This is a genomic window from Pseudomonas sp. GW460-LB5 (assembly GCF_059423245.1).
Map to the genome: position 1 here is coordinate 17,124 of NZ_JBWKXT010000039.1, position 42,343 is coordinate 59,466.

At 61.8% G+C, this 42,343-nt stretch carries 37 protein-coding genes and 4 tRNA genes; 13 read left to right on the plus strand and 28 right to left on the minus strand.

Annotated elements, in window-relative coordinates:
* Positions 1 to 93 precede the first annotated feature (93 nt).
* Entirely contained in the window at positions 94 to 1,152 is a 1,059-nt protein-coding gene (nadA, locus tag AC07XM_RS21260; RefSeq protein ID WP_019472564.1) for a quinolinate synthase NadA, read from the minus strand.
* 270 nt (positions 1,153 to 1,422) lie between these two features.
* Complete coding sequence (locus AC07XM_RS21265) at positions 1,423 to 2,931, minus strand: YdgA family protein (RefSeq protein WP_102689818.1); 1,509 nt, start codon at positions 2,929 to 2,931, stop codon at positions 1,423 to 1,425.
* A 439-nt stretch (positions 2,932 to 3,370) separates the two neighbouring features.
* Here AC07XM_RS21265 and AC07XM_RS21270 point away from each other — a divergent pair, with 439 nt between their 5' ends.
* The 3 genes from AC07XM_RS21270 (at position 3,371) to AC07XM_RS21280 (ending at position 7,961) form a co-directional block, all read left to right on the plus strand.
* On the plus strand, positions 3,371 to 4,723 hold the full coding sequence (locus AC07XM_RS21270) for an APC family permease (RefSeq protein WP_016488645.1): 1,353 nt from the start codon (positions 3,371 to 3,373) through the stop codon (positions 4,721 to 4,723).
* Positions 4,724 to 4,789: 66 nt separating this feature from the next.
* Positions 4,790 to 6,856 (plus strand): methyl-accepting chemotaxis protein, encoded by a 2,067-nt coding sequence (locus tag AC07XM_RS21275; RefSeq protein ID WP_070086902.1) that lies wholly within the window; start codon positions 4,790 to 4,792, stop codon positions 6,854 to 6,856.
* Positions 6,857 to 7,001: 145 nt separating this feature from the next.
* On the plus strand, positions 7,002 to 7,961 hold the full coding sequence (locus tag AC07XM_RS21280; protein WP_016488647.1) for a cation diffusion facilitator family transporter: 960 nt from the start codon (positions 7,002 to 7,004) through the stop codon (positions 7,959 to 7,961).
* An 83-nt stretch (positions 7,962 to 8,044) separates the two neighbouring features.
* On the opposite strand, the gene AC07XM_RS21285 is transcribed toward AC07XM_RS21280, so the two are convergent.
* The 18 genes from AC07XM_RS21285 to AC07XM_RS21370 form a co-directional block, all read right to left on the minus strand.
* Positions 8,045 to 8,120: transfer RNA gene (locus AC07XM_RS21285), tRNA-Lys, on the minus strand.
* A 60-nt stretch (positions 8,121 to 8,180) separates the two neighbouring features.
* On the minus strand, positions 8,181 to 8,855 hold the full coding sequence (gene queC, locus AC07XM_RS21290; protein ID WP_016488648.1) for a 7-cyano-7-deazaguanine synthase QueC: 675 nt from the start codon (positions 8,853 to 8,855) through the stop codon (positions 8,181 to 8,183).
* 16 nt (positions 8,856 to 8,871) lie between these two features.
* Complete coding sequence (gene queE / locus AC07XM_RS21295; RefSeq protein ID WP_016488649.1) at positions 8,872 to 9,519, minus strand: 7-carboxy-7-deazaguanine synthase QueE; 648 nt, start codon at positions 9,517 to 9,519, stop codon at positions 8,872 to 8,874.
* Positions 9,520 to 9,687: 168 nt separating this feature from the next.
* Entirely contained in the window at positions 9,688 to 10,494 is an 807-nt protein-coding gene (gene ybgF / locus AC07XM_RS21300; protein WP_016488650.1) for a tol-pal system protein YbgF, read from the minus strand.
* Positions 10,495 to 10,500: 6 nt separating this feature from the next.
* Positions 10,501 to 11,001, minus strand: a complete 501-nt coding sequence (pal, locus tag AC07XM_RS21305; protein WP_012273762.1) for a peptidoglycan-associated lipoprotein Pal — start codon at positions 10,999 to 11,001, stop codon at positions 10,501 to 10,503.
* Positions 11,002 to 11,055: 54 nt separating this feature from the next.
* Entirely contained in the window at positions 11,056 to 12,327 is a 1,272-nt protein-coding gene (gene tolB, locus AC07XM_RS21310; RefSeq protein WP_012273763.1) for a Tol-Pal system beta propeller repeat protein TolB, read from the minus strand.
* A gap of 26 nt (positions 12,328 to 12,353) precedes the next feature.
* Positions 12,354 to 13,472, minus strand: a complete 1,119-nt coding sequence (gene tolA / locus AC07XM_RS21315; RefSeq protein ID WP_016488651.1) for a cell envelope integrity protein TolA — start codon at positions 13,470 to 13,472, stop codon at positions 12,354 to 12,356.
* Positions 13,472 to 13,924: a protein TolR gene (gene tolR, locus AC07XM_RS21320; RefSeq protein ID WP_012273765.1), complete on the minus strand. Its 453-nt coding sequence runs from the start codon at positions 13,922 to 13,924 to the stop codon at positions 13,472 to 13,474. Before tolR ends, tolA begins: the two co-directional genes overlap by 1 nt.
* A gap of 14 nt (positions 13,925 to 13,938) precedes the next feature.
* On the minus strand, positions 13,939 to 14,634 hold the full coding sequence (gene tolQ, locus AC07XM_RS21325) for a protein TolQ (RefSeq protein WP_008090219.1): 696 nt from the start codon (positions 14,632 to 14,634) through the stop codon (positions 13,939 to 13,941).
* A gap of 2 nt (positions 14,635 to 14,636) precedes the next feature.
* Entirely contained in the window at positions 14,637 to 15,089 is a 453-nt protein-coding gene (gene ybgC / locus AC07XM_RS21330) for a tol-pal system-associated acyl-CoA thioesterase (RefSeq protein ID WP_016488652.1), read from the minus strand.
* Positions 15,090 to 15,214: 125 nt separating this feature from the next.
* The gene (gene ruvB / locus AC07XM_RS21335) at positions 15,215 to 16,261 is read right to left on the minus strand and encodes a Holliday junction branch migration DNA helicase RuvB (protein WP_016488653.1); all 1,047 of its coding nucleotides are present in this window, start codon (positions 16,259 to 16,261) and stop codon (positions 15,215 to 15,217) included.
* Complete coding sequence (gene ruvA, locus AC07XM_RS21340) at positions 16,258 to 16,875, minus strand: Holliday junction branch migration protein RuvA (RefSeq protein ID WP_016488654.1); 618 nt, start codon at positions 16,873 to 16,875, stop codon at positions 16,258 to 16,260. Before ruvA ends, ruvB begins: the two co-directional genes overlap by 4 nt.
* Before the next feature lie 109 nt (positions 16,876 to 16,984).
* Positions 16,985 to 17,509 carry a crossover junction endodeoxyribonuclease RuvC gene (gene ruvC, locus AC07XM_RS21345; RefSeq protein WP_016498323.1) on the minus strand — a complete coding sequence of 175 codons (525 nt, stop codon included), beginning with the start codon at positions 17,507 to 17,509 and terminating at the stop codon, positions 16,985 to 16,987.
* Between the two features lie 184 nt (positions 17,510 to 17,693).
* Positions 17,694 to 18,440, minus strand: a complete 747-nt coding sequence (locus tag AC07XM_RS21350) for a YebC/PmpR family DNA-binding transcriptional regulator (RefSeq protein WP_023048900.1) — start codon at positions 18,438 to 18,440, stop codon at positions 17,694 to 17,696.
* Between the two features lie 113 nt (positions 18,441 to 18,553).
* On the minus strand, positions 18,554 to 20,329 hold the full coding sequence (gene aspS / locus AC07XM_RS21355) for an aspartate--tRNA ligase (RefSeq protein ID WP_016488657.1): 1,776 nt from the start codon (positions 20,327 to 20,329) through the stop codon (positions 18,554 to 18,556).
* A gap of 93 nt (positions 20,330 to 20,422) precedes the next feature.
* Entirely contained in the window at positions 20,423 to 20,644 is a 222-nt protein-coding gene (locus AC07XM_RS21360; protein WP_003254776.1) for an FmdB family zinc ribbon protein, read from the minus strand.
* Positions 20,645 to 20,736: 92 nt separating this feature from the next.
* Positions 20,737 to 21,066, minus strand: coding sequence for a ribbon-helix-helix domain-containing protein (locus AC07XM_RS21365; RefSeq protein WP_016488658.1), 330 nt, complete (start codon positions 21,064 to 21,066; stop codon positions 20,737 to 20,739).
* Between the two features lie 228 nt (positions 21,067 to 21,294).
* Positions 21,295 to 21,768, minus strand: coding sequence for a Dps family protein (locus tag AC07XM_RS21370; RefSeq protein WP_003254783.1), 474 nt, complete (start codon positions 21,766 to 21,768; stop codon positions 21,295 to 21,297).
* Between the two features lie 280 nt (positions 21,769 to 22,048).
* Between AC07XM_RS21370 and AC07XM_RS21375 the strand changes: the two genes are divergently transcribed.
* Entirely contained in the window at positions 22,049 to 22,642 is a 594-nt protein-coding gene (locus tag AC07XM_RS21375) for a cold-shock protein (RefSeq protein ID WP_016488659.1), read from the plus strand.
* Between the two features lie 56 nt (positions 22,643 to 22,698).
* Here the strand turns inward: AC07XM_RS21375 and AC07XM_RS21380 are convergent, their stop codons facing one another.
* Both AC07XM_RS21380 and AC07XM_RS21385 read right to left on the minus strand, forming a co-directional pair.
* Entirely contained in the window at positions 22,699 to 22,905 is a 207-nt protein-coding gene (locus AC07XM_RS21380; protein WP_016488660.1) for a SlyX family protein, read from the minus strand.
* Between the two features lies 1 nt (position 22,906).
* Positions 22,907 to 23,326: an HIT domain-containing protein gene (locus AC07XM_RS21385; protein WP_060519886.1), complete on the minus strand. Its 420-nt coding sequence runs from the start codon at positions 23,324 to 23,326 to the stop codon at positions 22,907 to 22,909.
* Positions 23,327 to 24,010: 684 nt separating this feature from the next.
* On the opposite strand from AC07XM_RS21385, the gene AC07XM_RS21390 reads away from it, so the two are divergent.
* The 3 genes from AC07XM_RS21390 to AC07XM_RS21400 all read left to right on the plus strand — a co-directional run bounded on the left by AC07XM_RS21390 (position 24,011) and on the right by AC07XM_RS21400 (position 28,140).
* Positions 24,011 to 25,291 carry an OprD family porin gene (locus tag AC07XM_RS21390; protein ID WP_016488662.1) on the plus strand — a complete coding sequence of 427 codons (1,281 nt, stop codon included), beginning with the start codon at positions 24,011 to 24,013 and terminating at the stop codon, positions 25,289 to 25,291.
* 159 nt (positions 25,292 to 25,450) lie between these two features.
* On the plus strand, positions 25,451 to 27,166 hold the full coding sequence (locus AC07XM_RS21395) for a proline--tRNA ligase (RefSeq protein WP_016488663.1): 1,716 nt from the start codon (positions 25,451 to 25,453) through the stop codon (positions 27,164 to 27,166).
* A gap of 20 nt (positions 27,167 to 27,186) precedes the next feature.
* Positions 27,187 to 28,140 (plus strand): hypothetical protein, encoded by a 954-nt coding sequence (locus AC07XM_RS21400; protein WP_060519884.1) that lies wholly within the window; start codon positions 27,187 to 27,189, stop codon positions 28,138 to 28,140.
* Positions 28,141 to 28,167: 27 nt separating this feature from the next.
* Here AC07XM_RS21400 and dinB read toward each other — a convergent pair whose 3' ends face one another.
* The gene (dinB, locus tag AC07XM_RS21405; protein ID WP_161775550.1) at positions 28,168 to 29,226 is read right to left on the minus strand and encodes a DNA polymerase IV; all 1,059 of its coding nucleotides are present in this window, start codon (positions 29,224 to 29,226) and stop codon (positions 28,168 to 28,170) included.
* A 219-nt stretch (positions 29,227 to 29,445) separates the two neighbouring features.
* On the opposite strand from dinB, the gene AC07XM_RS21410 reads away from it, so the two are divergent.
* From AC07XM_RS21410 to AC07XM_RS21430, 5 genes are all read left to right on the plus strand, one after another.
* Positions 29,446 to 29,522 (plus strand) — tRNA-Met (locus AC07XM_RS21410).
* Between the two features lie 134 nt (positions 29,523 to 29,656).
* A tRNA-Met gene (locus AC07XM_RS21415) sits at positions 29,657 to 29,733 on the plus strand.
* Positions 29,734 to 29,868: 135 nt separating this feature from the next.
* Positions 29,869 to 29,945: transfer RNA gene (locus tag AC07XM_RS21420), tRNA-Met, on the plus strand.
* Between the two features lie 262 nt (positions 29,946 to 30,207).
* Entirely contained in the window at positions 30,208 to 32,850 is a 2,643-nt protein-coding gene (mprF, locus tag AC07XM_RS21425; protein ID WP_016488666.1) for a bifunctional lysylphosphatidylglycerol flippase/synthetase MprF, read from the plus strand.
* Positions 32,850 to 34,142 carry a virulence factor family protein gene (locus tag AC07XM_RS21430; RefSeq protein ID WP_070086528.1) on the plus strand — a complete coding sequence of 431 codons (1,293 nt, stop codon included), beginning with the start codon at positions 32,850 to 32,852 and terminating at the stop codon, positions 34,140 to 34,142. Before mprF ends, AC07XM_RS21430 begins: the two co-directional genes overlap by 1 nt.
* A 917-nt stretch (positions 34,143 to 35,059) precedes the next feature.
* Here the strand turns inward: AC07XM_RS21430 and AC07XM_RS21435 are convergent.
* The gene (locus AC07XM_RS21435; RefSeq protein WP_023048903.1) at positions 35,060 to 36,970 is read right to left on the minus strand and encodes a potassium transporter Kup; all 1,911 of its coding nucleotides are present in this window, start codon (positions 36,968 to 36,970) and stop codon (positions 35,060 to 35,062) included.
* 236 nt (positions 36,971 to 37,206) lie between these two features.
* On the opposite strand from AC07XM_RS21435, the gene rimO reads away from it, so the two are divergent.
* Entirely contained in the window at positions 37,207 to 38,538 is a 1,332-nt protein-coding gene (gene rimO / locus AC07XM_RS21440; RefSeq protein ID WP_016488669.1) for a 30S ribosomal protein S12 methylthiotransferase RimO, read from the plus strand.
* Positions 38,539 to 38,610: 72 nt separating this feature from the next.
* Here rimO and AC07XM_RS21445 read toward each other — a convergent pair whose 3' ends face one another.
* The 4 genes from AC07XM_RS21445 to AC07XM_RS21460 form a co-directional block, all read right to left on the minus strand.
* Positions 38,611 to 39,360: a hypothetical protein gene (locus tag AC07XM_RS21445; protein WP_016488670.1), complete on the minus strand. Its 750-nt coding sequence runs from the start codon at positions 39,358 to 39,360 to the stop codon at positions 38,611 to 38,613.
* Positions 39,361 to 39,414: 54 nt separating this feature from the next.
* Positions 39,415 to 41,118 carry a DUF5666 domain-containing protein gene (locus AC07XM_RS21450; RefSeq protein WP_102690277.1) on the minus strand — a complete coding sequence of 568 codons (1,704 nt, stop codon included), beginning with the start codon at positions 41,116 to 41,118 and terminating at the stop codon, positions 39,415 to 39,417.
* Positions 41,115 to 41,909: a DUF6502 family protein gene (locus AC07XM_RS21455; RefSeq protein ID WP_232247768.1), complete on the minus strand. Its 795-nt coding sequence runs from the start codon at positions 41,907 to 41,909 to the stop codon at positions 41,115 to 41,117. The genes AC07XM_RS21450 and AC07XM_RS21455 overlap by 4 nt, the downstream gene beginning before the upstream one ends.
* Positions 41,910 to 41,956: 47 nt before the next feature.
* Positions 41,957 to 42,343: hypothetical protein (locus AC07XM_RS21460; protein ID WP_178086769.1), on the minus strand; the 387-nt coding region annotated here is incomplete at its 5' end.

Sequence of the window (42,343 nt, forward strand, 5' to 3'; positions counted from 1 at the left end):
GGCTTGCCCCGCGAAGGGGGGGGCACGCCGTGCCTGGCACCGGCTTCGCCGGTGTTCGCGGGGCAAGCCCGCTCCCACAAAGACCCAGCGATCTCAGGCGTTACCGGACAGCTTCAGGCGCGCCGCCTGGGTGAAGTCCAGCATGCGATTCAGCGGCTTGATCGCCTTGGGCACCAGGGCCGGGTCGACAAAAATCTCGTTGCTGCCATTACGCAGGCAGTCCAGCACCCGCTCCAGGGTGTTCATCGCCATCCACGGGCAGTGCGCACAGCTGCGGCATGCCGCACCGTTGCCAGCGGTGGGGGCTTCGACAAACTCCTTGTCCGGGCACAACTGCTGCATCTTGTAGAAGATGCCGCGGTCGGTGGCGACGATGAAGGTCTTGTTTGGCAGGGTTTGCGCCGCCTTGATCAGTTGGCTGGTGGACCCCACCGCATCGGCCAACTCGATCACCGCTTCAGGCGACTCGGGGTGCACCAGGATCGCTGCGTCCGGGTACAGCGCCTTCATGTCGGCCAACTGGCGCGACTTGAACTCTTCGTGAACGATGCAGGCACCGTCCCACAGCAGCATGTCGGCACCGGTCTGCTTCTGGATGTAACGGCCCAGGTGCTGGTCTGGGCCCCAGATGATGGTTTCGCCGTTATCCATCAGGCTTTCGACGATTTCCAGCGCGCAGCTTGAAGTCACCACCCAGTCGGCACGGGCCTTCACGGCAGCCGAAGTGTTGGCATAGACCACCACAGTGCGCTCGGGGTGCTGGTCGCAGAAGGCTGAGAACTCTTCAACTGGGCAGCCCAGGTCGAGCGAGCAGGTGGCCTCCAGGGTGGGCATCAGCACGCGTTTTTCCGGGGTGAGGATTTTTGCGGTTTCGCCCATGAAGCGCACACCGGCCACGATCACCGTTTCGGCCGGGTGATTTTTGCCAAAGCGGGCCATCTCCAGCGAATCGGACACGCAGCCGCCGGTTTCTTCAGCCAAGGCCTGGATGACAGGGTCGCAGTAATAGTGGGCAACCAGCACGGCGTTCTGGGCCTTGAGCTCGGCAGCGATGGCCGCACGGTATTCGGCCTCCTGCTCGGCTGTCAGCGGGTTGGGCTGCTTGGCGTCGAGGTGAGCCTGAACCAACAGGCGTTCGGAAATCTGGGTCATGATCGCTGGACCTGCAGGCGCGCGCGCGCATCAAATCGAGTGTATCACCCGGCCCTGACAGATCGGCTAAGGGTGCCGGACGGCACGCAGGCCGCCACGGCCCTCTGCGGGCGCGGATTATTATCGGAGGCCGAAGGCTACAGACAATCCAGCGATTACTAAAGTGGTTTTTGTGTTGTCACCCGAGCGACTGCAATGAGCGTTGTGTAGGAGCAGCCCTTTCGACTCAAGGCCGCTCCTACAAAACAGCGTTGCCTGACAAAGCGGGTGTCAACCCTGCGGCGACAGTGCTGCCAGGTGCGCTGCCATGAGCATGGCAAACGCTTCCACGGTCATTTTCCTGCCGTTGAAGTCGACCATGCCATCGGCATAGTGCAGGCTGCTCACCACATCGTTGCCTTCAACGGTGGCCAGGCCACTTTGCAGCGCCATCATGCCGACCATCTCCCCCGCCTGGCTCGATTGCATGGCAATCGCCTGGGCATCAGTCTGGCCATCCAGCAGCGCCTGCAAGGTCGCCAGGTCACCCATCATCGGCTTGGAGAGCGATAGCTTGCCCTTCACCTCGGTGATCAGTTGCTTGCTCAACTGGTCTGGCGGCAGATCGAAGCTGGCTGGGGCGGCGAAGGCCATCGACAGGTTGAAACGGCTCTCGCCATTGGCGGTCTTGAACGCCAGGTTTTCTATCGCCACCTTGGGCCTGGCGGCCAGCAGTTGCCGCAGGTCGCCCTGGAATTTGGCCTTCTCAGCGTCGTCCATGCGGATCTGCGGTACAGGCTGGCCAGCGGCAGACGCTGCCTCGAACTCCGGCAAGTGCGCCTGGTACCACTTCGACAACGCCTGCAATGCCGGTGCGTTGACCGAGGTGACACTCACCACCATCTGCGCCTTGCCCACCGCACGGCCATCCCAGGTCATGTCGCCGACCTTGTACTCCACGCGACCGCCCACGGTATCCGGGCCATCGAGGGCTTGCAGGACATTCTGCTCCAGGCCCTTGATCTGCAGCACCTGCTGTTTCGGCCCCAGGGTGACCTTGGTTTCGGCCAGCGCCAGGTCGACGTTACCCACATAGACAGTGTCGTGCGGGGTGGCGGCCAAGTTGCCGCCAACCTTCAGGCCTTTGAGTTCGAACGTGGCAGGCGGCTGATCATCGCGCACAAGTTTCATCACGAAACGGTCGGCCTGCCCGTGGAATTTCGAAGCCTTGCCCTCCTTGTCGCCACTGACCTCCAGCTGCATACCCGAGAAGTCGAGGCTGTTGCCGTCCGCCTCGTCAAGCTTGACCGGCGCCAGCCGGACCTGGCTGGCCACACTGCCGCCGTACCCCAGGCTGGTCTGTGCACTGATCGGGGCCTGCTCGCCTGCGGCAGCGAACCACGCGGCGGTGGCATCGTCCTTCTGCAAGGTGCTGTTGCTGACCGCCATCACCGGCATCAGCTTCAACGCCTTTACCCGCGACCAGGGAAAGGGGCCGTGCTCAATCTGGTCGGTCACGCCCACGTCGAAATTTACCACCTCGCCTTCACCCAGGTTTATGTCGCGGGCCTTGAGCCGGTACTGGGCGGTAGTGCTGAAGAAATGCTGCTCCAGCGATACCCGTTCGATGCTCATGCTGCCGCCGGTGGTCACCAGGGCCTTCTTGAGTTCGGCGTTGCTGCGGGCAACGGCGTTGTCCAGTTCGGCTGGCAGTTGCTTGCCGGTGTACCAGGCGCCAGCGGTAGATGCGACGGCAATGGCGATCGCCAGGCCGGAAAGAATGCCAACTGATTTCTTCATGAATAGAACCGATTGTCCGTAAGGGCTTCATTGGGCGAGCAAAGGCCACGCAGGAGGCGAAGATTAACACTGCGATGGAAGACGAGGGCCAGCCTTCACCGAGAAATCCATTTTTCAGAACCATCTGACACGCATCCACGGGAGGCACATTCGTTAATTTTTACGAACATTCAAATTGATCAAAACCGCAAAAAAACGCGCAAAAACCGAACAAAACCCCTTATAAATCGATAAATATTTCAATTCAGTAACATCTTGTCATGTTTAACTTGACACCAACCTACCCATCGTTTTTTATTTTCACCACTTAGCGCGTCCCCCGCGCCTTCTGCTGCTCCTACAAAAAAGGTGAACAACATGGAGCCCACCCGCTCGCCCTTGCCGTATGCGCAATACACCGTGCCCGCCGTTTACGCCCAGCACCAGGAGCCATGTCAGCATGCAGCCTGATCACAGCGCTTCCGGCAACGGCCAACTTCGCAAAACCCTGCGCCTCTGGCACGTGATCATCATTGGCCTGGCCTACCTGACCCCAATGACCGTGTTCGACACCTTCGGCATCGTCAGCGGCATCACCGCCGGCCATGTGCCCAGCGCCTACATCCTGGCGCTGGCGGGCATCCTGTTCACCGCCGTAAGCTACGGCACCCTGGTAAAACGCTTTCCGCAGTCGGGCTCGGCGTATACCTACACACAACGTGCGATCAACCCGCATGTGGGCTTCCTGGTCGGCTGGTCGTCGCTGCTGGATTACCTGCTGCTGCCGATGGTCAACGCGCTGCTGGCCAAGCTGTACCTCTCGGCCATGTTCCCTGAAGTACCAGAGTGGCTGTGGGTCGTCGGCTTCGTCACCTTGATCAGCCTGATCAACATGCGCAGCGTGAACCTGGTGGCGCACTTCAACCTGCTGTTTGTAGGCGTTCAGGTGGCGATCATCGCCGTGTTCATCTACTTGTGCGTGCGCGGCCTGGGCCAGGGTGAAGGGCTGGGCACCACCTGGAGCTTGCTGCCGTTCGCCGACAGCCAGACCCACCTCAGCGCGCTGGCTGCCGGTGCCACCATCCTGTGCTTCTCGTTCCTGGGCTTCGACGCGGTCACCTGCCTGTCCGAAGAAACCCGTGACCCGGCCAAGACGATCCCACGGGCGATCTTCCTGACCGCACTGATCGGTGGCGTGGTGTTCATCACCGTGTCGTACTTCATCCAGGCCTACTTCCCGACCATGGCGCGCTTCCACGACCAGGAAGCGGCCCTGCCGGAAATCGCCCTGTACGTCGGCGGCAAGCTGTTCCAGTCGGTATTCATCGCCTGCACCGTGATCAACACCATCGCGTCTGGCCTGGCTTCGCAAACCAGCGTGTCGCGCCTGCTGTACGTGATGGGCCGCGACAACGTGATCCCCGCCAGCCTCTTTGCCCGCCTGCACTCGCGCTACAAGACGCCGGTGCTGAACATTGCGGTGGTGGGGCTGATTTCGCTGTCAGCGATCTTCTTCGACCTGGTTACCGCGACCTCGATCATCAACTTCGGCGCACTGGTCGCATTCAGCTTCGTCAACCTGTCGGTGATCAACCACTGCTACCTGCGCGAAGGCAACCGCAAAGGCCTGGCCAACCAACTGAAGTACCTGGTGCTGCCTACCATCGGCTTCTGCATCATCGTCTCGCTGTGGCTGGACCTGAATGTGCACTCGCTGATGTTTGGCGGCATCTGGGCAACGCTCGGTTTGATCTACCTGGGCTGGCTGACCAAAGCCTTCCGGTCGGCACCGCCCAACTACATCGCCGAATGACCCACGCTGCCGACAACGCCCGCGCCTGACCGCGGGCGTTGTACTTGCCCGAAAAGGAAAGCCCTCATGCCGCTGCGTCGCCTCTCCATCCAGTGGAAGATCACCCTGCTCGCCGGCCTGTGCCTGCTGGCCATCGTCGCCTTGCTGGTGGCCACCTCGCTGACCCAGGCGCAGCGCAGCGCTGCCTTGGTCAGCCAGGCCAGCACCGCCATGCTCGACAACAGTGCGCGCCAGCGCCTGCAGGCCCACGCGCAAACCCAGGCCCTGCGGGTGCAGCGCTACTTCATGGACGCCTATCAGTACGCCAATGGCTTTGCCCGCCTGGTGCAGGTACTCAAGGCCCGAGGCGGCAGTGACCTTCGCGCCGAGCTGACGCGCCAGGCCCGTGCCAGCCTGGCCGGCAACCCGGATGTAATCGGCCTGTACCTGGTGTTCCAGCCCAACGCGCTGGACCAGCAGGACAGCCAGCACCTTGGCCAGGAGGCGATGGGTAGCAATGAACGCGGGCGTTTCTCGTTGTACTGGTCACAACCGCGCCCCGGCGCCCTGGAACTTGAAGCCATGCCGGAAGCCATGCTTGGCGATGCCAGCATTGGCAGCAACGGCGCAGCGAAGAACCGTTGGCTGACCTGCCCGCAGGACACCGCCACTACCTGCATGCTCGAACCGTACCTCGACGAGGTCAATGGCCGTCAGGTGCTGATGACCAGCATCGCCCTGCCACTGCTGGAACAGGGCAAGGTTGTCGGCGTGGTCGGCCTGGACATTGGCCTGGCCAACCTGCAGCAACTGAGCCTGGACGGCCGCCGCGAGCTGTTCGATGGCCAGGGCCATGTGAGTATTGCCAGCGCAGCCGGCCTGCTGGCTGGCAACAGTCGTGACGCCAGCGTGCTCGGTAAGCCCATGGACAATGCAGTAGCCGACGGCCTGCTGCGCGTGGCCCACCCCTTCGCCCCGATCCCTGGCGCAGCCCCTTGGCAGGTGTTGCTGGAACTGCCGGAAAGCGTGCTGCAGGCACCCGCCGTAGCCCTCAACCAGCGCCTGGACGCCCATAGCCAGAATGCCAACCTCAACAGCCTGCTGATCGGCCTTGGCGCTGCCATCGCAGGCTTGCTGCTGGTGTGGTTGACCGCACGCGGCGTCACCCGGCCAATACTGGCCGTGGCCGCACGCCTGCAAGATATTGCCAGCGGCGAAGGCGACCTCACGCGCCGCCTGGACTACGCCCGCCAGGACGAACTGGGCCAGCTCACCCACTGGTTCAACCGCTTCCTCGACAAACTGCAACCCGTCATCGCTCAGGTCAAGGGCTCGCTGCAGGAGGCCCGCGGCACCGCCGACCAGTCTGCCGCCATCGCCAGCCAGACCAGCAACGGCATGCAGCAGCAGCACCGTGAAATCGAGCAAGTGGCCACGGCGGCCAACGAGATGAGCGCCACCGCCCTGGATGTTGCACACAATGCCTCACAGGCGGCCCAGGCCGCACGGGCCGCCGACCAGGCCAGCCGCGAAGGCCTGCAACTGATCGACAGCACCCGCCAGGGCATCGACCGCCTGGCCGCCGGCATGAACACTGCCATGGACGAGGCCCGCGCACTGGAGGGTCGCAGCGGCCAGATAGGCTCGGTGCTGGAGGTGATTCGCACCATCGCCGAGCAGACCAACCTGCTGGCACTCAATGCAGCCATCGAAGCCGCCCGTGCGGGCGAAGCCGGGCGTGGTTTTGCCGTGGTCGCCGATGAGGTGCGCGGCCTGGCCCAGCGCACGCAGGTGTCGGTGGAGGAAATTCGCCAGGTCATCGAAGGCCTGCAGCAAGGCACCCAAGATGTCGTGGGCGCCATGCACGAAGGCCAGCGCCAGGCCCAGGCCAGCGCGGCACGCATGGAACAGGCGCTGCCTGCACTGCAGCGCATTGGCGAGGCGGTGACTGTGATCAGCGACATGAACCTGCAGATTGCCTCTGCGGCCGAAGAACAGAGCGCGGTGGCCGAGGAAGTGAACCGTAACGTGGCCGGCATCCGGGATGTGACAGAATCACTGGCTGGCCAGGCCGACGAATCGGCGCGCATCAGCCAGGCGCTGAACCGGCTGGCCAACCAGCAACAGGCGCTGATGGAGCAATTCCGCGTCTAACCTGCAAGGGCCCTTTCGCGGGCACGCCCGCTCCCACAGGTGCGTGGTCGCCTTCCAGGCCAACGCAGGCTCGGCGGGAGCGGGCGTGCCCGCGAAGAAGCCCGTACAGCCACCACAGCATTATCGTTTTTACTGAGCACACGTCATGCAAACCGCAACCCGATCCACCTTCTTCGACATCACCAGCGAACAGGGCCTGTTACGCACCTCGATTGCCGTCACCCTGTTCATCGCCACCATCGGCATCGCCTTCGGCCTGGCCTCCGGCTCATTCTCCATCGTCTTCGACGGCGTGTACTCGCTGGTCGACGCCAGCATGAGCGGCCTTTCACTTGTAGTGGTCAAGCTGATTACCTCGCACACCACCAGCGTGCAGATGTCACGCAAGCTGCGTGAGCGTTTCACCATGGGCTTCTGGCACCTGGAACCGATGGTCCTGGCACTCAACGGCATCCTGCTTAGCGGCGTGGCCATCTACGCGCTGATCAACGCCGTCAGCAGCCTGTTGCAAGGCGGGCGTCACCTGGAGTTCGGTATTGCCATGGTCTATGCCGTGCTGACCGTAATCACCTGCGTGACCATCGCCGTCGTCGAAGCCCGCGCCAACCGCAAGCTGAAGTCAGACTTCGTGCGCATGGACGTCAAGGGCTGGGTGATGTCGGCCAGCATCACCGCCGCGTTGCTGATCGCCTTCTGCTTTGGTTACGCGGTGCAAGGCACATCGCTGGAGTGGGTGTCGCCGTACATCGACCCGGCGGTGCTGGCGCTGGTGTGCCTGGTGATCATTCCGCTGCCGCTGTCGGTGGTCCGCCAGGCGCTGTCTGAAATCTTTCTGGTTACCCCCGGCGACCTCAAGCTGCACGTCGATGAAGTGGCCAAGGCCTTTGTCGCCCGCCACGGGCTGCAGTCGTACCGTGCCTATGTCGCCAAGGTTGGGCGCTCACGAGAGATTGAGCTGTATTTCATCGTGCCAAAGACAATGGCCGCAAAGACCATCGATGAATGGGATACGTGGCGCAACGAGATTGGTGATGCAGTAGGCGGTGAAGGGCCGGACCGCTGGCTGACGGTGGTATTCACAGGCGACCCCGAGTGGGCCGAGTAAGCTGGGAGCGCTGTGCGCCCCAGGATCGCGAAAACGAAAAAGCCCGCGACCATTTCTGGTAGCGGGCTTTGACGTACTGCGTATGGTGGGTCGTGTAGGATTCGAACCTACGACCAATTGGTTAAAAGCCAACTGCTCTACCAACTGAGCTAACGACCCGATTGATGGCGCGTATAATACTGATTTCTAAAGAGAAATCAATACCCCATCACATTTTTTTCAAACATACCGCGTAGGGTCTGGTACCTCAGCCGCCTTGAAGCCGTCGGCGCGCAGGCGGCAGCTGTCGCATTTGCCACAGGCGCGGCCATCATCGTCGGCCTGGTAGCAGGAAACGGTCAGGCTGTAATCCACGCCACGGGCCATGCCGGCCTGCACGATCTGCGCCTTGCTCATGTTTTGCAGCGGCGCCTGAATACGGAAGCCCTGCCCTTCTACGCCCGCCTTGGTAGCCAGGTTGGCCATGCGCTCGAAGGCTTCGACAAACTCGGGACGGCAATCGGGATAACCGGAGTAATCCACGGCATTGACGCCGATGAAGATGTCACGCGCCTCCAGCACTTCTGCCCAGCCCAGGGCCAGCGACAGGAACACGGTATTTCGCGCCGGCACGTAGGTGACCGGGATGCCTTCGCTTGGGGCTTCAGGTACGTCGATGCTGCTGTCGGTCAACGCCGAACCACCGATACCGTCGAGGTTCAGGCCGATTACCTTGTGCTCGACCACGCCCAGGTCCCGGGCGACACGGGCAGCTGCATTCAGCTCGGCACGGTGGCGTTGGCCATAGTCGAAGCTCATGGTGTAGCAGCTGTAGCCTTCGGCCTTGGCCATGGCTACGACGGTGGCGGAATCAAGGCCGCCAGACAGCAGGATTACCGCGCGTTTCTCAGTCATGTGCTTTTACTCTCAATCAACGTCCGGGTTCGTCGTTCCACAGCAGCTTGTGCAACTGCAGCTGGAAACGTACGGGCAGGTTGTCGGCAACGATCCAGTCGGCCAGGTCGCTTGCGCTCACCTGGTGGTGGCTTGGCGAAAACAGCACCTCGCCGGCGCGCTCGGCCAGGTTGTACTGGATCAACTTGGAGACAGCCCAGTCATAGTCCTCGCGCGAGCAGATGACGAACTTGACCTGGTCGTTGCGGGTGAGCTGCTCGATGTTCTCGTAGCGGTTACGGTGGGACTCTTCCGACCCAGGGGTCTTGAGGTCGACCACACGGCTGACGCGCACATCGGTGCCCGAGATATCCAGGGCGCCACTGGTCTCCAGCGAGACCTCATAGCCGGCGTCGCACAGTCGTTGCAGCAACGGCAAGGCATTCGGCTGGGCCAGCGGCTCGCCACCTGTCACGCACACGTAGCGAGGCTTGAAGCCGGCAACCTGCTCAAGGATCGAATCGAGGGTACGAACAGTGCCGCCAGTGAAGGCATAGGCACTGTCGCAGTACTGGCAGCGCAGGGGGCAGCCGGTAAGGCGCACGAATACGGTGGGCAGGCCAGCCGTTCGCGTTTCACCCTGCAAAGAGTAAAAGACTTCTGTGATGCGTAATGTGTCTTGCATGCTCGCCACGGGCGTGACAGCTAAACAGGCTGTCCGCCTCCGTCAGGCACTGTCGCGGACTCGACATGGCGTTATCCGCAGCAGCGTGTTTACGAAAAAAGGGCAGTGATTCTAACGAAAAAACCCGCGACTGGCGCGGGTTTCTTTCGAGCGGTACAGCTGCAGGGCTCAGAGCTTCTGCAAGTCACGCTGGGCCAGCTGCGCGGCGGAGGTGCCGGGGTACTGGGTGATGACCTGCTGCAGGATGCCCTTGACCTTGTCGGTGTGGCCCATGCGGCGCTCGACATCGGCCAGTTTGTACAGCGAATCCGGCACCTTGCTGTGCTTGGGATACTTCTGGCTGACCTGGGCGAAGGCCTGGCTGGCAGCCGGAAGGTCGCCTTTGGCCAGGTTCACTTCACCCAGCCAGTACTGGGCGTTGCCGGCGTACTGGCTGTTGGGGTACTTGCGCAGGAAGGCATTGAAGGCCTGGCTGGCCTTGTCGAAGTCTTTCTGCTTGATCAGGTCGAAAGCAGCATCGTAGTAGAGCTTTTCTTTCGCGGGATCACCAGGCTCGCTACTGGCGGCCGGTTGTTGCGCAGCAGCACCAGCTGCTGCAGCGGGGGCGGCATTTGAAGCACCACCACCGGAGGAATTGTCAGGGGTCGCGGCAGGTGCAGCGCCACTGTTGATGCGACGGTCCAGGTCCTGGTATCGCTCCAGGTTTTCCTGCTTCATGCGCGACACATCGTTCTGCAGCTCTTCGATGATGCCTTGCTGGCGGGAAAGCTGGTCCTGCATCTGTTGCAGCTGCATGAACAGCTGGCCCTGTGCAGAGGCAGGGGCCGAAGCCCCTGACCCGGCATAGGCGCCGCTCGTGCCATAACCCACAGGCGGATAGCTGCCTGCGTTGTCATCTACTACAGGGACCTCAGCCCAGGCCGCGAGCGGCAGGCTGAGTGCGAGGACGGTTACTACACGGCGGCACATACGCATAAGAACTTACTTACGCAGTTCTACGCGACGGTTTTGAGCCCAGGATTGCTCGTCGTTGCCAGTGGCAACAGGACGCTCTTCACCGTAGGAGACCAGTTCCAGCTGAGCAGGGGAAACACCCTGCAGAACCAGGTAGCGTTGAACGGCCTTGGCACGACGCTCACCCAGAGCCATGTTGTACTCGCGGGTGCCGCGCTCGTCGGTGTTGCCTTCCAGGACAACGCGGTTGCCGTTGGACTTCAGGTCCTTGGCGTGAACGTCCAGAGCGCGCATGGCTTCTGGCTTCAGGTCCGAGCTGTCGTATTCGAAGTAGAAGGTGGTGATTGCGCGCAGGGCGGCTTCTTCGCTCAGGGAGCCGTCAACAGCGCCAGTGTTGGCACCGTAGCCAGCGTTCGGATCTACAGCAGCGCCTTCGCCCGCGTTGTCACCGCCCTTCGAGGAGCAACCTACAGCTACAGCCATGGCCAGAGCCAGCGCAGCGAATTTACCAAACTTCAGCATTTCCATCGTGAAACTCCTAATGAAACCCCAGTGTGTTAAGCAAAACGTATTACGCCGCAATCAGTTCAGGTAAGGGGACCAGGACGGTTCTCTGACTTCGCCTTGAGCGGTAGGAAGTGGGAGCCTCACGCGGCCATTAAGCGACACGAGCATCAAGACTCCCCGGCCCTGCTGGCGGGTGGCGTAGATTAGCATGGTGCCGTTTGGCGCAACAGTGGGAGACTCATCAAGACTTGTTTCCGAGAGAATCTTTACACTTCCGCGTTGCAAGTCCTGTGCCGCCACTTTGAAGTTGGTAAAGCCCTGTTGGCGATGGATCATCACCAGGGTCTTTTCGTCAGCCGACAGTTTCGGGTTGGCGTTGTAGTTACCCACGAAGGTGACGCGCTCGGCACCACCACCGCTGACCGATTGTTTGTAGATCTGCGGCTTGCCGCCACGGTCGGACGTGAAGTAAAGGGTATTGCCGTCTTTACCCCAGAACGGCTCGGTGTTGATACCCGGGCCTGCGGTAACTCGGCTGATCTGGCGCGACGCCACGTTCATCACATAGATGTCAGGGTTGCCGTCCTTCGACAGCACGAACGCCAGGCGCGAACCATCAGGCGACCAGGCTGGCGCACCGTTCAGGCCTTCGAAGTTGGTCACCTGCTCGCGGCGGCCAGTGTCGATGTTCTGAATGAAGATGCGCGGACGCTTCTGCTCGAACGACACATAGGCGATACGCTTGCCATCCGGTGCAAAGCGAGGCGACAGGATCGGCTCGCGCGATTGCAGCAGGGTGACCGCACGCGCACCGTCGTAGTCCGAACGCTGCAGCGTGTAGCGGGTGTTGTTGGTGGAGAAACGCTCGGCGGTCACGTACAGCATACGGGTTGAGAACGCGCCCTTGATGCCGGTGAGCTTCTCGAACGACTGGTCGGCAATGTAGTGCGCCATATCACGCAACTGGTCGGTGCTGCCCGCCACGCTACCGGTCAGCACTTGCTGCTCGGTGGCGACGTTGAACAGCGCGTACTGTACCTGCAGGCGACCGCCGGACGGCACGATGCTGCCAACCATCACGTACTGGGCACCCAGTGCTTTCCAGTCACGGAAGATCACTTCGCTGGCCTGCGACGGCTGGCTGATCATGTTCTGCCGCGGAATCGGCGAGTAGTACCCGGAGTTGCGCAGATCGTTGCCGATGATATCGGCAATGTCTTCGGGCAGCACGCTGCCGCCCTGCAAGCCGAACGGCACTACCGCGATGGGTGTTGCCCGGTCGCTGCCGCTGGTGACCAGGATGTTCTTTTCCTCTGCCACCGCCATGCCTGCCACGCAGCAGAGCATGACCAGCAGTCCTCTCAGACGTTTAATCACAACGCTAGATCCTCAGGTGTAAATGTCATCTTGAACGAACGATATTGGTTGAAATCGCTCGGCTTCATACCCTGCATCTCGGTCAAACGACCAATGTTCTTCACCGCAGCCACCGCCGAACTGTCATACGGGCCGTCACCACTGGAACGGGCCACGCTGACACTGGTGATGGTGCCGTCCGGCAACATGTTGATCTGCAGGACCACCGTCATGCCCTTGCGCGCGGAAGGCGGACGTGCCCAGCCCTCGGCCGCGCGCATGCGGATCAGGTCGTCGAAGTCGCCGGCCACCTGGTCACCCTGCTCGTCGGCCAGCGCCTGCTGCCGCTCGGTGGTGTCGGACAACAGCTCGGCCAAGGCCTGGGCTTTTTTGTCTTCTGCCGCCTTGCGGGCCGCTTCCTGTGCCTTTTTCTTCTGGGCGTCTGCAGCGGCCTTTTTCTTGGCCTCTTCAGCTGCCTTTTTCTTGGCGTCCTCGGCCGCCGCTTTCTTCTTGGCGTCCTCGGCTGCTTTCTTCTTGGCCTCTTCGGCTGCCTTTTTCTTGGCGTCCTCGGCGGCTTGCTTCTTCGCCTCTTCAGCGGCCTCTTTCTTGGCCTCTTCTTCGGCTTTTTTCTTGGCTTCTTCCTCGGCCTTTTTCTTGGCGATGTCGGCCTGCTGCTTCTCGGCGGCCTTCTTAGCCTCTTCGGCCTTCTTGGCTTCTGCGGCTTTCTTGGCCTCGGTAGCCTTGGCGGCTTCGGCAGCCTTGGCAGCGTCCTCGGCTTTTTTCGCCTCGGCGGCTTCGCGAGCCTCTTCGGCCTTTTGAGCGGCGTCGGCCTTCTTTTGTTCCGCGGCCTTCACGGCCTCCTGTTCGACCTTCTTCTGCTCCAGTTGCTCGACCTCGGTCTGGCGCGAAGCGGTTTTCTTCGCCTCCCCGGCAATCTTCTGATTGGTCTGGGTGGTCGCCTGGCTCTTGGATTTGAGCTGGTACAGGGTAGCCTGAACAATCGGCTTGGAAGGCGGCAGTTCTGGCGTCATGGCAAAACTGACGAACAGCATGGCGAACACCAGCACATGCAGGCCGATGGCCCAGACACTGGGCCAGAAGTAGCTTTCCGAGGCGGATGGCTCTCGCTGTTGCATCAGGGCGCCTCGGTAATCAGGCCAACGTTACCGACACCGGCCTTCTGCAACCCGCCCATGGCACCCATGACCGCGCCATAGTCGACAGCCTTGTCGCCACGAATGAACACCTGGGTTTGCTTGCCCTGGTCACGGCCGGCAGCAATGATCTTGGTCACTGCATTGGTCATGTCAGGCAAGGTCATGGCCTTGTCCATCTGCTTGTCGGTATCGACTTCGCTGCCAAGGTTCCAGTAGTAGGTTTTGTCGGCCTTGATGGAAATGGTGAGGATCTGGACGTTGTTGTCCTGCGGCAAGGCTTCACTGGAAACCTTGGGCAGGTCGACCTTCACGCCCTGGTTGAGCATGGGCGCCGTCACCATGAAGATGACCAGCAGCACCAGCATCACGTCGATGTAGGGCACCACGTTCATCTCGGCGACGGGCTTGCGTTTGTGGCGAACTCGGGCCATGGGCTTCTACCTGATTACTCTTCGCTGGTGTGCACTTTGCGGTGCAGGATCGCCTGGAACTCGTCGGCGAAGGTGTAGTAACGACCGATCAGCACTTCGCTGCGCGCGGCAAAACGGTTGTAGGCGATTACCGCCGGGATTGCTGCAAACAGGCCAATGGCGGTGGCGATCAGCGCTTCGGCGATCCCCGGGGCAACGGTTGCCAGGGTGGCCTGCTGGGCACTGGCCAGGCCGCGGAAGGAGTTCATGATGCCCCATACGGTACCAAACAGGCCGATGTACGGGCTGGTGGAACCGACGGTGGCCAGGAACGGCAGGCTCTGCTCGAGTTTTTCTTCCTCGCGCGAGATGGCAACGCGCATGGCACGGCCAACGCCTTCCATGACCGCGTCAGGGTCAACGCCCGGCTGCTGACGCAGGCGCGAGAACTCTTTGAAGCCGGCACGGAAGACCTGCTCCACGCCAGAATCCGGGTCGGGGTTGCTGCCTGCCTGGCGGTACAGCTTGGACAGGTCGATGCCCGACCAGAAGCGCTCCTCGAAGGCATCCAGCGCACGACGACCAGCGCGCAGCATGGTGCTGCGCTGAAAGATCATGATCCATGAGGTGACCGAGGCGGCCACCAGAATCAGCATTACCAGCTGTACCACCACGCTGGCATTGCTGACCAGACTCCACATGGAGGTATGGTCGACGACGTTAGCTTCCACGCTTATTCTCCTGCATTCGATTGATTACCCGAGCCGTCCGCCGCAAAGGCGTCGCGCAGCTGGGGGGGTATGGCTCGGGGTTTGAAAGTGTCGGCGCGCACGGCGGCCACCAGGAACTGCCCTTCGCAAAGCAGCGTTTCATCCTTTTCCCGCCAGACCTGCTGTACAAAACGCAGGCTGGCGCGATTGAGTTCAAGTACGTGCGCGGTCACCCGCAATTCGTCATCCAGCCGCGCCGGCGCGTGATAACGCGCTTCGCTGGAATGGACCACGAACAGCAGGTTGTCTTCAGCCAGCTGCGACTGGGAAAACCCCAGGTGCCGCAAGCGTTCGGTGCGCGCGCGCTCCATGAATTTCAGGTAGTTGACGTAATACACCACACCGCCCGCATCGGTATCTTCGTAATAGACGCGACAACGGTGTGCGAACGGTTCGAGCTGATTTTGCGCGCGCATACTCTAGTGCTTACTCCTCAGCTTGCCAATCCGCTGTGGCAACTGTTTTTTCTTCATTAATGTCTTATTGCCAGCGCACCCTTGGCATGCCAGCGGTAGGACCACGAAAAGTCGCTTTTGATCTGTCATTCATCGCCTGGCTCGGAAAAATCACCGCCCTCCCCCAAACGCCCGGGAATATTCAGGCCAAAGTGCAGGTAGGCATGCCGGGTGACCACGCGACCGCGCGGCGTGCGCATGATGTAGCCCTGCTGGATCAGGTACGGCTCCAGCACATCTTCGATGGTATGGCGCTCTTCGCTGATGGCCGCAGCCAGGTTGTCCACCCCTACCGGGCCGCCATCGAACTTCTCGATCATGGTCAGCAGCAGGCGGCGGTCGGAATGGTCGAAGCCACGTTCGTCGACATCCAGCAGGTTCAGCGCCATGTCGGCCACGGCCTTGGTGATCTGGCCCTTGCCGCGTACCTCGGCGTAGTCGCGCACGCGGCGCAGCAGGCGGTTGGCGATACGCGGAGTGCCGCGGGCACGTCGGGCAATCTCGTAGGCGCCCTGGTCTTCGATGACCAGGCCAAGGATGTTGGCCGAACGGCTGACGATGGTGGCCAGGTCCTTGTCGCTGTAGAACTCCAGGCGCTGGACAATACCGAAGCGGTCACGCAACGGGTTGGTGAGCATGCCGGCACGGGTGGTAGCCCCTACCAGGGTGAACGGTGGCAGGTCGAGTTTGATCGAGCGGGCCGCCGGGCCTTCGCCGATCATGATGTCGAGCTGGAAGTCCTCCATGGCCGGGTAGAGCACCTCTTCGACAACCGGTGACAAGCGGTGGATCTCGTCGATGAACAGCACGTCGTGCGGTTCGAGGTTGGTCAGCATGGCTGCCAGGTCGCCCGGGCGCTCGAGGATCGGCCCCGAGGTGCTTTTTACCGACACGCCCATTTCATGGGCAATGATGTTGGCAAGAGTAGTCTTGCCCAGCCCGGGCGGGCCAAAAATCAGCGTGTGGTCAAGCGACTCGCTGCGGCCACGGGCGGCCTGGATGAACAGTGCCATCTGCTCGCGCACCACCGGCTGGCCGATATAATCGTCCAGGCTCAGCGGGCGAATCGCACGGTCCTGGACCTCTTCGCGGTCGCGGCCACTGGCGGCAATCAGGCGGTCGGCTTCGATCACTTGGTAATCATCCCTTTCAGGCTGCGGCGGATCAGCTCTTCACTGCCAAGGCCGGCCTTGTCCTTGATCGCAGCGATTGCCTTGCTCGCTTCCTGCGGCTTGTAACCCAGCGATACCAAAGCACTGACGGCATCTGCCTCGGCGCTGGACTCGCTGGCGGCTGGCAACGGGCCATCGGACACCAGGGTGAACATGGCCGGCGAGGTTTCCCAGGCCTTGAAACGGTCCTTGAGCTCGACCAGCAGGCGTTCGGCGGTTTTCTTGCCGACGCCGGGCACGCGCACCAGGGCCGACGTGTCCTGGGCCTGCACGCAGCGGACCAGCTCGTCGACTTCCAGGCCGGACATCAGCGCCAATGCCAACTTGGGACCCACGCCATTGAGCCGGATAAGCTCGCGGAACAGCTCACGCTCGCGCTTTTCGGCAAACCCATAGAGCAAGTGGGCGTCTTCGCGCACGACCAGATGGGTGTGCACGGTGACGGGTTCGCCCACCTTGGGCAGACGGTACAGCGTAGTCATGGGAACTTCCAGTTCGTAACCCACGCCGTTGACGTCGATAATCAGGTGCGGCGGCTGTTTCTCCGCCAGGGTGCCGCGCAAACGTCCAATCACGTTCCGATCCTTCCTCTCGGGGAGCCGGTCAAAGACCGCTCAACCCTATCAGCAAATGCAACGGGTGAACGCATCACCCGCACAAAATGTGTATCAGCGCATGAAGCGCCTACAGACGCAAGCGCCCGCCGCGCCGCCGCGCCGTGGCCAGGCCATGGGGCACCAGGCTGGAACGGGTGTGGGCGTGGCACAGGGCGATAGCCAGGGCGTCCGAGGCGTCGATCTGCGGCTTTTGCGTCAGTTTCAGCAGGTGCATGACCATCATCATCACCTGCTCCTTGTTGGCCCCACCGGTCCCAGCCACCGCTTGCTTGACCTGGGTGGCGCTGTATTCAGCGATTTCGAGCCCGGCTTCGGCGGCAGCGACGATAGCCGCGCCGCGGGCCTGGCCGAGCTTTAGCGCCGAATCGGCATTGCGGGCCATGAACACCCGCTCGATGCCCATGGTCACCGGTTCATGCTGGGCGATGATTTCACTGACACCACGAAAAACGATCTGCAGCCGCTCGTGCAGCTCGCCGCTGCCGGTGCGGATGCAGCCCGACGCCACGTACTCGCAACCACGGGCGGTCTGGCGTACTACGCCGTAGCCGGTGATGCGCGAACCGGGGTCGATACCAAGAATCAGAGTCATAGTGCCTGTCGTAAAAATGATGCGTCTTTGCAAACTGTACCGGCCCTTTCGCGGGTAAACCCGCTCCCACAGGTACTGCACCGCATTCGAACGCGGTGCAGTACCTGTGGGAGCGGGTTTACCCGCGAAAGGGCCGGTACAGGCACTGAAAACTCAAAGAGCCGGCGTGGATCGCCAGGTCACCTTAGCCGAGGTTTTCCATGATCTCGTCGGAAATCTGGGCATTGGAGTAGACGTTCTGCACGTCATCCAGGTCTTCGAGCATGTCGATCAGCTTGAGCACCTTTTCAGCACCGTCCTGGTCGAGCTCGGCGCTGGTGGTCGGCTGCATGACGATTTCCGCGTCCGCAGCCTTGAAACCCGCCTCTTCCAGGGCATTGCGCACGGCGTAGAAGCTGTTGAATGAAGTGAACACGTCGAACGAGCCGTCATCGTTGGCCACCACATCGTCGGCATCGGCTTCCATCGCCGCTTCCATCAACGCGTCTTCTTCCACACCCGGGGCAAAGCTGAGCTGGCCTTTGCGCTCGAACAGATAGGCCACCGAACCGTCAGTGCCCAGGTTGCCGCCACACTTGGTGAAGGCATGACGCACGGCGGCGGCGGTACGGTTGCGGTTGTCGGTCATGGCTTCGACCATGATCGCCACGCCACCCGGGCCATAACCTTCGTAGCTGAGCTCTTCGACGTTGTCGCTTTCATTGGTGCCAGCACCACGGGCCACGGCTCGGTCGATGATATCGCGGCTCATGTTGGCGCCCAGGGCCTTGTCCAGTGCCAGGCGCAGGCGCGGGTTGGATGCCGGGTCAGGGCCGCCCTGCTTGGCAGCGACCGTCAGTTCGCGGATCCACTTGGTGAAGACCTTGCCTCTCTTGGCATCCTGGCGCTCTTTGCGGTGCTTGATGTTCGCCCACTTGGAATGACCAGCCATAACGACTCCGAATCCTTTGAATCACAAACAGCCCCGCCCCTGTACGGGGCGGGACGGGAAAATACCTGCGCCGAAACGCAAAGGCGCATCCATGTGGATGCGCCCGGGACCGCTTACTCGACCTTGGTCTGTTCGCGCAGTCGAATGTGCAGCTCGCGCAGGGCCTTGGCGTCGACCAGGCCAGGGGCCTGGGTCATGACGCACGCGGCGCTCTGGGTTTTCGGGAAGGCGATCACTTCACGGATCGACTGGGCGCCGGTCATCAACATGACCAAGCGGTCCAGGCCGAAGGCCAGGCCACCGTGAGGTGGCGCACCGAACTTCAGGGCGTCGAGCAGGAAGCCGAACTTCTCTTCCTGTTCTGCTGCCTCGATGCCCAGCAGGCGGAATACTGCCTGCTGCATCTCTTTACGGTGGATACGGATCGAACCGCCGCCCAGCTCGGTGCCGTTCAGGACCATGTCGTAGGCACGCGACAGCGCGGTGGCCGGGTTGGCTTCGAGCTCTTCCGGCGTGCACTTCGGCGCGGTGAACGGGTGGTGCAGCGCGGTAAAGCTGCCGTCTTCGTTCTCTTCGAACATCGGGAAGTCGACGACCCACATCGGCGCCCACTCGCAGGTCAGCAGCTCGAAATCGTGACCCAGACGGATACGCAGGGCGCCCAGGGCTTCGCTGACCACCTTGAACTTGTCGGCACCGAAGAACACGATGTCGCCGTCTACAGCGCCAACGCGGTCGAGGATGTTGTTGAGGTTGGCCTCAGGGATGTTCTTGACGATAGGCGACTGCAGGCCTTCGACACCCTTGGCGCGCTCGTTGACCTTGATGTAGGCCAGGCCCTTGGCACCGTAGATGCCGACGAACTTGGTGTACTCGTCGATCTTGCTGCGCGGCATGCTGGCACCGCCTGGCAGGCGCAGAGCGGTCACGCGGCACTTCGGATCGTTGGCCGGGCCTGCGAACACCTTGAAGTCGACATCCTTCAGCTGGTCGGCAACGTCGACCAGTTCCAGCGGGTTACGCAGGTCTGGCTTGTCGGAACCGTAACGGCGCATGGCCTCTTCGAAGGTCATGTGCGGGAATTCGCCGAATTCCAGGTCCAGCACTTCCTTGAACAGCTTGCGGATCATGCTCTCGGTCAGGCCCATGATCTCGCTTTCATCGAGGAAGCTGGTCTCGATGTCGATCTGGGTGAATTCCGGCTGGCGATCAGCACGCAGGTCTTCGTCACGGAAGCACTTGGCGATCTGGTAGTAGCGGTCAAAGCCGGCGACCATCAGCAGCTGCTTGAACAGCTGGGGCGACTGCGGCAGCGCGAAGAAGCTACCGGCGTGGGTACGGCTTGGCACCAGGTAGTCACGCGCACCTTCCGGAGTGGCACGGGTAAGGATCGGCGTTTCGACGTCGAGGAAGCCGTTGTCGTCCATGAAGCGACGGATGCTGCTGGTGATGCGCGAACGCAGGCGCAGCTTTTCAGCCATTTCCGGGCGACGCAGGTCGATGAAACGGTAGCGCAGGCGGGTTTCCTCGCCGACGTCGGAGAACTCGTTCAACGGGAACGGCGGGGTTTCCGCCTCGTTGAGCACGGTGAGCTGGTAGCCGAGGATCTCGATGGCACCGGAAGCCATGTTGGCATTCACTGCACCTTCTGGACGCTTGCGGACCTTGCCGGTGACCTGTACGACATACTCGCTGCGCACGCGGTCGGCGGCGGCGAAGGTTTCGGCGCGATCCGGGTCGAACACGACCTGGGCCATGCCTTCGCGGTCACGGATGTCGAGGAAGATCACCCCGCCGTGGTCGCGGCGACGATGGACCCAGCCGCAAAGGGTGACTTCCTGGCCGTCCAGGCTCTCGTTCAGTTGGCCGCAATAATGGCTGCGCATCATGATGGTGGTTTCGCTTCTCGTGATTCGTGTATTCGGTGGAGGCCTTGGCCGCCCAGAGGGCTAATACTGCAAGACCCGGTCACAGCATTCAACTCAGTCGGCTTTGTCGCCGCCTGCCAGATTCTTTTTCGCCCCGGTCTTGAAGTCGGTTTCGTACCAACCATTACCGCTCAGGCGGAAGCCTGGCACCGACAGCAGCTTCTTCAGCGCCGGCGCCTGGCAAGCCGGGCAATCGGTCAGCGGCGCGGCGCTGATCTTTTGCAGCACTTCCATGCGGTGCTCGCAGGACGCACATTGATAGTCATAAAGGGGCATGGGTGTCTCTCGTCAACCATAACGCTGGCTGCCAGGGCAGCAAAAAGCGGGATTATATATGGTTACCAAGCACTGCGCAGCCCGCCAGGCGATCAGCGCACACTTGGCGGGTCTTGCAGCCAGGCAACGCAGATTACCCGAATCAGCCCACTGAAGTTGCGCACTCCACCCTGGCGCAGGTGCACTTCGCGGTCCACGTAGGACAACACCGCACTGACCGAACAGCGGTTGGCGGCGGCGATGCGTTCCAGGATGCCCCAGTAGACGGCCTCCAGGCGCAGACAGGTGGAAAAACCGTTGAGCCGCACCGAACGCGACACCGGCTGCGTCTGCAACATATCGAAATCTGCCTTGAACGGATCAATGCACTGTTTTCCTGGCCAGCTTCCCTGACCAGCCACACGCTTGCTCGCTTGCATCATGCGCCCTACTTCCTCGTCACCGGTAACAGGTGACCAATGAAGCGCCGGGCGGCAGGTTTAAAGCAGCAGCAAAGTCTTCCCGCACAAACACTCGAGTCCGGAGCGCGAGGAAAACACTGTGGGAGCGGGCTTGCCCCGCGAACACCGGCAAAGCCGGTGCCATACACCGCGTGGCCTCATTCGCGGGACAAGCCCGCTCCCACAGGTTTTGTCACAGCGCTGGGGTATTTATTTCCCGTCGAGCAACACGCGCAGCATCCACGCGGTTTTTTCGTGAACCTGCATGCGCTGGGTCAGCAAGTCGGCGGTTGGCTCATCACTGACTTTGTCCACTACCGGGAAGATGCTACGGGCAGTTCGCACCACGGCCTCCTGGCCCTGGACCAGCTGGCGGATCATCTCGTCCGCCGGGGGTACGCCTTCCTCCTCCTTGATCGAGGAGTGCCGCGCATAAAATGCATACGACCCTGGCGCAGGGAAACCCAGTGCACGGATGCGCTCGGCAATCGAATCGACTGCCAGCGCCAACTCGTTGTACTGCTCTTCGAACATCAGGTGCAGGGTGCGGAACGACGGGCCGGTAACGTTCCAGTGAAAGTTATGGGTTTTCAGATACAGCACGTAGGTATCCGACAACAGGCGAGACAGCCCATCGACGATGGACTTGCGATCTTCTTCACTGATACCGATATCGATTGCCATTGAAGTTCCCCTTTCCATAAGGCTTGAGACTCAAGCGGACGCCGACCACTGTAGCAACACTTTACCCACACCGCCTGTGACATGGCGCAACACATCGCCCACTGAGGCCTGCGGTTTGAGTAGGCTTCGGCTTTGCTGTTAAATAGGCACCGTGCCACCCGTGCGGACTGTTATTGCCGGGTGCATAGGCTGGCTTGTCACGTGTTCGCGCTTTACACCTCATGCGCACCGTACTGCCCGCTCTTCCTGTGATCGGCCTTATCAACTGTGAGCCAACCCCATGTTCAAGATCGTCCATCTGGTGACGGGCGTGGCAGCCTTGCTGCTATCGCTCATACCCAGCCTGAAAACCGATGCGACACCCTTCCTGCAACAACCCGACGCGGTTTACCTTGCCCTGCTCGGCCTGCTCAACCTGGTCCTGGCGCCGGTCGTGCCGCTGTACTACCGCGGCGCCCGCCAGCAGTTGCAACACCTTGCCTGCGCCCTGCTGGTGGTGGCGGTGGTGCTGCAAACCCTGACGCTGCTGGCCCGCCCGGAAATGGGCAACCTTGCTGCGCTGGTCTGTGCGGCACTGGCTGTGGCCCTGCACCTGGCTGTGGGTTTTGCCCGCAGCCCGCGCAAGGCACGCAGCAGCCAGCATGCCGCCCAGGATGCTGGCAACCGTGATACCGGCACGGTGAAGTGGTTCAACACCTCGAAAGGCTTTGGTTTCATCTCCCGCGATTCGGGCGATGACATCTTTGTGCACTTTCGTGCCATACGCGGCGAAGGCCACCGGATCCTGGTCGAAGGCCAGCGCGTGGAGTTTTCGGTGATGCACCGGGACAAGGGCCTGCAGGCCGAAGACGTGGTTGCGGTAACACGCCGCTAACCTGTGCAGGAGCGGCCTGGCGCCGCTCCTGCCAGGGTTTCTGTTGCTTCAGGACATCAGTAATGAGGCGGCGGCGCCTCTTCCCCTTCGCTGCCGTACTGGCCGACCATCTCTTCATGACGCTTGATCAGCTCGGCCACCTGCAATTGCAGCCGCTCGATCACCCGCGCCTGCTCGACCATCACGTCATTCAGCGCCTGGATAGTGTCATCCTGAAACGCTTGCCGGGTTTCCAGTTCAACAATACGCAATTCCAGTGACATGTCAGGCCTCCTGGTAGCCAGCAAGTTGCAGCCCACGCAGGCGCTGGCGGATGGCCTGCAACTGGTCTTCGCTGTAAGCCACAGCAGGGCACTTGCCCCAAACCGGTGCCGGCCAGGCCGCGTCGTCCCGCTGGCGTACGATCACGTGCATGTGCAACTGGCTGACGACATTGCCCAGCGTGGCCACGTTCATCTTGGCGGCGCCGTAACTGGCCTTCAGCGCTTCAGCCAGAAGGGTGGTTTCCTGCCACAACTGGTGCTGCTCCGCCGCATCCAGCTCGAATACCTCGCTGATCCCGGCGCGCTTGGGTACCAGAATGAACCATGGGTAGTTGGCATCCTTGCTCAGCAGCAGTTGGCACAACGCAAACTCCCCAAGCACCAGGGAATCCTGCTGCAAACGCGAATCCAGGACGAACACGGCATATCTCCTTCAGAACCCGCTTCAAGCGGAAAACAGGCCTGCAAGGATACCTTGCACACTCCCGGTAACACAGCGCTACTTTTCGCACCAAAATGAAGCCGCCTGCGCACCACCACCACACTTGCCACCCCACAAATGACTCTGGTTTAACAAATAGCGGTAACACATTGACTTTCATGGCAGGTTTCTAAATTTTAATGATTCTCGACTCCAACACCCCCTCATTGTGCCTTCGACCCGTATTTACGGCACTTTCCGACCCTCGGTAGCAGGTTTTGTGAAAAATTCATGAACTGTTGCGAATTTTGAGCACGCTTGTTGCATTCCCTTCACGCCAAGTCGGCACGGCATCTGCAATGGCAGGTGTACGCGACAAATAACAACAGCGGCATTGGTTACCAGGGAGTTTCCCTAGCCGGAATCAGCACTTGCAGGTTCACCACGGCGAAAGGAACAACGCTGGCGTTTACACGCCCTATAAACCGGGGTGTGATTTGCGACATGGAAATACTTAAACGCGACACGGCAAAAAAGTTCCGTAAAGAGTCTTTATAGCCATATCGCCAACAACAGTCAGCGTGCTATACATTTTCGCCGACATAACAAGAAAGAGCTGCACCCTATAACTAAAACACTTGGGCGCGGCGGTACTCTTCCTAAAAACCAAAGGAGCAAATCACGATGCGCGTGATGAAGTGGAGCATGATCGCCCTGGCCGTTGCGGCAGGGACCTCGCAGTTGGCAATGGCCTCGGCACAAGACGAGTCCAAAGGTTTCCTCGAAGACAGCAAGCTGAACGTAAAAACCCGCATGCTGTACTTCAGCCGTGACTTCCGTAACAACGACAGCGGCAAGAGCCGCGTCGAAGAAACCGGCCTGGGCTTCCTGGGCACCTTCGAATCGGGCTTCACCCAGGGCACCGTAGGCTTCGGCGTTGACGCCATCGGCATGCTGGGCCTGAAACTGGACAGCGGCAAAGGCCGCGCCGGCACCGGCCTGTTCCCGACTGCCTCCGATGGCCGTTCGCAAGATGACTACTCCGAAGGCGGCGGTGCAGTAAAACTGCGCGTGTCCAATACCGTGCTGAAGTTCGGCGACCAGTTCACCGCCCTGCCGGTACTTGCCACCGACGACAGCCGACTGCTGCCAGAAGTTGCTGAAGGTGGCCTGATCACCAGCAACGAAATCGATGGCCTCACCCTGCACGCCGGTCACTTCACCGCCCTGAACGCCCAGGCCCAGACCTACCACGATAGCCTGCGCCTGACCGAGGCCAACGTCTTCGGTGGCACCTACGCCATCAACGACAACCTCAGCACCAGCGTCTACTACTCGCGCATTGAAGACCACTTCCGCAAGTGGTACGGCAACATCAACTGGGCGCTGCCGATCAGCGACAAGCAAGGCCTGGTGTTCGACTTCAACATCTATGACACCAAGTCCATCGGCGACAACCTGACCGGCGCATTCGTCAGCAAGGCTGACGGCAGCAACGAACTGGACAACATTGCAGCCAGCCTCTCGGCCGCCTACAACATTGGCGCCCACACCTTCACCCTGGCTTACCAGAAGGTCAGCGGCGACGGCGACTACGCTTACGGCGTCGACGGTGGCGGCACCATCTTCCTGGCCAACTCCGTTGCCCGTTCCGACTTCAACGCCGAAGACGAGAAGTCCTGGCAGGCACGCTACGACCTGAACTTCGCCGAATACGGCGTACCTGGCCTGACCTTCATGACCCGCTATGTTCGCGGCTCGGGCGCCACTACCGAAAGCACCAACAACGGCAAGGAATGGGAACGCGACGTAGACGTCAAGTACGTACTGCAGAGCGGCCCGGCGAAAGACCTGAGCTTGCGCGTGCGTCAGGCCACCTACCGCTCCAGCGACGGCGTTTACTACGGTTCGAGCTCGATCGACGAACTGCGCCTGATCGTGGAATACCCGCTGAGCATCCTGTAAGCCTGGCTTGCAGTGCCCCGCACTTGAAAAGCCCGGCGATCTCGCCGGGCTTTTTCTTGGCTGACAAGCGCCCCGCCCTGGGGCATCCTGTACGCCTTCGTTTCGCCCCCGTACAATGCGGGGCTATTTCAACGTCTTAGGCAATCGACACGGCTAACCATGCGCACCAGTCAATATTTGCTCGCCACCCAGAAAGAAACCCCTGCCGATGCAGTGGTCATCAGCCATCAGCTCATGCTGCGTGCCGGCATGATCCGCAAACTGGCCTCCGGCCTGTACACCTGGCTGCCGATGGGCCTGCGGGTAATGCGCAAGGTCGAGGCCGTGGTGCGTGAGGAAATGAACGCCGCCGGCGCCCTGGAAGTGCTGATGCCAAGCATCCAGCCTGCCGAGCTGTGGCAGGAGTCCGGCCGCTGGGAGCAGTACGGGCCGGAGCTGCTGCGCCTGAAGGACCGCCACCAGCGCGACTTCTGCGTTGGCCCGACCCACGAAGAAGTCATCACCGACCTGGCCCGTAACGAGCTGTCCAGCTATAAACAGCTGCCACTCAACATGTACCAGATCCAGACCAAGTTCCGTGACGAGATCCGCCCGCGCTTCGGCCTGATGCGTGGCCGCGAATTCATCATGAAGGACGCCTATTCGTTCCATGCCGACCAGGCTTCCCTGCAGGAAACCTACGACCGCATGCACCAGGCGTACAGCAACGTATTCACCCGCCTGGGCCTGGACTTCCGTCCAGTGCAGGCCGACACCGGCTCGATCGGTGGCAGCTACTCGCACGAGTTCCACGTACTGGCCGACTCCGGCGAGGACGACGTAATCTTCAGCGACAGCTCCGACTACGCCGCCAACATCGAGAAGGCCGAAGCCATCCCGCGTGAAACCGTGCGCCCTGCCCCTACCGAGGAGCTGCGCCTGGTCGACACCCCGGACGCCAAGACCATCGCCCAGCTGGTGGAAAACCATGGCCTGGCGATCGAAAAAACCGTCAAGACCCTGATCGTGCGCGGAGCCGAAGAAGGCAAGCTGATTGCCCTGATCATCCGTGGCGACCACGAACTTAACGAAATCAAGGCCACCAAGCTGGAACAGGTTGCCGACCCGCTGGTCATGGCCACCGAAGCCGAACTGCGCGACGCCATTGGCGCCGGTGCCGGCTCGCTCGGCCCGCTGAACCTGCCGCTGGAATGCATCATCGACCGTTCGGTTGCCCTGATGAGCGACTTTGGCATTGGCGCCAACATCGATGACAAGCACTACTTCGGCGTCAACTGGGAGCGCGACCTGCCGGTTCCACAGGTCGCCGACCTGCGTAACGTGGTCGAAGGCGACCCAAGCCCGGATGGCCAGGGCACCCTGGTGATCAAGCGCGGCATCGAAGTGGGCCACATCTTCCAGCTGGGTACCAAGTACAGCGAGGCGCTGAAGTGCCAGGTACTGGGCGAGAACGGCAAGCCGGTGGTTCTGTCGATGGGCTGCTACGGTATCGGTGTGTCCCGCGTGGTCGCCGCTGCCATCGAGCAGAGCTATGACGACAAGGGCATCATCTGGAACGATGCCCTGGCGCCGTTCCAGATCGCCCTGGTACCGCTGCGCTACGAAACCGAGGTGGTTCGCGAGGCAACCGACAAGCTGTACGCCGAACTGACCGCCGCCGGCTTCGAAGTGCTGCTGGACGACCGCGACAAGAAGACCAGCCCGGGCATCAAGTTTGCCGACATGGAGCTGATCGGCATCCCACACCGCATCGTCGTCAGCGATCGCGGCCTGGCCGAAGGCAACCTGGAGTACAAGCACCGCACCGAGCAGGACGCCCAGGCGTTGCCGCTCAATGAAGTGCTGAGCTTCCTGCAGGCCCGCGTTCGCCGCTGATAACCAATGCACGAGTGATCATGTTCAAGCGAAGTACCTTTACCCTGGGGGGCGCCGCACTGTGCGGCGCCCTGCTCGTCAGCGGCTGCGCCAACCAGATGTCCCAGCGCAGCGACCATGAGGAGCGCGTCGAGCGCAAATTGCTCGAGCACACCCTGCAGATCGATGTCGGCGAGCCGAAGGTGATGGAGCTTCCGCAACGGCGTGTGCGCGTGCATGAGCAAAAGCGCTTCGAAGTCACCGAGTTCGAAGTCACCCGTCGCTACGACCGTTACACGCCCTACCAGCCCTGGCGGGAGGTCTACGAGATCCCGCTGGGCGCAGTGGCCGTGGTGGCGGGCGTTGGCGCCAATGTGGTCAACGTCTTTACCTTGGGCAACCTGCCGCAAAGCATCACCCACGACTGGCTCAGCTACGGCGTGGACGGGCTCAACCCGTTCATGAACGTGCCGTCCAACGGGCGTGCCCAGCAGAACCTCGCTGGGATCAGCGAAGTGCAGAAAGGTAAACGCGAGGAGTCCACCAGCGTGCCCTGGAGCGAACGCCTGGTCGAGGTCAAGGCCGGCAAGATGACCCACGAACTGACCACCGACAGGAACGGCGTACTGCGTTTGAACCTGCTCGACAGCCCGTTCTCCGAGCAGAACCTCAACCACGTCGGCACCCTGCACCTTCAGGTACTCGATGAAGACAACGCCGTACGGGGTGATGCCAGCCTGCTGGTCAGCGCCACCCTGCGCAACAAGCTGCTCGAAGCCCATGAGCTGATCTTCGATGACCTTGAGGATGACGATGTTGGCCAGTGGGTACACCGGGTCAAGCGTCTGTCGGAGCTGGGCCTTGAAGAAGAAGCCAGTGAAATGGAACAAAGCCTGATCGAGCTGACCCGCAACGATCCGGAACTGCAGCAGGAGTTTCTGCAATCGCTGACCAAGGCCACTGGCCGGTTGGTGGCAGACCCCGGCGCGCAGTAAATGAAAGGGCCGCGATGCGGCCCCTTCTTATTCAGGCGTAAACAACTCCAACTGCTCATGCGCTCCGCGCATATCGCGCAGCCTTACCCCTACCCCCAACAAGCGCACCGGTTTGCCACCACGGGCAAACGCCTGCCCCAACAGTTGCCGATAACTTTCAAGGTCCCGCCCAGCCCCTGCCTGCTCCATGGTGGTCTGGCTGAAGTCGTGGAACTTGACCTTGACGAACGGCTTGTCCGGCCGATAACTGCTGTCCATACGGGCGATACGTTCGTTAAGGCTTTCCAGCAGCTCAGGCAACCGCGCCAGGCAACTGGCCAGGTCCGGCAGGTCAGTGTCGTAGGTGTTTTCAACGCTGACTGACTGCCTGCGGCTGTCATTGTGTACGGCGCGCTCATCAATACCCCGCGCCAGCCCCCACAAACGCTCGCCAAAGCTGCCAAACTCACGCACCAATGCCAGGCGTGACCATTCCCGCAGATCAAGGCAGGTTTCGATGCCCAGCCGTGCCAGTTTATCTGCCGTCACTTTGCCCACCCCATGCAACCTGGCCACCGGCAGGGCGGCAACAAAGGCCTCCACCTCGCCCGGGGTAATCACGAACAGTCCATTGGGCTTGCGCCAGTCACTGGCAATCTTGGCCAGGAACTTGTTTGGCGCCACGCCCGCCGACACCGTGATATGCAAGGTGCGGGCGACGCGTCGGCGAATATCCTCGGCGATGCGCGTGGCGCTGCCCGAATACCACTGGCTGTCGCTCACATCCAGATAGGCTTCGTCCAGCGACAAAGGCTCAATCAGCTCGGTGTAGTCACGGAAGATCGCGTGGATTTCCCGCGAGGCCTCTCGATAGGCCTCGAAGCGCGGCTTGACGATCAACAGGTCGGGGCACAGCTTCAGCGCATGCCGTGACGACATGGCCGAGCGCACACCATAGGCACGTGCCTCATAGTTGCAGGTGGCGATCACCCCGCGACGCTCGGGCGAGCCCCCAACCGCCATGGGCCGCCCGGCCAGGCGTGGGTCGTCACGCATTTCGATCGCGGCGTAGAAGCAATCGCAGTCGACATGGATGATCTTGCGCAAGGACATGGATGGCCGTCAGCACTGTAAATTCATACAGATAGTATCGCATGCGCCCCACTGATACACCTCACCCTCGCCCTCACACGACAAACTGCCTGAAAGCCCCGTCGCGCCTGACCTGCTTGCTGCCAGCAAGCGCTAAGGGATTGAACAAAAAAGGTTTTTCCAACGAAACTGCTTGACACCCGGGCTTAAATCCGTACAATTCGATCTCACAGGCGCGGGATGGAGCAGCCTGGTAGCTCGTCGGGCTCATAACCCGAAGGTCGTCGGTTCAAATCCGGCTCCCGCAACCAGATTCAAGAAAAGGCCACTGTTCATACAGTGGCCTTTTTCTTGGCCTTCAAAAAAGTAACGCCGAAAAACCTTCGATAAATCAAAGCTTAGCGCTTGACACACCTTCAGAAAACTGTAGAATCCGCCCCACAGACGCGGGATGGAGCAGTCTGGTAGCTCGTCGGGCTCATAACCCGAAGGTCGTCGGTTCAAATCCGGCTCCCGCAACCAAGTTCAAGAAAAGGCCACTGTTAACCCAGTGGCCTTTTTCTTTGTCCGCTGAAAAAGCATCATCGGAAAAACCTCGAAAAATCAAAGCTTAGCGCTTGACATACAAGCCACACGCTGTAGAATCCGCCCCACTGACGCGGGATGGAGCAGCCTGGTAGCTCGTCGGGCTCATAACCCGAAGGTCGTCGGTTCAAATCCGGCTCCCGCAACCATATTCGTCAGAACAAACCCCGCCTGTATAACAGCAGCGCGGGGTTTGTTGCGTTTGCGCTCGATGCTTTTCGTTGCTTCGATTTTCCCCCGGCCTCCAGCCAACCCGCAGGCTTGAGACATTGTGCCCAGGATGAACTATCTTTAACCCGGCCAGGCCGCTAAAAGCGCCTGAGCCCGGAGTAATATTGGATACGTTTTCCTAAGGGACTTTCACTTGGCCGTACCTCTCCTCTACCTCGCGCTGCATGGCCGGGGCAATCCATGACCTCTCACAACCCCGAACCTCCGGTGCCGCTCGCCTCGGCGCTACCCGGTGCCGTGCAGCGCCTGCCCTTGCTCGAACGCGTGAGCCGCTACCGCCAGCCCATCGGCCTGGTCGTGACCCTGGTGCTGTTCACCATGGCCTTGATTGCCTGCCGCCACCTGCTGAGCGAGCTGGATATCTACGCCTTGCACGATGCCATGCTCAGCGTGCCGGCCCAGTCGGTGCTGGGCGCCTTGCTGGCGACCGTGATCGGCTTTGTGATCCTGCTGGGTTACGAGTGGTCGGCCAGCCGCTATGCGGGCGTGAAACTGCCGGCACGCAGCCTGGTGCTGGGTGGTTTCAGCGCCTTTGCCATCGGCAACGCCATCGGTCTGTCGATGCTTTCGGGCGGCTCGGTGCGCTACCGTCTGTATGCACGTCAGGGGCTGGGGGCTGGCGAAGTCGCACGCATGACAGTATTTGCCAGCCTGTCACTGGGCTGCGCGTTGCCGCCCTTGGCCGCCCTGGCAACCTTGAGCGACCTGCCCGCAGCCTCGACCGCACTGGGGTTGGCGCCAGGCCTGCTGGCAGGTATCGCTGCCGCCGTGCTTGTGGCGTCTGCCCTGTTGGTGTTCGGCTTGTACCGCCGGCGCCTGGCCGAACAGCCGCTGGCCAATAACCTGCTGGTGCAACTGGGCCGCCGTACGCTGCGCCTGCCGGGCGCACGCCTGGCCGCCCTGCAATTGCTGATCACCGCGCTGGATGTGGCAGCAGCTGCCACCGTGCTGTACCTGTTGCTGCCCGAGGCCCCCCCCTTCGGCGCGTTTGTGCTGGTGTACCTGCTGGCCTTGGCCGCAGGCGTGCTTAGCCACGTACCGGGCGGCGTCGGGGTGTTCGAAGCTATCCTGCTCGCCGCCTTTGCCGACCAGCTCGGTGCCGCGCCACTGGCGGCCGCGTTGCTGCTGTATCGGCTGATTTATGTGGTGCTGCCACTGCTACTGGCGTGCGTGCTGCTGCTGGCCAATGAAGCCCGGCGCCTGCTGTTCGCACAGCAGGCCATCAAAGCCGCCTCCGGGATGGCCGCACCGATCCTGTCGATACTGGTATTCCTGTCCGGGATGGTGCTGCTGTTTTCTGGCGTCACCCCCGAAATCGACACGCGCCTGGAGCACATGGGCTTTCTGGTGCCGCACCGGCTGATCGATGCCTCGCACTTTGGCGCCAGCCTGATCGGCGTGCTGTGCCTGCTGCTGGCCCAGGGCCTGCGCCGGCGCCTGTCCGCCGCCTGGCTGCTGACCACCGTGCTGTTGCTGGTCGGCGCCCTGTTGTCGCTATTGAAGGGCTTTGACTGGGAAGAGGCTTGCCTGCTGACCTTCACCGCCGCCCTGCTGGCCCTGTTCCGTCGCTCCTTCTACCGGCCCAGCCGCCTGCTGGAGCTGCCGTTTTCGCCGGTGTTCCTGGTGGCCAGCGCCTGTGCAGTCGGCGCATCGGTGTGGCTGCTGCTGTTCGCCTACCAGGATGTGCCCTACAGCCACCAGCTGTGGTGGCAGTTCACCCTTGATGCCGATGCCCCGCGTGGCCTGCGCGCCGCCATGGGCAGTGCCTTGCTGCTGGCCGCCTTGGCGCTGACCTGGCTGCTGCGCACCGCGCCGCCGGTGATCCACCTGCCCGACGAGGAAGAACTGCAGCGCGCCAACCGTATTCTGCTGGCCTCCGACCAGCCCGACGGCGGCCTGGCCCTGACTGGGGACAAGGCGTTGCTGTTCCACCCCCGCGACAATGCCTTCCTTATGTATGCCCGTCGCGGCCGCAGCCTGGTGGCCCTGTACGACCCGATCGGGCCGGCCCAGGAGCGCGCCGAAATGATCTGGCAGTTCCGCGACCTGTGCGACCTGCACCACGCCCGGCCCGTGTTCTACCAGGTACGCGCGGAAAACCTGCCGTTCTATATGGACATTGGCCTGACTGCACTGAAGCTGGGCGAGGAAGCCCGGGTCGACTTGCGCCGCTTCGATCTCGAAGCCAAGGGCAAGGAAATGAAGGACCTGCGCTACACCTGGAACCGTGGTGGCCGCGACGGCCTGAGCCTGGAAATCCACGAGCCCGGCCAGGCCCCGCTGGCAGAGCTGAAGGAAATTTCCGATGCCTGGCTCTGCGGCAAGAACGTGCGCGAGAAAGGCTTTTCGCTCGGGCGCTTCAGCCCGGAGTACCTGCAACACTTCCGCATTGCCCTGATCCGCTTCCAGGGTCGGCCGGTGGCCTTCGCCAACCTGCTGGAGACCCACAGCAACGAACTGGCCAGCCTCGACCTGATGCGTGCGCACCCCGAGGCACCGAAGCTGACCATGGAGTTCATGATGATCGGCCTGATCCTGCACTACAAAAGCCATGAGTATTCCCGCTTCAGCCTGGGCATGGTGCCGCTTTCCGGCCTTCAGCCGCGGCGTGGCGCGCCTCTGACCCAGCGCCTGGGCTCGATGGTGTTCCGCCGTGGCGAGCAGCTTTACAACTTCCAGGGGCTTCGACGCTTCAAGGACAAGTTCCAACCGGATTGGGAACCCCGCTACATGGCCGTGCCGGCCGGGCTCGACCCGCTGGTGGCACTGGCTGATACTGCCGCCCTGATTGCAGGCGGCCTGACTGGATTGGTGAAACGTTGATGACCCGACGCTTTTGGCTGTACCTGCTGGTTCCCCTGCTGCTGGCCGCCCTGGGGGGTGCGCTGGCGTTCTGGCTATGGACGCGCCCCGCCCCCGAAGCGCGCCTGGAGCAATTGAGCATCAATGGCACCAGCATCACCCGCGTGACCCCAGGTGTGCACCCCAAGGCCCGGGTGGCCATCGGTGTGCCACAGGATCAGGCGCTGACGGACAAGCAGTTGCTCGACCTGAGCCAGGCCGCTGAAGCCCAAATGGTGCAGGTGATTTTGCCGCCTAACGATTGCAGCAAGCAGCAACAGGCGATGGACCAGGGCTTGGCCGAGCTGCCGGAAAAGCCGACGTTGGTCGCCGGTATCGGCCCTGGCGCCGCCCAGGCCTGGCGCTGGCTGGCCAACCAGAACAATGACAAGGCCCGGGCCATTTCCGTGGACTTCAACCTGGAGCAACCTGGCTGCCAGTCCCCCCTGCCCAAGGCGGCTGCCCACGGCCACTGGAACGTCGCATGGAACGACAACCCGGATGACGCCAGCGCCGCCTTCGTGCGCGACCAGGTCAACGCCGAAACCAGCATCAGCGATTACGACATCCATCTGCCCCAAGTGCTCAAGGCCCAGCTGACCCAGGCCCTGGTAGGTCACGACGGCAACGCCCTGGCCATCCCTGTGGTGGAAGTGCCGGCCGGGCAGACCACCGACACGGTCACCCTGTTCCTCTCCGGTGACGGCGGTTGGCGCGACCTTGACCGCGATGTTGCCGGAGAAATGGCCAAGCTGGGCTACCCGGTGGTGGGTATCGACACGCTGCGCTATTACTGGCAGCACAAAACCCCGGAGCAAAGCGCTGCCGACCTGTCCGAGCTGATGCAGCACTACCGACAGAAGTGGGGCACCAAGCGCTTTGTCCTCACCGGTTATTCGTTCGGTGCCGATGTGCTGCCGGCAATCTACAACCGCCTGCCGGTGGAAGACCAGCAACGTATCGACGCAGTGATGCTGCTGGCCTTTGCCCGCAGCGGCAGTTTCGAGATCGAGGTCGAGGGCTGGCTGGGCAAGGAAGGCCAGGAAGCACCAACCGGACCGGAAATGGCCAAACTGCCAGCCTCCAAGGTGGTGTGCGTGTATGGCGTGGAAGAGAGCGATGAGAGCGGTTGCACCGAAAAGACCGCGGTGGGTGAACGCCTGAAGCTGCCTGGGGGGCACCACTTTGATGAGAACTACCCGGCGCTGGCCAAGCGCTTGATTGGTGAGATCGAGACACGCCAAGGTAAATCCAGCGTCGCCGAACAGAACTGAATGTGCCTGAGCTCCGCGAAGCAGGTTGCGCATGGGATGGCACCGGCTTTGCCGGTGTTCGCGGGGCAAGCCCGCTCCCACAGTGATCGCGCTAGCGTTCAAGCATTGTGCAAGCCAGTTCCACAGGTATTACACGAGCCCTAAGCCTGCGCCGTACCTGTGTGGGGCTTGTCCCGCGAACACCGGCAAAGCCGGTGCCAGACACCGCGTTTCCCGGTTTGTACCCAGGGCAAGCCTCCTCCCACAGTGATCGCGCCAGCTTTCAAGCATTGTGCAAGCCAGTTCCACAGGTATTACACAAGCCCTAAGCCTGCGCCGTACCTGTGGGAGCGGGCTTGTCCCGCGAACACCGGCAAAGCCGGTGCCAGACACCGCGTTTCCCAGTTTGTACCCAGGGCAAGCCTCCTCCCACAGTGATCGCGCTAGCGTTCAAGCATTGTGCAAGCCAGTCCCACAGGTATTACACAAGCCCTGAGCCTGCGCTGTACCTGTGGGAGCGGGCTTGTCCCGCGAACACCGGCAAAGCCGGTGCCAGACACCGCGTTTCCCCGGTTGTACCCAGGGCAAGCCTCCTCCCGCAGTGATCGCGCTAGCGTTCAAGCATTGTGCAAGCCAGTCCCACAGGTATTACATAAGCCCTAAGCCTGCGCTGTACCTGTGGGAGCGGGCTTGTCCCGCGAACACCGGCAAAGCCGGTGCCAGGCACCGCGTTTCCCGGTTTGTACCCAGGGCAAGCCTCCTCCCACAGTGATCGCGCCAGCTTTCAAGCATTGTGCAAGCCAGTCCCACAGGTATTACATAAGCCCTAAGCCTGCGCTGTACCTGTGGGAGCGGGCTTGTCCCGCGAACACCGGCAAAGCCGGTGCCAGGCACCGCGTTTCCCCGGTTTGTCCCCAGGGCAAGCCTCCTCCTGGCAGTCAGATCTCGACCTGGGTCCCCAGTTCGATCACCCGGTTCAGCGGCAGGTTGAAGAAGCGCAGGTTACCGTTGGCGTTCTTCAGCAAGAACGCAAACAGGTTGCCCCGCCAACGCGACATGCCTTCCAGACGTGAAGCGATGACCGTTTCGCGGCTCAGGAAGTAGGTAGTGCGCATCGGGGTGAAGTCCAGATCGTCCCGATGGCACAGCTTCAATGCCGCCGGCACGTCCGGCTCGTCCATGAAGCCAAAGTGCAACACCACACGGAAGAACCCGTCGCCATAAGCCTCTACCTCGAAGCGCTCCTGTTCCGGTACCCGCGGCCGGTCCTCACTGACCACAGTCAGCAACACCACCTGGCTGTGCAGCACCTGGTTATGCAGCATGTTGTGCAGCAGCGCGTGGGGCACGGCATCAGACCGTGCAGTGAGGAACACCGCCGTGCCTTCGACCCGGTGCGGCGGCTGAATGCGAATACTGCTGATGAACAACGGCAACGGCAGCGCACCTTCGTCGATGCGTTCTACCAGGATCTGCTTGCCGCGTTTCCAGGTGCTCATCAGCAGGAACAACACCCCGCCGGCCAATACCGGAAAGGCACCGCCCTGGACGATTTTCGGTACGTTGGCAGCGAAAAACAGCCCATCGACAAGCAGGAAGCCCACCAGGATCGGCACGGCCAGCACCGGCGGCCACTTCCACAGCAGCAGCATCACCGCCGATACCAGAACGGTGGTCATCAGCATGGTGCCGGTCACCGCCACACCGTAGGCCGCCGCCAGGGCGCCGGACGACTCGAAGCCGATCACCAGCAGTACCACGCCCACCATCAACGTCCAGTTCACGGCACCAATGTAGATCTGCCCCTGTTCGTCGCTGGAGGTGTGCTGGATATGCATACGCGGAATGTAACCCAGCTGGATGGCCTGGCGGGTCAGGGAAAAGGCCCCGGAAATGACCGCCTGCGAGGCAATCACAGTGGCCATTGTGGCCAACCCGACCAACGGCAGCAGCGCCCAGTTCGGCGCCAGCAAGTAGAAGGGGTTACGCGCTGCCTCCGGGTCTTGCAGCAGCAGTGCACCCTGGCCGAAATAGTTGAGCACCAACGCGGGTAGCACCAGGATGAACCAGGCCCGGGCGATCGGCTTACGGCCAAAATGCCCCATGTCGGCGTACAGCGCCTCGGCGCCGGTCAGCGCCAGCACCACCGCGCCAAGAATGGCCACGCCCATGCCCGGGTGCACCACGAAAAAGTTGACTGCCCAGCCTGGGTTGAAGGCCTTGAGCACCTCCGGGCTCTGAGAGATACCGTGCACGCCCAATGCGCCCAGCACCACGAACCAGGTGACCATGATCGGGCCAAACAGCTTGCCGATCTTGTCGGTGCCGTGCTTCTGCACCAGGAACAGCGCCACCAGCACCACCAGCGAAATCGGCACCACCCAGTGGTCGATACCGTCAAACGCCAGGCCCATGCCCTCCACGGCCGACAGCACCGATACTGCCGGGGTGATCATGCTGTCGCCGTAGAACAGCGACGCGCCGATCAAGCCGCAAATCACCATCAGCGTGCGCAACCGCGGATAGGCAGCCGTGGCCCGCCGCGCCAGCGCGGTCAGCGCCATGGTGCCGCCCTCGCCCTGGTTGTCGGCCCGCAGGATGAACATCACGTACTTGAACGACACCACCCACAACAGCGACCACAGGATCAGCGACAGGATACCCAGCACGCCATCGTGGTTGACCGGCACTCCGTAACCGCCGGTGAAGACTTCCTTGAGGGTATACAAAGGGCTGGTGCCGATATCGCCATAAACCACCCCGACCGCCGCCACGAGCAGGCCAAGCGAGCGAGCCGCGCCCTGCTTTGCCGCGTGCCCGCCCTCGGCGTGACTGCTTGCCTGAACCATCGACCACTCCCGCAGACGGCCATCTCGGCCTTTAGTATTCACTCGCGCGCCTGGCCCTCGGAGGCACCATCACGCAACGGCGCGAAGCATAGCGCAGCGTTCGTCGTATTTCTGCTGGTCAAGCGACCTTGCGCTCGCTAGAATTGCGCACTTTTTGATCAGAGGCGCTAAAAAGCGCCCGTCAAGATCGCCCGCGATTCCGGCCGGGCGACCTGTATTCAATACCGAGGTTAGTCATGTCCACCACGCCCGCCACCCCCAAGGTAGGTTTCGTAAGCCTGGGTTGCCCAAAAGCCCTGGTCGATTCCGAGCGCATCCTCACCCAGCTGCGCATGGAAGGCTATGAAGTCGTGCCCACCTACGAGGACGCCGACGTGGTGGTGGTCAACACCTGCGGCTTCATCGACAGCGCCAAGGCCGAGTCGCTTGAAGTGATCGGCGAAGCGATCAAGGAAAACGGCAAGGTCATCGTCACCGGCTGCATGGGTGTCGAGGAAGGCAGTATCCGTGACGTGCACCCGAGTGTACTGTCGGTCACCGGCCCACAGCAGTACGAGCAGGTGGTTAACGCAGTGCACGAAGTCGTGCCGCCGCGCCAGGACCACAACCCGCTGATCGACCTGGTGCCACCACAGGGCATCAAGCTGACCCCGCGCCACTATGCGTACCTGAAGATTTCCGAAGGCTGCAACCATAGCTGCAGCTTCTGCATCATCCCGTCGATGCGCGGCAAGCTGGTCAGCCGCCCGGTAGGTGAAGTGCTGAGCGAGGCCGAGCGCCTGGTCAAGGCCGGGGTCAAGGAGATCCTGGTGATTTCCCAGGACACCAGCGCCTACGGCGTAGACGTCAAGTACAAGACCGACTTCTGGAACGGCCGCCCGGTCAAGACCCGCATGCTCGAGCTGTGCGAGGCCCTGAGCAGCCTGGGCGCCTGGGTACGCCTGCACTATGTGTACCCCTACCCGAACGTCGACGACGTGATTCCGCTGATGGCCGCCGGCAAGATCCTGCCGTACCTGGACATCCCGTTCCAGCATGCCAGCCCGAAAGTGCTCAAGTCGATGAAGCGCCCTGCCTTCGAAGACCGCACCCTGGCGCGTATCAAGAACTGGCGCGAGCAGTGCCCTGAGCTGGTAATCCGCTCCACCTTCATCGTCGGCTTCCCGGGCGAGACCGAGGAAGATTTCCAGTACCTGCTGGACTGGCTGACCGAAGCCCAGCTCGACCGTGTGGGCTGCTTCCAGTACTCGCCGGTAGAAGGCGCCCCGGCCAACGACCTGGGCCTGGAAGAAGTGCCGGACGACATCAAGCAGCAGCGCTGGGACCGCTTCATGGCCCACCAGCAGGCCATCAGCACCGCCCGCCTGCAACTGCGCATCGGCAAGGAAATCGACGTGCTGATCGACGAAGTCGAGGAGCAAGGTTCGGTTGGCCGCAGTTTCTTCGATGCCCCGGAAATCGACGGCAGCGTTTTCATTGATGGCGACCATGGCTTCAAGCCGGGCGACAAAGTGCGTTGCCGTGTAGTAGATGCCGACGAATACGACATGTGGGCAGAGCCCATCTAAAGCGGCTGAAACATGAAAAGCCCCTGCCCTGCCATTCCACGCAAGGAATGACGCGAGCAGGGGCTTTTTTCGTCAGAACGTGTGAAACAGCATCAGGCCACCCTCTGCATCCGGGCTCGCATCAGAGAAGCCTTTGACCGCGTAGAGCTGGACTTTCCATTGCTGGTTGAGCTTGTGGGTCAGGAACAGGGTGAGCTCCTTGATCTGCGAACCGGTCGAGACCACTTTCTGCCGCCAGTCGTAGGAGGCGCCCGCCGAAGTACCCGCAGCCACTGGCAGGGCGAAGCCGAGGCTGACAAATACCGGGTCGTCGAAATCGCTGTCGGGCGGGTCGCCGAACTTCTTCCAGCCCAATGTCGCGAAACCGGTGACCGGGCCAAAGCCCTTGGTGATGTCGACCTGGGCGGTGTAGTCATATTCACCGGTGCCAAGGCACTGGTCTTCATCGGCGGTTGGGAATTTGACCTTGCCGATCAGGTCGAGCATCAGGCCGCCGTCACTGCCATCTAGCAGGGCATACCCGGCGCTGGCGACCGTGTCACCCAGCCCGCTCTCCACATCCCGGCAACCTCCGGGCAAGGGGTCACCATTGGGGCCTACTTCCGGGTTGGTGATGCGCAACCAGGGCACGGTGACCTTGTAGGTCATGGGGCCGGTTTCATATTTGCCGACCACGGGGACGTACCAGATTTCCGAAGTGGTACCTGTGCCATAGTCGCCACTTGAATAGTCCATGCCGATGGCGGTGCTGAAGGTATCGGCCACGGTCGACGCACTGGTACATGACAGCAGGCAGGCAAAAAGAGGGAGCGCGGGTCTCATCTGCACCTCAGTACCCCTTCGGGAAGTGTGGTCGGACTTCCCCAGCCTAGTTGCCTAACGCCCGGATCGCTCCGGATGCTCTACTTTTTCGACGGTCTCTACCTTTTGCGGCCTTTCGATGGTTTCGATTTTCTCGACTTTTTCCACCTTCTCGACCTTTTCAGGCTTTTCGACTTTCTCTACCTTTTCAGGCTTTTCCACCTTCTCGACCTTCTCAACTTTTTCTACTTTCTCGACCTTTTCAGGCTTTTCCACCTTCTCGACCTTCTCAACTTTTTCTACTTTCTCGACCTTTTCAGGCTTTTCCACTTTCTCGACCTTCTCAACTTTTTCTACTTTCTCAACCTTTTCCACTTTCTCGACTTCAACCTTCTCTACCCGATCACCCTTGCCACTGTTGCTGCTCTCGGGCTGCTCCACGGTTTCGACATGATCTGACTTACCAGACTTGTCCACGCTTTCAGACCTGCCGTGACCACTGGCGTCTTCAACGGTACTGCGCCCTCTGTGATCATCACTGCTTTCGCTGCGAACGCTGGTCGCCTCGCTTGTTCCATGGCCGCTGTTGTCGGAGCCGGCTGAGTCACTGCTGCCGTGCTCGCCGCCATGCCCCGAATGGCCTCGGCCCGGGTTGTCAGCACGGTCATCCTGGAATTCCACACGGGTGGCCCGTAACTCGTGAGTACCACTGAGCACGCCGCTCACCCGAACGCGTTGATCGAGCGCCAATCCTGCAGGCTGCCTGCCGACAACCACAGTGCCCTGCCCCAGCGTCACATTAATGCCCGCGACCACCAGTTGCCGTGCCTGAACGCGCTGCACCAGCCCTTCGACCACCGCCTGCTGTACACGGCCAGCAAACGGCAGGCTCGGGTCTGGGCGGGTTTGTGCCACTTCCAGCTGGCGCCCGGTCCACTGGCCGCGCACCAGCACTTCCCGCGCGGGGGCTACGCGGGTGCCCAGCGTCAACCCTTGCAGGCTGCCTGGGCGGTCGATTGCACCAATGGCACTGGCCTCCCTGAGGCCCGGCGCCCGTTCGATACGGGTTGCCACCACTTCGCCCGTGGCATCGCGCAAGCCGCTGACCCGGACCGGCTCGCCCGCACGCAGCCCTTCAGCCACCCGCGCGCCTGCGGCGAGCCGCACAGGCTGGCCCATCACCCGCAGGGGGGCCGAAGCATTGGGGAGCGCCGTCAGCGGCCCTTCGTAGACGTTGAGGATCGAGATACGCCCTGCCTGGAGACCGCGCTGGGTGGCAATTGCCTCCACCGCTACAACCTGCCCGATCGCCAAGTGAGCACTGCTGGCGGGTGCACCGTTTTCACTCACCGGCACGTTTTTGCCATAGTGCACTTCCATGCCATTGACGCAGATCGAAGCAAACCCGGTGATGGTGCCGACGATGCCGGTACCACCGGTACCGCCTGGGCGCAGGATCGGCGCACCGGTACCGCCTACCCCGCCATTACCGTTATCAGAGTAGGTGCCGTCCACACCTTCGGCCACCGCGCCAGTACCGCCGGTGCCGCCAGGACGTTGCGGGAAGGGCGCGCCAGTGCCGCCGACACCACCGTTTCCACTGCGTGCACCGGTACCGCCTGTCCCCCCCGGAAACTGCAGGCCTGTGGCACCGGCCATGCCCACTTCGTCGCGGCTGACACAAACCGGTGCTGCGACCACATCGGCAGGCGCCGCCAGGTTCAACCCCAGGACCAGGGCAAAGGCAACGACACGGAGGCAGCGCGTGAGGGGCGTCATGGGCCTGGCGTCTTGGACAATTCGGGGTCGGTAGCTTCAGTGTAGAAATAAAGCCCGACAGTGATGCGCTGACGTTGCTCCGCGCTGGGCACATCAACGCTTTCCAGCTCTGCTGCGAGCCGGCTGAAGGCCAGCAGCGTCTGCATGCCATCTTTGGCAACCACTTCACGCACGTGCTCGACGCTGGCCGGGCTCAAAGCATCGTAGTGCACACTGCGTTCGAAGAACGGCAGGCCCTGGCCACTGAGGTTGTGCACCGCTGCGCAGGCATGGTCATGCAGGTTGTGGCCGAAGTACGCGGCTTTTTCATCGAAACCTTTCTGCGGCACGAACGCCTTGGCTTCCAGGTGCACACGATCCTGCTCATCAAGCCGGACGATGCCAAGGCGCAACCACTCATCCAGCACCACACGCCCGCGGATATCAGTGCTGACCGTGGCCACCAAGGCATCGAATGAACACTCGCCACCCACACTTGCCAAACGCGGCAGTGCCAGGGCCTGGCCAGGTGCCGAGCAGAACGGCGGGCGGGTGGTCCATGCATTGACCAACTGTGCGCCCAGGGTGATGTTCGCCGGCAAGGCCTCGAGTGCCGTGCCACCTTCGCTGCGCAGCCGCCGGACATCCTTGCGATGCACACCCGTGAGCAGGCTGATGCGACTGTCGGTGGGCGGGGTGCCGTCCAGGCCAAACTCACGATGGGCTACGTCGACGAACACCTCCTTGAGCAGGTCGGCGAACATCGTATAGCTAACCCCTTTGCGCAACATCAAGCGCACCAGCGGGCGCATGACACGCCGCAGTGCGCTTAACAGCGAAGGGGGCAGAGTTGGGCTGATCAACGCCTGTCAGCCCCTGCTGTTGTCATCACCCGGTTCGCCACCCACATGGTTGCCGTGATCATCACCAGGTTCACCACCAACGTGATTGCCGTGATCATCGCCAGGCTCGCCGCCGACATGGTTGCCATGATCGTCACCGGGCTCGCCGCCCACGTGATTGCCGTGATCGTCACCGGGCTCACCCCCCACATGATTGCCATGATCGTCACCCGCTTCAGCATGGTTGCCGCTGCGCCCAGCGTTTGAATCACCGGCGTGGCCCTGGCCGCTGCCACTGTTGCCGGCATGGCCACCGCCGTCTCCTCCACTGCCGTGGCCACCACCGCCGCCACTTCCGCCGCCACTTCCACCGCCGCTTCCGCCCCCACCACCGTGGCCACCAC

What these genes read in the sequence shown, in the direction of transcription:
- nadA (WP_019472564.1), bottom strand. Translation starts at nt 1,152, where the DNA reads ATGACCCAGATTTCCGAACGCCTGTTGGTTCAGGCTCACCTCGACGCC.
- AC07XM_RS21265 (WP_102689818.1), bottom strand. Translation starts at nt 2,931, where the DNA reads ATGAAGAAATCAGTTGGCATTCTTTCCGGCCTGGCGATCGCCATTGCC.
- AC07XM_RS21270 (WP_016488645.1), top strand. Translation starts at nt 3,371, where the DNA reads ATGCAGCCTGATCACAGCGCTTCCGGCAACGGCCAACTTCGCAAAACC.
- AC07XM_RS21275 (WP_070086902.1), top strand. Translation starts at nt 4,790, where the DNA reads ATGCCGCTGCGTCGCCTCTCCATCCAGTGGAAGATCACCCTGCTCGCC.
- AC07XM_RS21280 (WP_016488647.1), top strand. Translation starts at nt 7,002, where the DNA reads ATGCAAACCGCAACCCGATCCACCTTCTTCGACATCACCAGCGAACAG.
- queC (WP_016488648.1), bottom strand. Translation starts at nt 8,855, where the DNA reads ATGACTGAGAAACGCGCGGTAATCCTGCTGTCTGGCGGCCTTGATTCC.
- queE (WP_016488649.1), bottom strand. Translation starts at nt 9,519, where the DNA reads ATGCAAGACACATTACGCATCACAGAAGTCTTTTACTCTTTGCAGGGT.
- ybgF (WP_016488650.1), bottom strand. Translation starts at nt 10,494, where the DNA reads ATGCGTATGTGCCGCCGTGTAGTAACCGTCCTCGCACTCAGCCTGCCG.
- pal (WP_012273762.1), bottom strand. Translation starts at nt 11,001, where the DNA reads ATGGAAATGCTGAAGTTTGGTAAATTCGCTGCGCTGGCTCTGGCCATG.
- tolB (WP_012273763.1), bottom strand. Translation starts at nt 12,327, where the DNA reads ATGCTCTGCTGCGTGGCAGGCATGGCGGTGGCAGAGGAAAAGAACATC.
- tolA (WP_016488651.1), bottom strand. Translation starts at nt 13,472, where the DNA reads ATGCAACAGCGAGAGCCATCCGCCTCGGAAAGCTACTTCTGGCCCAGT.
- tolR (WP_012273765.1), bottom strand. Translation starts at nt 13,924, where the DNA reads ATGGCCCGAGTTCGCCACAAACGCAAGCCCGTCGCCGAGATGAACGTG.
- ybgC (WP_016488652.1), bottom strand. Translation starts at nt 15,089, where the DNA reads ATGCGCGCGCAAAATCAGCTCGAACCGTTCGCACACCGTTGTCGCGTC.
- ruvC (WP_016498323.1), bottom strand. Translation starts at nt 17,509, where the DNA reads ATGACTCTGATTCTTGGTATCGACCCCGGTTCGCGCATCACCGGCTAC.
- AC07XM_RS21350 (WP_023048900.1), bottom strand. Translation starts at nt 18,440, where the DNA reads ATGGCTGGTCATTCCAAGTGGGCGAACATCAAGCACCGCAAAGAGCGC.
- aspS (WP_016488657.1), bottom strand. Translation starts at nt 20,329, where the DNA reads ATGATGCGCAGCCATTATTGCGGCCAACTGAACGAGAGCCTGGACGGC.
- AC07XM_RS21360 (WP_003254776.1), bottom strand. Translation starts at nt 20,644, where the DNA reads ATGCCCCTTTATGACTATCAATGTGCGTCCTGCGAGCACCGCATGGAA.
- AC07XM_RS21365 (WP_016488658.1), bottom strand. Translation starts at nt 21,066, where the DNA reads ATGATGCAAGCGAGCAAGCGTGTGGCTGGTCAGGGAAGCTGGCCAGGA.
- AC07XM_RS21370 (WP_003254783.1), bottom strand. Translation starts at nt 21,768, where the DNA reads ATGGCAATCGATATCGGTATCAGTGAAGAAGATCGCAAGTCCATCGTC.
- AC07XM_RS21375 (WP_016488659.1), top strand. Translation starts at nt 22,049, where the DNA reads ATGTTCAAGATCGTCCATCTGGTGACGGGCGTGGCAGCCTTGCTGCTA.
- AC07XM_RS21380 (WP_016488660.1), bottom strand. Translation starts at nt 22,905, where the DNA reads ATGTCACTGGAATTGCGTATTGTTGAACTGGAAACCCGGCAAGCGTTT.
- AC07XM_RS21390 (WP_016488662.1), top strand. Translation starts at nt 24,011, where the DNA reads ATGCGCGTGATGAAGTGGAGCATGATCGCCCTGGCCGTTGCGGCAGGG.
- AC07XM_RS21395 (WP_016488663.1), top strand. Translation starts at nt 25,451, where the DNA reads ATGCGCACCAGTCAATATTTGCTCGCCACCCAGAAAGAAACCCCTGCC.
- AC07XM_RS21400 (WP_060519884.1), top strand. Translation starts at nt 27,187, where the DNA reads ATGTTCAAGCGAAGTACCTTTACCCTGGGGGGCGCCGCACTGTGCGGC.
- mprF (WP_016488666.1), top strand. Translation starts at nt 30,208, where the DNA reads ATGACCTCTCACAACCCCGAACCTCCGGTGCCGCTCGCCTCGGCGCTA.
- AC07XM_RS21430 (WP_070086528.1), top strand. Translation starts at nt 32,850, where the DNA reads ATGACCCGACGCTTTTGGCTGTACCTGCTGGTTCCCCTGCTGCTGGCC.
- AC07XM_RS21435 (WP_023048903.1), bottom strand. Translation starts at nt 36,970, where the DNA reads ATGGTTCAGGCAAGCAGTCACGCCGAGGGCGGGCACGCGGCAAAGCAG.
- rimO (WP_016488669.1), top strand. Translation starts at nt 37,207, where the DNA reads ATGTCCACCACGCCCGCCACCCCCAAGGTAGGTTTCGTAAGCCTGGGT.
- AC07XM_RS21445 (WP_016488670.1), bottom strand. Translation starts at nt 39,360, where the DNA reads ATGAGACCCGCGCTCCCTCTTTTTGCCTGCCTGCTGTCATGTACCAGT.
- AC07XM_RS21450 (WP_102690277.1), bottom strand. Translation starts at nt 41,118, where the DNA reads ATGACGCCCCTCACGCGCTGCCTCCGTGTCGTTGCCTTTGCCCTGGTC.
- AC07XM_RS21455 (WP_232247768.1), bottom strand. Translation starts at nt 41,909, where the DNA reads ATGCGCCCGCTGGTGCGCTTGATGTTGCGCAAAGGGGTTAGCTATACG.